The 57,671-nt window shown below is 67.1% G+C and carries 50 protein-coding genes (2 of these 50 cut by a window edge); 42 read left to right on the top strand and 8 right to left on the bottom strand.

Translation table 11 applies throughout. From position 1 onward, the window contains the following. On the bottom strand, positions 1–318 hold the start of the coding sequence (locus tag J2S53_RS07855) for a helix-turn-helix domain-containing protein (protein WP_456240440.1). 534 nt of this gene lie to the left of the window's left edge; the window shows 318 of its 852 coding nt (coding positions 1–318); it begins with the start codon at positions 316–318; its stop codon lies off the left edge, out of view. A gap of 295 nt (positions 319–613) precedes the next feature. Here J2S53_RS07855 and J2S53_RS07850 point away from each other — a divergent pair, with 295 nt between their 5' ends. The 9 genes from J2S53_RS07850 to drmC all read left to right on the top strand — a co-directional run bounded on the left by J2S53_RS07850 (position 614) and on the right by drmC (position 13,324). Beyond that, entirely contained in the window at positions 614–1,021 is a 408-nt protein-coding gene (locus J2S53_RS07850; protein WP_456240439.1) for a hypothetical protein, read from the top strand. After that, positions 1,011–1,334 (top strand): hypothetical protein, encoded by a 324-nt coding sequence (locus J2S53_RS07845; RefSeq protein ID WP_456240438.1) that lies wholly within the window; start codon positions 1,011–1,013, stop codon positions 1,332–1,334. The genes J2S53_RS07850 and J2S53_RS07845 overlap by 11 nt, the downstream gene beginning before the upstream one ends. 552 nt (positions 1,335–1,886) lie before the next feature. Further along, the gene (locus J2S53_RS07840) at positions 1,887–3,599 is read left to right on the top strand and encodes a DUF262 domain-containing protein (protein ID WP_456240437.1); all 1,713 of its coding nucleotides are present in this window, start codon (positions 1,887–1,889) and stop codon (positions 3,597–3,599) included. 1 nt (position 3,600) lies between these two features. After that, positions 3,601–4,848, top strand: coding sequence for a type II toxin-antitoxin system HipA family toxin (locus J2S53_RS07835; RefSeq protein ID WP_456240436.1), 1,248 nt, complete (start codon positions 3,601–3,603; stop codon positions 4,846–4,848). A 296-nt stretch (positions 4,849–5,144) separates the two neighbouring features. Continuing rightward, entirely contained in the window at positions 5,145–5,552 is a 408-nt protein-coding gene (locus J2S53_RS07830; protein WP_456240435.1) for a hypothetical protein, read from the top strand. Then, on the top strand, positions 5,549–5,854 hold the full coding sequence (locus tag J2S53_RS07825) for a transcriptional regulator (RefSeq protein WP_456240434.1): 306 nt from the start codon (positions 5,549–5,551) through the stop codon (positions 5,852–5,854). Before J2S53_RS07830 ends, J2S53_RS07825 begins: the two co-directional genes overlap by 4 nt. A 494-nt stretch (positions 5,855–6,348) precedes the next feature. Next, a complete protein-coding gene (gene drmA, locus J2S53_RS07820) occupies positions 6,349–10,296 on the top strand; it encodes a DISARM system helicase DrmA (RefSeq protein ID WP_456240433.1) in 3,948 nt (1,315 codons plus the stop codon). 324 nt (positions 10,297–10,620) lie between these two features. Continuing rightward, complete coding sequence (gene drmB, locus J2S53_RS07815; RefSeq protein WP_456240432.1) at positions 10,621–12,525, top strand: DrmB family protein; 1,905 nt, start codon at positions 10,621–10,623, stop codon at positions 12,523–12,525. Between the two features lie 10 nt (positions 12,526–12,535). Further along, the gene (drmC, locus tag J2S53_RS07810) at positions 12,536–13,324 is read left to right on the top strand and encodes a DISARM system phospholipase D-like protein DrmC (protein WP_456240431.1); all 789 of its coding nucleotides are present in this window, start codon (positions 12,536–12,538) and stop codon (positions 13,322–13,324) included. A 132-nt stretch (positions 13,325–13,456) separates the two neighbouring features. On the opposite strand, the gene J2S53_RS07805 is transcribed toward drmC, so the two are convergent. After that, a complete protein-coding gene (locus J2S53_RS07805; RefSeq protein WP_456240430.1) occupies positions 13,457–14,308 on the bottom strand; it encodes a hypothetical protein in 852 nt (283 codons plus the stop codon). Further along, a complete protein-coding gene (locus J2S53_RS07800) occupies positions 14,305–18,408 on the bottom strand; it encodes an AAA domain-containing protein (RefSeq protein ID WP_456240429.1) in 4,104 nt (1,367 codons plus the stop codon). Before J2S53_RS07800 ends, J2S53_RS07805 begins: the two co-directional genes overlap by 4 nt. A gap of 290 nt (positions 18,409–18,698) precedes the next feature. Between J2S53_RS07800 and J2S53_RS07795 the strand changes: the two genes are divergently transcribed. The 4 genes from J2S53_RS07795 (at position 18,699) to J2S53_RS07780 (ending at position 26,426) form a co-directional block, all read left to right on the top strand. Beyond that, positions 18,699–19,634, top strand: a complete 936-nt coding sequence (locus tag J2S53_RS07795) for a hypothetical protein (protein ID WP_456240428.1) — start codon at positions 18,699–18,701, stop codon at positions 19,632–19,634. A gap of 511 nt (positions 19,635–20,145) precedes the next feature. Further along, a complete protein-coding gene (locus J2S53_RS07790; protein WP_456240427.1) occupies positions 20,146–21,846 on the top strand; it encodes a protein kinase domain-containing protein in 1,701 nt (566 codons plus the stop codon). 127 nt (positions 21,847–21,973) lie between these two features. After that, positions 21,974–24,067: a UvrD-helicase domain-containing protein gene (locus J2S53_RS07785; protein ID WP_456240426.1), complete on the top strand. Its 2,094-nt coding sequence runs from the start codon at positions 21,974–21,976 to the stop codon at positions 24,065–24,067. A gap of 79 nt (positions 24,068–24,146) precedes the next feature. Then, positions 24,147–26,426 carry a GmrSD restriction endonuclease domain-containing protein gene (locus J2S53_RS07780; protein WP_456240425.1) on the top strand — a complete coding sequence of 760 codons (2,280 nt, stop codon included), beginning with the start codon at positions 24,147–24,149 and terminating at the stop codon, positions 26,424–26,426. 120 nt (positions 26,427–26,546) lie between these two features. Here the strand turns inward: J2S53_RS07780 and J2S53_RS07775 are convergent, their stop codons facing one another. Next, the gene (locus tag J2S53_RS07775; RefSeq protein WP_456240424.1) at positions 26,547–27,383 is read right to left on the bottom strand and encodes an alpha/beta fold hydrolase; all 837 of its coding nucleotides are present in this window, start codon (positions 27,381–27,383) and stop codon (positions 26,547–26,549) included. A 64-nt stretch (positions 27,384–27,447) separates the two neighbouring features. Here J2S53_RS07775 and J2S53_RS07770 point away from each other — a divergent pair, with 64 nt between their 5' ends. The 18 genes from J2S53_RS07770 (at position 27,448) to J2S53_RS07685 (ending at position 43,542) form a co-directional block, all read left to right on the top strand. Next, a complete protein-coding gene (locus J2S53_RS07770) occupies positions 27,448–28,044 on the top strand; it encodes a CGNR zinc finger domain-containing protein (RefSeq protein ID WP_456240423.1) in 597 nt (198 codons plus the stop codon). A 418-nt stretch (positions 28,045–28,462) separates the two neighbouring features. Beyond that, positions 28,463–29,092, top strand: coding sequence for a D-sedoheptulose-7-phosphate isomerase (locus tag J2S53_RS07765; protein WP_456240422.1), 630 nt, complete (start codon positions 28,463–28,465; stop codon positions 29,090–29,092). Further along, the gene (locus J2S53_RS07760; protein WP_456240421.1) at positions 29,089–29,328 is read left to right on the top strand and encodes a HypC/HybG/HupF family hydrogenase formation chaperone; all 240 of its coding nucleotides are present in this window, start codon (positions 29,089–29,091) and stop codon (positions 29,326–29,328) included. The genes J2S53_RS07765 and J2S53_RS07760 overlap by 4 nt, the downstream gene beginning before the upstream one ends. A gap of 134 nt (positions 29,329–29,462) precedes the next feature. Continuing rightward, positions 29,463–30,137 carry a D-sedoheptulose-7-phosphate isomerase gene (locus J2S53_RS07755; protein WP_456242736.1) on the top strand — a complete coding sequence of 225 codons (675 nt, stop codon included), beginning with the start codon at positions 29,463–29,465 and terminating at the stop codon, positions 30,135–30,137. A gap of 37 nt (positions 30,138–30,174) precedes the next feature. After that, on the top strand, positions 30,175–31,272 hold the full coding sequence (locus J2S53_RS07750; RefSeq protein ID WP_456242735.1) for an NADH-quinone oxidoreductase subunit B family protein: 1,098 nt from the start codon (positions 30,175–30,177) through the stop codon (positions 31,270–31,272). Positions 31,273–31,297: 25 nt separating this feature from the next. Continuing rightward, positions 31,298–33,088: a nickel-dependent hydrogenase large subunit gene (locus J2S53_RS07745; RefSeq protein ID WP_456240420.1), complete on the top strand. Its 1,791-nt coding sequence runs from the start codon at positions 31,298–31,300 to the stop codon at positions 33,086–33,088. 323 nt (positions 33,089–33,411) lie between these two features. Continuing rightward, positions 33,412–34,353, top strand: coding sequence for a NifU family protein (locus tag J2S53_RS07740; RefSeq protein ID WP_456240419.1), 942 nt, complete (start codon positions 33,412–33,414; stop codon positions 34,351–34,353). Further along, positions 34,350–35,072, top strand: coding sequence for a DUF5947 family protein (locus tag J2S53_RS07735; protein ID WP_456240418.1), 723 nt, complete (start codon positions 34,350–34,352; stop codon positions 35,070–35,072). The genes J2S53_RS07740 and J2S53_RS07735 overlap by 4 nt, the downstream gene beginning before the upstream one ends. Beyond that, a complete protein-coding gene (locus J2S53_RS07730; RefSeq protein WP_456240417.1) occupies positions 35,065–35,706 on the top strand; it encodes a DUF6084 family protein in 642 nt (213 codons plus the stop codon). The genes J2S53_RS07735 and J2S53_RS07730 overlap by 8 nt, the downstream gene beginning before the upstream one ends. Further along, positions 35,703–37,280, top strand: coding sequence for a hypothetical protein (locus tag J2S53_RS07725; RefSeq protein WP_456240416.1), 1,578 nt, complete (start codon positions 35,703–35,705; stop codon positions 37,278–37,280). Before J2S53_RS07730 ends, J2S53_RS07725 begins: the two co-directional genes overlap by 4 nt. Beyond that, positions 37,277–37,807, top strand: coding sequence for a hydrogenase maturation protease (locus J2S53_RS07720; RefSeq protein WP_456240415.1), 531 nt, complete (start codon positions 37,277–37,279; stop codon positions 37,805–37,807). The genes J2S53_RS07725 and J2S53_RS07720 overlap by 4 nt, the downstream gene beginning before the upstream one ends. Continuing rightward, entirely contained in the window at positions 37,807–37,911 is a 105-nt protein-coding gene (locus J2S53_RS07715) for a DUF6893 family small protein (protein ID WP_425427422.1), read from the top strand. The genes J2S53_RS07720 and J2S53_RS07715 overlap by 1 nt, the downstream gene beginning before the upstream one ends. Positions 37,912–38,065: 154 nt before the next feature. Continuing rightward, a complete protein-coding gene (locus tag J2S53_RS07710; protein ID WP_456240414.1) occupies positions 38,066–38,338 on the top strand; it encodes a HypC/HybG/HupF family hydrogenase formation chaperone in 273 nt (90 codons plus the stop codon). 368 nt (positions 38,339–38,706) lie between these two features. Continuing rightward, complete coding sequence (hypD, locus tag J2S53_RS07705) at positions 38,707–39,834, top strand: hydrogenase formation protein HypD (protein WP_456240413.1); 1,128 nt, start codon at positions 38,707–38,709, stop codon at positions 39,832–39,834. Between the two features lie 200 nt (positions 39,835–40,034). Continuing rightward, positions 40,035–41,075 (top strand): hydrogenase expression/formation protein HypE, encoded by a 1,041-nt coding sequence (hypE, locus tag J2S53_RS07700; protein WP_456242734.1) that lies wholly within the window; start codon positions 40,035–40,037, stop codon positions 41,073–41,075. Positions 41,076–41,182: 107 nt separating this feature from the next. Then, positions 41,183–41,530 (top strand): hydrogenase maturation nickel metallochaperone HypA/HybF, encoded by a 348-nt coding sequence (locus tag J2S53_RS07695; protein WP_456242733.1) that lies wholly within the window; start codon positions 41,183–41,185, stop codon positions 41,528–41,530. Positions 41,531–41,590: 60 nt separating this feature from the next. Next, the gene (gene hypB, locus J2S53_RS07690) at positions 41,591–42,496 is read left to right on the top strand and encodes a hydrogenase nickel incorporation protein HypB (RefSeq protein WP_456240412.1); all 906 of its coding nucleotides are present in this window, start codon (positions 41,591–41,593) and stop codon (positions 42,494–42,496) included. A 149-nt stretch (positions 42,497–42,645) separates the two neighbouring features. Further along, positions 42,646–43,542: an NADP-dependent oxidoreductase gene (locus tag J2S53_RS07685; RefSeq protein ID WP_456240411.1), complete on the top strand. Its 897-nt coding sequence runs from the start codon at positions 42,646–42,648 to the stop codon at positions 43,540–43,542. Between the two features lie 95 nt (positions 43,543–43,637). Here J2S53_RS07685 and J2S53_RS07680 read toward each other — a convergent pair whose 3' ends face one another. Further along, positions 43,638–43,916: a hypothetical protein gene (locus tag J2S53_RS07680; protein WP_456240410.1), complete on the bottom strand. Its 279-nt coding sequence runs from the start codon at positions 43,914–43,916 to the stop codon at positions 43,638–43,640. Between the two features lie 153 nt (positions 43,917–44,069). Here J2S53_RS07680 and J2S53_RS07675 point away from each other — a divergent pair, with 153 nt between their 5' ends. The 5 genes from J2S53_RS07675 to J2S53_RS07655 all read left to right on the top strand — a co-directional run bounded on the left by J2S53_RS07675 (position 44,070) and on the right by J2S53_RS07655 (position 47,521). Further along, a complete protein-coding gene (locus J2S53_RS07675; protein WP_456240409.1) occupies positions 44,070–44,255 on the top strand; it encodes a DUF397 domain-containing protein in 186 nt (61 codons plus the stop codon). A gap of 159 nt (positions 44,256–44,414) precedes the next feature. After that, complete coding sequence (locus J2S53_RS07670) at positions 44,415–44,609, top strand: DUF397 domain-containing protein (protein WP_456240408.1); 195 nt, start codon at positions 44,415–44,417, stop codon at positions 44,607–44,609. A 125-nt stretch (positions 44,610–44,734) separates the two neighbouring features. Next, on the top strand, positions 44,735–45,049 hold the full coding sequence (locus J2S53_RS07665) for a hypothetical protein (RefSeq protein ID WP_456240407.1): 315 nt from the start codon (positions 44,735–44,737) through the stop codon (positions 45,047–45,049). Positions 45,050–45,147: 98 nt separating this feature from the next. Then, on the top strand, positions 45,148–46,632 hold the full coding sequence (locus J2S53_RS07660) for a PPE domain-containing protein (protein WP_456240406.1): 1,485 nt from the start codon (positions 45,148–45,150) through the stop codon (positions 46,630–46,632). Between the two features lie 64 nt (positions 46,633–46,696). Next, on the top strand, positions 46,697–47,521 hold the full coding sequence (locus J2S53_RS07655; RefSeq protein WP_456240405.1) for an ESX secretion-associated protein EspG: 825 nt from the start codon (positions 46,697–46,699) through the stop codon (positions 47,519–47,521). A gap of 102 nt (positions 47,522–47,623) precedes the next feature. Here the strand turns inward: J2S53_RS07655 and J2S53_RS07650 are convergent, their stop codons facing one another. Continuing rightward, complete coding sequence (locus tag J2S53_RS07650) at positions 47,624–48,013, bottom strand: hypothetical protein (RefSeq protein WP_456240404.1); 390 nt, start codon at positions 48,011–48,013, stop codon at positions 47,624–47,626. Between the two features lie 98 nt (positions 48,014–48,111). Continuing rightward, positions 48,112–48,702 (bottom strand): hypothetical protein, encoded by a 591-nt coding sequence (locus tag J2S53_RS07645; protein ID WP_456240403.1) that lies wholly within the window; start codon positions 48,700–48,702, stop codon positions 48,112–48,114. Positions 48,703–49,061: 359 nt separating this feature from the next. On the opposite strand from J2S53_RS07645, the gene J2S53_RS07640 reads away from it, so the two are divergent. From J2S53_RS07640 to J2S53_RS07630, 3 genes are all read left to right on the top strand, one after another. After that, entirely contained in the window at positions 49,062–49,382 is a 321-nt protein-coding gene (locus J2S53_RS07640; RefSeq protein ID WP_456240402.1) for a type VII secretion target, read from the top strand. A 5-nt stretch (positions 49,383–49,387) separates the two neighbouring features. Further along, on the top strand, positions 49,388–51,739 hold the full coding sequence (locus tag J2S53_RS07635; RefSeq protein ID WP_456240401.1) for a hypothetical protein: 2,352 nt from the start codon (positions 49,388–49,390) through the stop codon (positions 51,737–51,739). 161 nt (positions 51,740–51,900) lie between these two features. Then, a complete protein-coding gene (locus J2S53_RS07630) occupies positions 51,901–52,794 on the top strand; it encodes a hypothetical protein (protein WP_456240400.1) in 894 nt (297 codons plus the stop codon). A 94-nt stretch (positions 52,795–52,888) separates the two neighbouring features. On the opposite strand, the gene hypF is transcribed toward J2S53_RS07630, so the two are convergent. Further along, positions 52,889–55,219, bottom strand: a complete 2,331-nt coding sequence (gene hypF, locus J2S53_RS07625; RefSeq protein WP_456240399.1) for a carbamoyltransferase HypF — start codon at positions 55,217–55,219, stop codon at positions 52,889–52,891. 235 nt (positions 55,220–55,454) lie between these two features. On the opposite strand from hypF, the gene J2S53_RS07620 reads away from it, so the two are divergent. The 3 genes from J2S53_RS07620 to rraA all read left to right on the top strand — a co-directional run. Continuing rightward, the gene (locus J2S53_RS07620; RefSeq protein WP_175496840.1) at positions 55,455–56,324 is read left to right on the top strand and encodes a metallophosphoesterase family protein; all 870 of its coding nucleotides are present in this window, start codon (positions 55,455–55,457) and stop codon (positions 56,322–56,324) included. Beyond that, positions 56,321–56,968 carry a 4'-phosphopantetheinyl transferase family protein gene (locus J2S53_RS07615; RefSeq protein WP_456240398.1) on the top strand — a complete coding sequence of 216 codons (648 nt, stop codon included), beginning with the start codon at positions 56,321–56,323 and terminating at the stop codon, positions 56,966–56,968. Before J2S53_RS07620 ends, J2S53_RS07615 begins: the two co-directional genes overlap by 4 nt. Before the next feature lie 234 nt (positions 56,969–57,202). Beyond that, a protein-coding gene (gene rraA, locus J2S53_RS07610) for a ribonuclease E activity regulator RraA (RefSeq protein ID WP_092973504.1) crosses the window boundary here: on the top strand, positions 57,203–57,671 show its 5' portion. The gene runs 8 nt beyond the window's last position; only the first 469 of its 477 coding nucleotides appear in the window; the start codon lies at positions 57,203–57,205; its stop codon lies off the right edge, out of view.

Below are 57,671 nucleotides of genomic sequence, written 5' to 3'. Positions count from 1 at the left end.
GAACTCCGACAGCTCGATCAGATGTCGATGAAGCCCTTTGGATCCATCCACGATCATGTTTGGTGTGGTGGCCGTGGTTGCGAACTCCACCAGTTCGTCATACCTGGATCCAGTGACTCCAAGAGTTCCGGCAACACGAGCCACGTATTCCGGTTTCGGCGAGCGTTCGCCCCGTTCGTAGCGAGACACGGTTCCCTGCGAGACCTCAAGCAGTTTCGCGAGGTCACGAACCGTCATATCAGCTTGTTCGCGCAGCTCACGTAGTTCAGCGCCGAGCAATCTCGCTTTGGGAGTGTGTCCGTCTCTGACTCCGGCCATGAGCCAAATCCTAGGTGATCACAACTTCGCACAACTACACACGAACGAGGCATTGTCTCTTTGGATCCGGTGTCAGATTCTGGATCCGGCAACAACATAGGCCATCATCGGGAGGCAACGCCATGTTCACGAGAGGCAGATCTCCGTACATCCCGCCTCGGGAAGTGTCCGTTGTGGTGGGTGCGAGTCGTGCGCCTGCTCGCGTCGCGTCACGCGGCGATGGTTGGACAGTGGTGATCTCGGGCGGGCGAGTCGGGCTGAGGGCGCTTCGTCCTGCGGTTGACGGGAAGCTCTCGTGACTCCGTCGCCGAGTGCTTGGTACGACCTGGCGTTGCATTGGCACGCCCATGTGGATCTGCGGGCCAGTTGCTCCAGGTCTCGTCGTAGGCGGCGGCCGGTGGCGGTGTTGTTCACGCCGCAGGCCGCGGCGGCCTGGCTGGCCGGAACCGTGCAGCGCTACCGCAGCGAGGCGGTGACCGTGCGGCACAACCCCGCCACCGGCCCTGCCCCAGTCGACTCGAAGTCTCGGGACAGCTGCGGCGACCACCACCTGCTGGCGCTGGGCTACCCCCTCGACGCGCTGATCCTCACCACCAGCGGGGAGCTGTACCTACACCTCGACCCGCTCGGCCCCCGCGAATGCCCCTACCACCGACCCGAACGATCCGAACGCCACAACTCAGGAGGCAACCATGTTCTCTAACGCCATGACGCTGTACCGGGTGGTCAACCCCGACTCGCTGGGTTCTTACACCGAACTGCTGCACCACCAGCCCACCGAGGACCGCGTCGACGACGCCGAAGCCCTGCCCCGGCTGCGCGAATGGGCACTGGCCGTGCTCTACCGCACCGAAGAGCGGTTCGGGATGTACCAGATCGCGATCATGCCGCTGGACCAGCACCACAGACCCGACGAGAACGCCTTCCACGACCTCATCGCCGACGACACCGAGGTCATCGAGGACTACCTCTGCTGGTCCGGATGCTCCGAACTCGTCCCCGCATCGGGCAGGTGAATCTCCGGCTGGTCTGCTTGGGTGGTTACTTGGCGGAACCTCCGGCACGGCTCTCGCTCTGGCCAAGCCCGACATCGAGTAGCCACCTACCCCACGTCGGGCCTTCCTCGCGAGAGCCGCACCAGAGAACCCGCGTCAGCGCCGATTGCCAGGGCAGTAGTAAGCAACTGCGCCGCTTCGGCTGGGAGGGCACTTGCCGGAGGCCGCTTGCGGTTTCGTGGCGAAACCTCCGGTTTTACTGATGGCCACGTGAGCGGTGGTGTTGCTCAGTGCGTGCTGACGGTGGTCGCTTCGATCCACAACACTCGAAGGAGGCAGTAGCCAGACTTACGAGTACTGCGCGGCGACGAAGTTCGGTCTACGTGTTCCAGTCCTGACACTGCAGCGCCCTACACCACACGGCTACAGAGCCCCAGTATTCGCCATTGCGAATGAGTACGTGCATCCTGGCCCAACAGGAACACTCGTGATGATCTTATTGTGTGGGAGTAGCCATCCTCGTCGGCCGTACCCTTCAGCGGCAACGCCACAACTGAGTACCGAAAGGAACGTATGACTACAGCGGGTGATGTGTCACGCAGTGCGACAACATTCAGCGTGGCAGAGCTGGTCAGCAAGGCATGGGAGGGTGAGATCCGTGTCCCGCACTTCCAACGGGCTTTCAGATGGAAACGGGAGGATGCGTTCAAGCTCTTCGACAGTATCCTGAAGAACTATCCCATCGGAAGCTTGTTGCTGTGGTCCCGCCCGGCTCCCCCGGCGCGACAGCTCCAGTTCGGTGCGCTTCACATCGATGCTGCTGCCGCTGACAACGCACTTTGGGTGGTGGACGGTCAGCAGCGCATCACCACTCTTGCCAATGTAGTCCATTCGCAATCCCAGTCTGATCCTCGTTTTGCACTCGCTTACCACCTGGAGAACAAGCGTTTCGTTAAACCTGCCTCTGGGAACTCACCTCTGGTTATTCCGCTTCCTGTATTGTTTGACCCTCAGCAGGTCATGAAATGGTTCTGGCAGTACCCGGAGATCAATGAATACTTTGATGAAGCAAGTGCGGCCACTCAGAAGATTCGGCAGTACTCTGTGCCCGCATACCGAGTGGAGCACAATGATGAGCAAGTATTGCAGGATATCTTCGACCGTATGAACAATTACGGAAAGCGACTTACCAAGGCAGAAGTTTTCTCTGCGCTTAATGCCGGTGACGAGAATACGGCCCAAGAGCGGTTGAGTTTTCCGGTTATCGCAGCGCATCTTGACGAGGAACGTCGTTTCGGTCAACTCGACGAGGACACCGTGCTGCAGGCAGTGCTCGTCCGACGTCACCCCGATACCCAGCGTGAGATTCGCAACGAATTCAGTGTGGCCGATAGCGAAGGAAGGGACGCTGCTTATCGAGCAGCCGAGGATTCCCTGATGCGTGCCGTAGCGTTCTTGCAGGATGAAGTGGGTGTACCGCACGTGGCTCTGCTGCCGTTCCGCTATCTACTTATCGTTTTGTCGCGATTTTTCGCTTGCCATCCCGAACCTGCAGCTCGTAACCGTAAGTTGCTGCGTCGTTGCTACTGGCGAGCCGCTGCCATCGGACCGGGTATATTCCCGGGAGGAACCACTGGTGCTACTCGAATTCTCGGGCAGCGGATTAATTCGGAAGATGAAACCGGGTCCGTCCAGGGCATGTTGAACGCGTTGGGAGAAAAGCCCGTCGAACTTCCAGTGCCAGATGTTCGCAAGTTTCGGGCAAACTCTGCAGCAAGTAAGATTATCTTGTGTAGCTGGTGGGAAAACGATATCCGAGACCCGGAAAGTGGGGAGGTATTCGACCGTACCGAGCTGGCTGAAAGTTTGACCGGCCAGTGGACAGCCTCTGACGCGGTTTATACCCTCATTTTTCCCAAGCAAATTCCTGATGAGATTCGCACAAGTGCGGCAAATCGGATACTGCTCCCGGTGTTGCGACATGATCGTGGAGAGGTTCAGGAGCTGCTGCTGCGCAACATCAACCAGCTGGAGGAACAGCAGTGGCGTGATATCCAACGTTCCCACCTAATAACTCCCGAGTTGTCGGGTTTGTGGGCTACGGGCGAGATTACTCGGTTTATCGAACAGAGGCAGCAACTGTTGCACGAAACAGTCGCCGATTTTCTGCGTCGCAACTGTGAATGGGACTACGAAGATACTCCACCGTTGAGCGAGTTGGTTATTGACGGGGAAGACGAACTGTCCCCCTCAGAGCCGTACATCGATACCATGCGGGAAGGCTGACATGACCGAGACCCAACGCAGGTACGGCGTCTGGCTACAGCAGCACTACGTGGGATCGCTCAATCAGCGCGGTGATTACACCTGGTTCAGCCCGGACCCGAACTATCTCGCCGACTTCGAGCGTCCGGTGCTCGGACTCGTGTTCGAGGAAAACCCCGGTGCCAGACACAGCAGCTCGTTGCGGTTGCCACCCTGGTTCTCTAACCTGTTGCCTGAGGGGCTGTTGCGCGAGTGGATTGCCGAACAACGGCACGTCTCCGCCGATCGTGAGATGGAGCTGCTCGCCCAGGTCGGCCATGACCTGCCCGGTGCGGTGCGGGTGCTTCCAGAGGACGGTTCTCCAGAAGAGCCCGATACGAACGCTGCGGACGGTGATCCTTACCGCGGTCGCTCGAAACAACGTCCGGATGGCAAGTTCGGCTTCTCGCTAGCGGGGGTGGCGTTGAAGTTCTCCATGCTCCGTGAGCAGGATCGGCTCACCATGCCCGCCCATGGCCAAGGCGGTGACTGGATCGTCAAACTTCCCGACCCGTTGCACCCCGATGTCCCCCGTAACGAATACACCATGATGCGGCTGGGCGCCGAAGCAGGGATCGATGTTCCCGAGGTCCTGCTCGTTCAGCGCGAAGAGATCGCGGGTTTGCCGTCTAATGCCTGGAAAAGCGGGGAAAACCTTGCCTACGCGGTACGTCGTTTCGACCGCGACGAGCAGCGTCGGCTCGTCCACATCGAGGACTTTGCCCAACTCCGCAACACTTATCCGCGCCAGAAGTATGAAGGAAGTTACGAGACTGTCGCCTTCCTTGCCTACCGCTACCGCGATCTTGAGGCGCTGCGTGAGTTCGCCCGCCGGGTTGCATTCAATGCGCTCATCTCCAACGGCGACGCGCACCTAAAGAACTGGTCGCTGATATACCGGAACACTCGTATCCCGAATCTGGCTCCAGCCTATGATCTAGTCGCCACGGAGTACTACAAAGAATCGGGTGAATATGAGGATATGGCGCTCAAATTCGGCAAGACCAGGCGGTTCGATCGAATTACCCTTGACACATTCGAGCGATTGCAACGACGTCTGCAAGCGCCACGCGCGGGTCTTCCCGAAGTAGTGGCCGAGACCGTGGAAAAGGTCCGCCGGGAATGGCCGCGACTCGCACCACTGCTCGACCCCAATCCCGAACTGCGGGACAGCATCGACGTAAGCATCACGCGACGCAGCACCACTTTACTCAAGAAGACCACAACTTGAGCGAGCACTGCTCGGACGGACTGTTCATTAACCCCAACGGTGAACAGGGCAACCTCGACATGCCCACGGGCACGGCGCGCCGCTCGGGCGGCAAAGGGGATCGCTTGCGGCACTCAGCTTCCGGGGTGTGAGCAGGCCAGCCTCGTGGCTGGACGTGGCGACCACCTTGAATGTGATCACAGAGCGGATCGCCGCGACGAGCTCGCGGGGCAGTGGTTGACCTCAGCGCGCTGTTTCGTTTTTTGTAACTGGTTGCGAAAATCGAATCAGTTGACTGGGCACCGAAAGGAGCGAAGATGACCGACCAGGCACGACAGGCTCTGGAGAGCGTCCGCCGTGCCCCGTCGTTGTACCGGCGACCACGTGTCGTGGAGATCGCACTGGCGGTGCTCAGCCTCGGTGCGCTGAGTGCCGGGGCGAGCTGGTTGATCCAATCCGATCCGTCGCTGGTGTGGTCGCTGTTGGCGGCCCTAGTGATCCTGGCTGTTCCGTTCTCGTGGCACTGGGCGGCGTTGCGCGCTCCGGGGCGCGCACCGTGGCGGCGTATCGACACGCTCCTGGCAGGCGCGGCGCTGCTCGCGGGCACGTTTCCCGTATACGAATTGCTCTGGTCCGATGGCTCCAGTGGGACATCCGCCTGGGTCGCTTCGGCGGTAGCGACTGTGATGCTGGCGGTTTTCATCGGTGCGCGGTGGCGCCGATGAGCACGGCCCGAGACCCCCGCGAAGCACTTCCGACCATCCTGCACTCACCGGTGCGACTGGCGATCCTCGGAGCGCTGCGGCACGTGCAGGCCGCCGATTTCGGCGACCTGCAACGCAGCCTGGAAATCACCACTGCCGAACTGTCACGCCAGCTCGGCGTGTTGCATCGCGAGGAGCTGATCGAGATCAAAAAGGTGCAGCGCCACCGCCACACCATCACCAGAGCCCGGTTGTCCGAGCAAGGGCGGTCCCGCTTCGAGGACTACCTCGCCGAGCTGCACCGGGTGGCCTTCGGGCCGTGAGCGGCGGTTCCACACGTGCCCTGTCGGCGAAAGCGCTCGCGAGCACGCCGGACGCGTACTGGCACGCCGTACGCGCTCGGTCAGGTCCGTTGAACGATCGGTATCCGATGTATGCGAATTCCGGGCCAACTCCGCCGTGAGCTGGTTTATCCTCTGCCACTGGTGGGACGACGATCCTCGCGCCCGGCGGACAGGACTTCGAGGAAGTCCGCCGTTGGACACCTTGTTCGAGGAGTCTCCGGGCGAGCCGCCCGGCGCGGCAACCGGTGTCGGACCCGTGTGAGAGAAATCGAGATGATCACCGAACCGCGTGATCCCCGTACCGGCCGGGGCGCGTGCGCGAAGCGGTGCCGCGCGGCACCGCCGGACCGGCGCGGCGCGGCGGTGTACCGGCTTCCCGGTCCGTGGAGCTGTCTCCCCCGACCGACCCCGGACGAGCCACCGACAGCGAGCCACCGCCCCAGAAGAGCCACCGAGAGGGAGCACAACCGTAAATGACCACCCCGGACAGCTCGGACGGACTGTTCATGAACCCCAACGGTGAACAGGGCAGCCTCGACATGCCCACCGGCACGGCGCGCCGCTCGGGCGGCACCGGCTTGGGCGGTAAAGGCGGCACCCGCGACACCGGCGCGGGCGGAGAGGACGCCGACGCGCGGCCGGACCCGACCCGGCTGCTGGACACCGAGCAGCGGTTCCCCGATACCAGCGGCGCCGAAGTGCGCGACGGATTGCAGGAACTCATCGTGCGCGACCTGCTCGGCCCGTGGGACGGCGACGCCGAGCAGCTGCCCTACGGCTCCAGCGGCCCCCGCGAGCGCTACCTCGTCGGGATGCTCGGCCCCAAACAGGACGCCCGCCCCACCGCCGACGCCGAACCCGCGCCGGACACCGGGGCCGAGACCGGCGGCGAGGCCAACGGCGAAGGCGGCGGCGCTCCCCCCGAAGTGCTCAGCCCGCAGAGCCTCGGCCGCATCTGGGCCTCCTCGATGGGGCTGAGCTGCACCGTCGCGCGGGACACCACCGCGCTGCACGTCACCGTCGAATGGGGCCGCTACGCCAAGGAGGACACCGAGACCGCCGAAGGCGCCAAGCGCAGGCTCTGGACCCGCGAACCCGTCACGGTCAGCCGCGAGGTCCGGCTCGACGGCACCCGCTCGCACCGCCTGCCGCTGACCGCCGACACCGCCGAGGAACCCGGCGTGCTGCTGGCCGTGACCGCCCGCGACCGCGACGGCAAACGCGTCGTGGAACTCACCCTGGTCAACGCGCAACGGGAGGGCACCCCGCAGGAGGAGTCCTGGATGTTCCAGACCCGGCTGCGCGTCACCGCCCTCGACGGCGCGTCGCCGGTGTTCCTGCCCGCCGACGACCCGCTGCACGACAGCGCCGCCGAGGACGACCCGGAGGAACAGCACCTGCGGCTGCTCTACCGCGGCCAGCTGCGCTACGCCTCCGGCCACAACGTCGCCGTGCACCCACACACCACCCCCGGCGCCCGCCGCGCCCACCAGCTCGAAACCACCTGGCTGCCCACCTACGAGGTCCCCGCCACCGTCGCGCCCGGCAACCAGCAGGGCAGCCCGCTGGCGGGCACCGAACTCGCCATGGACACCCTCGCCACCGCAGCGTCGTTCGAACTGCGCGCCGGGCTGGCACCACTGTCCGAGGGGTACCGCCGCTGGCTCGACCAGCGCGAGTCCGAAGCGCGGGAACTGCCCGACTCGCTGCGTGAGACCGCCGAATCCGCCGTCTTCCAGGCACGCCGCGCCGCCGACCGGGTACAGGCGGGCATCGACCTGCTCACCGACCCCGAACACCCCGGGCACGCCGACGCGCTGGCCGCGTTCCGGTTCGCCAACCGCGCCATGGCCGCCCAACGCCGCCACACCGACCTCGCGCGGCTGCGCGAGACCACCGAGATCGGCTACCCCGAGGCCAAGCAGCGGGTACAGGCCAACGGCGCGGCCGGGGCCTCCTGGCGGCCGTTCCAGCTCGCCTTCGTGCTGCTGAACCTGCCCTCGCTGGTCGACCCGGACCACGCCGAACGCGCAGCCGACTCGAACGCCGTGCTCGACCTGCTGTTCTTCCCAACCGGCGGCGGCAAGACCGAGGCCTACCTCGGGCTGACCGCGTTCACCTTCGCCATCCGCCGGTTGCAGGGCACCTTCGGCAGCGGCGAGGACGCCCGCGACGGCGGGGCCGGGGTGGCGGTGCTGATGCGCTACACCCTGCGGCTGCTGACCGCGCAGCAGTTCCAGCGCGCCGCGGCGCTGGTGTGCGCGGCGGAGATGATCCGGCGCGAGGACGAGGCCACCTGGGGCGCCGAACCGTTCCGCATCGGACTGTGGGTCGGCGGCAGCGTCTCACCCAACTGGTTCGGCCAGGCCGAGCAGCAGATCCGGGACGCCCGCGAGGCCGGCGACGGCAAACGCGCCAACGTGCTGCAGACCCTGGCCTGCCCCTGGTGCGGCTCCGCGCTGCTCGCCCACCGCGACGCCGAGGTCGACACCGCCACCCGCCGGGTGCTGCTGCACTGCCCCAACGCCGAGGGCAGCGACGCCTGCCCGTTCTCCAAACCGCACTCGCCCGAGGGCCTGCCCATCCTCACCGTCGACGAGGAGATCTACCGGCTGCTGCCCAGCCTCGTCATCGCCACCGTGGACAAGCTCGCCCAGCTGCCCTGGAAGGGCTACGCCGGGATGCTGTTCGGCCGGGTGCGCCGCTGGTGCCCCCGGCACGGCTACCGCCACGCCGACCTCGACGCCGAGACCGGCTGCGCCGACAAGCACCAGAAGAAGAGCGGCCACCCGAACGTGAGCAGCAAGCCCGTGGCGCGGCTGCGCGCGCCCGACCTGATCATCCAGGACGAGCTGCACCTGATCTCCGGGGCGCTGGGCACCACCGTCGGGCTGTTCGAGTCCGCGGTGGACGAGCTGTGCTGCTGGCGCACACCCGGCGGCAACGAGGCCGGGCCGAAGATCATCGCCTCCACCGCCACCACCAAACGCTCCGGCGAGCAGGTGCGCGGGGTGTTCAACCGCGATCTGGCGGTGTTCCCGCCGCAGGTCACCGAGGTCTCCGACACGTTCTTCTCACACCAGGTGTCCACCGCGGACAAACCCGGCAGGCGCTACCTCGGGATCTGCGCCCACGGGGTGCGGCTGAAATCCGCCGAGATCCGCGTCGCCGAGATACTGCTGCTGGCCGGGCAGACCCTGTTCGACCAGCACGGCGCGGCGGCCGACCCGTACATGACGCTGGTCGGCTACTTCAACGCCACCAGGGAACTCGCCGGGATGCGGCGCTCCCTCGACGACGACGTGGCCACCCGCGTCCGCACCCACGGCCGCAGGCGCGGCATCTCCGACCGGCTGCCCAGCCGCGCCGCGATGCTCAACATCCAGGAGCTGACCTCCCGCATCTCCTCGGCCGACATCAGCGAGGTGCTCACCCACCTGGAGAACGGTTTCGACGCCGAGATCGACACCACCACGCGGCGCCACGCCATCCGCGCGAACCTGCGAGAGATCTACGAGCAGCGGCGCAAGTCCTCCCGCGGCAAGGACACCCCCGAGCCGCATCCGCTCAGCGCACGCCGCGAACAGCGCCGCAAGGACGGCCGCGACCCGGTGGACGTGGTGCTGGCCACCTCGATGCTGCAGGTCGGCGTGGACGTCTCCCGGTTCGGGTTGATGATGGTCACCGGCCAGCCCAAGAACACCGCCGAGTACATCCAGGCGTCCTCCCGCGTGGGCCGCACCGACAGCGGGCCGGGGCTGGTCGTCACCCTCTACAACTGGACCAGGCCCCGCGATTTGGCCCACTACGAGGACTTCGAGCACTACCACGCCACCTTCTACCGGCAGGTCGAGGCGCTCTCGGTCACCCCCTACACCCGCCGCGCGCTGGACCGGGGAGTCACCGCCGCGTTCGTGGCGGCGGTGCGCAACGCCGCCGAGCCGCACTCCGGGGAGAACGACGCGCAGGAAGTGGCGCTGGACTCCCCGCTGGTGGAGCGCATCACCGAACGGATGCTCGACCGCGCCGAAGCCGTGCGGGGGCAGCGGGGGCGCGACTACCTGGCGGAACGGCTCGGCCGCACCAAGGACCTCTGGAGCGGCGAGCAGGACGGCGAGCACTCGGTCGGCTACGTCGGTCGCTCCGCCGGACGGGGGGAGCAGCCCCGCCGCGCGCTGCTGACCAAGCCCGGCGACCACGCCTGGCGGGACAGCACCGTGGCGCAGTCGATGCGCGAGACCGAGAACGAGATCAACCTGCTCGTGCCCGGCGGGGAGGAGCTGTTCCAGACCCTCTACAACGCTCCCGCCTGGACCTTCGCGCCCGCCCCGGACGGCGAGCCCGACGCCGAGGACGAGGAGATCCCCGAGGGCGACGAACTCGGCGACACCGCACTGCCCACCACCAAACGCAAACCGTGACAGCGTTCCACCCTCGCTCGGCTCTCCCAGGTGTTGGCGGTGCCGCACGCACTGGAATATCCGGCACAGCGGCGTCAATTTCTCGCGAAATCGCGGCGCCCTCGGCGCGGTGCCGAGCACCTACCGCCCCCGCGGGGCGCACTCCTACCACTCACGCAGCCCAACCACCCGCGGGTTCTCCCGTGCGGCTCTCGCGAGGACGTCGGAGACGTTGTGTAGTACCTACCCGATGTCTCCGGCACCGCAGCGAGAGCCGTGCGAGAGGTTCCGCCAAGCGAGCAGCCACCCAAAGCCGTACGACATGCCGCTCCGGAAAGGAGCTTTATGACCACTAATCATCGCCGTCGCGTGGGCTCGGTCCGCCCGAGCCACCTCATGTTCACCAGCGGGGTCGGCGCGCTGGTCGACATGCCCAACTTCTCCGTGCTGGTGCGCGGGCTCGACGACTGGAACTACAACGACGTCCGTGACCGACACGACTGGAAACCGATCGCCGAACCCCGACTGCTCTCCGCGGTGCAGGGCATCTTCGGCAAGAACGTCAAGGAGCTGTTGCCCGCGCCCTGGCTGGACGGCCTCGACCAGGACCCGCGGGGTCCGGCGTCCAGGGTGGGCGTGCCGACCGTGCCGTTTCCCTCCTGGTTGCGCTGCACCGCCTGCAACGAGCTCGCCCCGGTGGACTCGCGGGTGTTCGGCTTCGAGAACGAGGTGCCCCGCAGGCCGCAGGACGCCCGGTTCTTCCACCAGGGCTGCGGCGTCAAGAAGAGCGGAGCCCCGCCGCTGGCGATCTCCTCCCGGTTCCTGATCTCCTGCACCGCCGGGCACCTGGACGACTTCCCCTACCCGGAGTTCGTCCACCACGGAGCCGAGTGCCCCAAGGTGAAACAGCCCCGGCTGCGGATGGAGGACCGCGGCGGCAACCGCGGCGTCAACGTCGAGATCAAATGCGTCAGCTGCGGCGAGCACCGAAACATGGGTCAGGCCATGGGCCAGCGCGGCGAGCAGAATCTGCCGCGCTGCCGGGGCAGGCACCCGCACCTGAACCGGTTCGACCCGCAGGGCTGCGGGTGCGCGCCCAAGGTCCTCACGGTCGGTGCCTCCAACCAGTGGTTCCCGCAGAACCTCTCGGTGCTGGCGGTGCCCCGCACCGAGGCGAGCGAGCTGGAGACCAAGGTCGAGCAGCACTGGAACGCGGTGTCCACGCTGCCCGCCGCGATGTATCCCTACGCGCGGGAGAACGTGCCCGCCTTCCACGAACTCACCGGCTGGAGCGACGCCGAGATCGAGGCGGCGGTCGAGCGAGTGCGGGCCAGGATGGAGCAGGAGAGCGAGGAGGACAGCGAGACCGAACAGCCCGACCTGCGCACCCCCGAATGGGAGGTGTTCGCCGCGTCCGAGCTGCCCGCACCCACCGACGACTTCACGCTGCGGCGCATCGGAGCCCCGCCCGAACTGGCGGGCTACTACGCCGACGTGGTGCAGGCCGAACGGCTGCGCGAGGTCCGCGCGCTGACCGGGTTCACCCGACTCGACGCGCCCGATCCGGAGGACCCCAAGCTGGTCACCCGCGCCCCGCTGGCCCGGTCTACGCCGCAGTGGGTGCCCGCCAGCGAGGTGCGCGGCGAGGGGATCTTCCTGCGCGTGCCCGAGGACCTGCTGTTCGGCTGGGAGGGCCGCGCCGCCGAGTCGCAGGCGATGCACCGCCACCGACGGGCCTACGCGGAGTTCCGCAAGAACCGCTACTCCGACCGCATCCCCGGCGAGTTCGACGAGATGCGCAACTGGCCCGGCCCGCGCTATCTCGCGCTGCACACCCTCTCGCACCTGCTGATCCGCACCATCGCCCTGGAGTGCGGCTACAGCTCGGCCAACCTGTCCGAACGCATCTACGCCGGCACCGAGGACGACCCGCGCAGCGGCATCCTGCTCTACACCGCGGTGCCCGACGCCGAGGGCACCCTCGGCGGGCTGGTCTCGCAGGCCGAACCCGACCGGCTGGTGCGGCTGACCCGGCGCGCGCTGAGCGAGGCGCGGCGCTGTTCCTCCGACCCGCTGTGCGCCGAGCGGCTCCCGCAGCCACCCGCCGACCACCTGCACGGCGCCGCCTGCCACGTCTGCCTGTTCGTCTCCGAGACCACCTGCGAACGCGGCAACCGGTTCCTGGATCGCAGGTTCGTGGTTCCCGTCGACGAGCACGAGGACCTGGCGCTGTACCGCGAGCGGCCGTGAGGGTGTGGGCATGACCGGCGAACCGTCCGAGCTGGAAAGCGTCGCTGCCGAGGCGTTACCCCGCCTCGGGGCGAGCGCGCTGCGCACGCTGGCCGACCGCATCCAGGCGGGCTGGCCGGAACAGGCCGTGCTGGCCGGGCCGGGGGAGGAGTACACCGAGACCGCGCGGGCCGTCCTCGACGCCCAGGTGACGGAGGGGCGCTCGGCCGAGGAGACCGCGGGATTCCTGCGCGGACTGACCGCCGGATACAACCGCCGTGCCGCCGAGATCGCGGTCGAACCGGTCTGGAGCGGCCCCGGCACCCACCCCGTGCCGGTGCGGGCCACCGCGCGGGTGCTGGTCGAACTCATCGAGCGGGCGAACCACGAGCTGATGCTGATGACCTACTCGGCACGGCCGCACGAGCAGCTGCGGCGGGCGCTGCGCGCGGCGGTCGAGCGGGGAGTGGCCGTCACCGTGGTCGTGGAGACCCTGCGGGGCGCGCGGGGTGCGCTCGGTGGCCCCGAACCGGTCGATGCCTTCGCCGGGATCGGCGGCATCGAGTTGTGGCACTGGCCGCCGCGGCAGCGCACCGAGCGCAACTCCAGGACCCACGCCAAGATCGCGGTCGCCGACCGGCGCGAACTGCTGGTCTCCAGCGCCAACCTCACCCAGTCCGGAGTGGACCGCAACATCGAGGCGGGGCTGCGGGTGCGCGGCGGGACCGCCCCGCAGCGCGCCGCCGAGCACCTCACCGAACTCAAGACCAGGGGAATCCTCGAACGGCTGGCGGAGACGCGGCAGCAAGAGCGCGGGTGAAGCCCGGGCGGATGAAGCCGGGGCGGGTTCCGGGAACGCCCCGGAATCCCCGGCTTCGGCGACCGCGCGGGAAAGTCGCGAGTACCGCCGGGCGTTCCCTGAATCCGACGGATCAGGTGCTACCGGTCGGTGTCACCGGACCGGTTCGATGCTTTCCTCGATGTCGTTGAGGATCGCCTGCACCGGGCCCCAACACAGTGCCACGCTGCCCTTGTCGAACCTTGGCTGCTTCTCCAGCTCGGCACGCGGGTGGATGAAGTTCCGGTACTTGCGAACGTTGTCCATGAAGTCCTTCGCGTCGAGTTGGATCCACTCCTTCTCGTGTGCGGTGTCGAGCATGAGCTCCAACCCAGCGCGGTTGGCGGGGGTGTTCCTGCCGTTCCTCCCGACGAAACCGTTCTTCCGGATTTTCTCGTCCCGTTCGGTCAGCAACGCGTACAGCAGTCCCTCGACGAAACTCCCGATACCGATGATCGCCATGGTGTGGGCACCGCTGTCCTGGCACAACCGGGTCTCGTTCACCCGGTTGACCAGCAGGTCGACCGCTTCCTCCTCCTCAATCAACAGCCGCAGTCGTCGGTCCAGGTCCTCGGGTGCGGAGAAGACCGCCTGCTCCCCGTCGGAGTCCAGCGTGCCGAGCACCGGACGGCCTCCCGTCTGGGAGACCACCAGCCGCTCCGCCGCCAGCCTGGTGTTGATCGCCTCGCGGAACTCCTCGGCGGAACTTTCGCCGTCCTCGTACTCCCGGGGATCGCAGACCCGGCACAGTAACCGTTCGATGTCGGAACGGTTCTCCTTGCGGTCGATCAGTTGCTCGGACAGCCACTCGATCCGAGGTGATCCGTCGTACTCGGGCGGAGCCGACCAGCCCGCGTGCCGCAGCAGCTTCTCCAGCTGATACGTCTTGCGCTCGTAGGGACCTCCGATGTCGACGATCACCTCGGCGATTCGTTCGGCGGTCCGATCGTCCAGCGGAAACGTCAACTCTGCTCCTTGTCGGCCTGTTGCTGCGCGGTGTCGACGGCTCTGGTCAGTCGCTCCACGATGCGTGACCCCTTGCGTTTGAAACCGAGTTCACGCATCGCCTGCTCGATCCGCTCCTGCCGGTCGAGGGGCAACCGGTCGGTCAGCAGCCAGCCGCACAACTCGACCAGCTCCTCCTCGCCGTAATCCGCTATCCGCAACCCGGGGGTGATCGCGGGACGCGGGCCACGGGTGATGGTGACCTCGGGCGGCGCGGTGCCCCCGGTGTCCCTGGTATCTCTGGTGTCCCCGGTGTCCCTGGTGTCCCCGATGTTCCCGGGACTCTCGGGTTTGTCGGGAACGGCGGGCGCGGGCTCGCGTTCGGCATCGATCATGGCCTGTTCCCAGGCCTTGACGATGCGTTCGGTCTCGCCCTCCCGGTCGGCGAACCAGGCCGAGGCCCACACCCGGTGGAACCGCCAGCCGAGGTTCTCCAAATGGGCCTGCCGCAACCGGTCCCGGTCCCGCACGCTGTACGAGTTGTGATAGCTGTCGCCGTCGGCTTCCACGGCCAGGATCATCCGACCCGGTTCGTCGCGGTGAGCCAGCGCGAAGTCGATGCGGTACTGGGAATACCCCCACTGCGGGTAGACCTCGATTCCGCGTTCGCGCAGCGCGTCGTGGATGTCCCGCTCCAGCCCGTTCAACTCGACCGGCTGTTGTCTTCCGACCTGGTCGATCCGCGTCTGGTTCTGGGCGAACTCCAGGTAGCGGCGGAGCAGCTCGGTACCGGTTCGTTCCTCACGAGGTGCCAGATCGTGGGGTCCGAAGGAACTGACCACCGTCATTCTCGTCTTGGCGCGGCTGACCGCCACGTTCAGTCGGCGCGGCCCTCCCTCGTTGTTGAGCGGACCGAAGCCGGTGCGCGCCACGGTGCCGTTGGCCCGCTTGGCCACCCCCAGCGTCAGGATGATCGCGTCACGCTCGTCACCCTGGACGCGTTCGAGGTTCTTGACGAAGAAGCGCCTGCTGGGTTCGGCGTTCTCGTCGAAGAAGTCCTGCAGCTCCGGCCGGTCCCGCAGTGCCTTTCGGATGGCGTCGTCCACACGGCTCATGTGCTTCTGCCCCATGGTGATCACCCCGAGGCTTTCGTGCGGGCGGAACTCGGCGTGCTCTAACACCCGTTCGACGACACGCTCGACCTCCTCCGGGGCCGAGCCGTCCTGACCGGGCGAGGCGACCCCGTCGACAACGTCGAGCGTGACCGGGGTGTCCCACCGGGCGCCCGGAAAGGTCACCAGCTCGTTGTTGTAGATCTCCTCGTTGGAGAAGGCGATGAGCCGTTCGTCCCGACTCCGGTAGTGCCACCGCAGCGTCCGCCGGATCGGGATCAGCGAACGCATCGTCGTCAGGATGGACTCGTAGTCCCGCAGATCGCCGTCGTCGTCATCCTCGTCCGCTGCCTCGGAGGGCTCTTCGAGCATCCGGCTGAAGAAGTTCGTCGGCGGCAACTGCTTGTCGTCCCCGGCGACCACGAGCCTGCGCCCACGGGCGAGCGAGGTGACCGCGTCGTGCGGTTCGATCTGGCTCGCCTCGTCGAACACGACCAGATCGAACAGCCGCTCGGGAGGCAGCGTGCTGCTGACCACCAGCGGCGACATCGCCCAGCACGGCCGTAGCGCCAGCAGCACGTGCGGGGCACGTTCCACAAGTCGCCGGATCGGCAGATGCCGGGACTTCTTGTTCGCCTGCTTCCGCAGTAGGTCGGTCTCATCCGGGAACTCGTCGCGCACCCGGCGCAGCGCGTCGGCCACCGCCCACCGCACCCGCTGCGCCGAGGTTCCCCGGTGTTCCCGGTCGGCCTCCTGGAACTCGTCGACGGTCCTGTTCCGCTGCTCGCCGTTGACCTCCCGCAGCGCCGGTATCCGGAACTTGAACTCGTCGAACAGGCATCGCAGCCAGCAGTGCCGGAACAGTAGCCAGGTCTGTTCTCCCGTGGCGTCGCGGCGGGCCGCTTCGCCGAGCAGCTCCGTCAAGCCCAGGCGCCGGAACTCGTCCAGCAGCTCGTTGATCCGGGGCATCTGCCACATCGTGTTCTTGTCGGCGGCGAGTTCGCGCAGTTCCTCCTGGACCTGCTCGGTGGGGCGGGACTCGTAGTCGGTGAGCCGCGCGCACATCGCCACCGAGGTGAGCTGGTTTCGCAGTGTGTGGAAGGTCTCCATGGTCTGTCGCAGGTCCACGACCTCGGCCGGTTGCACCTGGCCGCCGCCCAGCTCACTCCAGCGGTCACGCTGTCGCACGATCTCGTTCAACTTCGCGTGCAGCGCCCACTTCTTGGTGATGCCGTCCGTCGAGGCCCGCCTGACCTCCTTCAGCAGTGTCCGGCGCTGCCGCCAACCGAGCTTCCGGCCGTCTCTCGCACGCTGCTTACGACTCGCCGTGGCGAGCCACCAGTCGTCCAGTTGGGTGCCGAAGACGTCCGAGCCGAAAGCCTCGACGCTGTCGCGCACCTCGTCGAGCAGTTCCAGCACGTGCTGCCAACCCTCGAGATCGGTGGGCGGTGTGAGACCGGTCTGGCGCAGCAGGGCGTGCATTCCCTGCTGACCGTCCCGCAGGGTCCTGGTGGTCAGCTCGTCGAGCTCGGCCGTCACCCGTCTGAGATCCGCTTCGGTCCGGATGTCGGCCTGCCACCACGGTGACTCCTTGCGCAGGATTCGCAGTCCTCCCGCATCGACGAACTGGTGCAGTTCCTGCTCCAGCCGACGCACCGTCGCCGCGTCCAGCGCGCGCAGCGTCGAATCACGGAAGAAGTGATCCGTCCGATGCTGTTCCCCGAGCTTGAGCAGCTCCAGCTGCACCTCGTAAGCGCTCTTCTCCCAGGGATCACGTCGAGCGTGCAGCTCGTCGGACGAAACGCGCAGCGAATCGCGCCGCTCCGCCAACCGTTGGTGCAGTTCCCCGGTCTCCGCCGGTTGTTGCCTGCTGGTGGCCTGTAGGCTCTCCTGCAACCGCTGCGCGAGCTGCTTCTTGTCGACCTTGCGCTGGTGCAGGTCGAACACCAGGTCCGCCAGGTTCACCTCGGCGAGCCGGTTCGTCACCGCCTCGATCGCCGCACGCTTCTCGGAGACGAACAGCACCCGTTTTCCCTGCGCGGCGGCGCCCGCGATGATGTTGGCGATCGTCTGGCTCTTACCGGTACCCGGTGGTCCCTCGACGAGCACGTGCTGGTCCGCCAGGGCGCTGTTGATGGCTCCCTGCTGCGAGGAGTCCGCGTCCTGCACCGGGTGCTCGGTGTTCGGCGCGATCTCGTCCGGTGGCGGGGGAGCGAAACCGGTGCTCTCCTCCCGCACCGCCTCCGTACTGGCTCGGTGACCTGCCAGTGCGGCGACGAGCTCGTGCTGGGCCAGCAGTTCCGTCGAGTTGCGGAGATCCTTGACCATCGGCAGTTTCTCGTAGTTGAACAGGCCGATGACCACCGAACGTTCGAGTTCGATTCCCATGTCCTGCCGTGCCGCCAGATCGACCAGTTCCCCGTAAACGCTCTCGAGCTGTTCCCCCGGGTCCTCGTGCTGGCTCAACCGATCCTCGACGGCGCTGGTGAACCGTTCGTGATCGATATCCAGGCCGTACTTGCGGTCGAGGGCGTACAGCAGCACCTGGTTGATCTCGACGTCGTCGAGCCGCAGCACGAAGTCGTTCTCCGAGACCGTTCGGGACTCGATCCGCAGTGTGCGCAGGAGCAGCGGTGCTCGGGTCGCGGGAACCGATTCGCTGCCCCGCACCTGCTGCTCGGTTCGCACCAGTCCCTGGGCGACCTTGCCCACCTCGACGCCCTGCTCCTCCTCGGCCGCGTTGATCCTGCGTCGTATGTCGCGGATCCGTTTGCTCGCGTCCTTATGCGCGTCGGTTTCCCGGAACAGCGAGCTCAACCGCGTTTCCGAACCGGTGAGCAGAGTGCGCAACTCATCCGGATCGGCGGAGGTGAGGTCCAGCGTGGTCGTTTTCCTGTTCTTGAAATGCAGCAGCGTGTTGGTGGTCCCGAGGTCGACGAGCTTGTTCGCCCATTCCTCGGCCTTCGCGCGCACCAGTTCCTGTAATTCCTGGTCGTTCTCGGTCGACATGCCCCGCAGTCCCCATCAGAGTGCCCTGGACCGTTGAGATTCCGGGCTGACCCGTCTGTGATCAGCCTTTCAGGATGCCGCAACGGGTAAGGCGTTGCCATAATCCGAATGGGTGAGATCAATACGGATCGGCTGTGGCGTATTGCACACGGTATTCGTCTGTGCGTTCCGGAATGCGGATCATTCACCCGTTCGGCGGATTTACCCCAGCGAGCTTTACGAGATCATAGAGGGCTTTCCGATCGCTGCGTGCGAGCGGTGATCGTCGGCTGAAGACCGAGGGGGACGTATTGCACGAGCCGACCGCTGCGGACGAGGAACCGGACGCGGCTCCCGAAACCGCTGACCGTGCGGCTGTGGGCGCGCTCGCGCGTGCCACGTTGTCCCGTGCCGACGAAACGAGGAGCACCGCCGAGCGGCTTCGCTCCGCACCGGAACGGTTGCGGGAGCGAGCCCGCGAGCAGCACGCCGAGCTTCACCGACGTGCCGTCGCCGCGCGGCTGAAGGACGCCCCGCTGGACAAGTTGCGCGAGGCGGCGGGTGGCAGGATCCGATTCGACGCGCTGGAACGCGCCGGATACCGCGACGTCCGGCAGGTGCTGTCCGCTCGTTCCGAGCAGCTGCGTCGGCATCCCGGAGTCGGGGAGAAAACCGCCGAAGCCACCGTCGACGAGCTCGGCGACAGCATCGACGCGTTGTCCGCCGAACTCGACTCGGTCCGACCGATGGCCGGGCGTGCGGGCAGCAAGCTGCGGATGATGTTCGCCGGCCGCGCCAAGAAGCAAGCCTCGCTACGTGCACTGGCTCGGCTCGAGGACCTGCTGGAACAACCGTGGGTCGAGCGGAGCACCGATGCGGCGCGGCGGGCATACGAAGTGGCCGGACGGCAGAACGCGGCGGACGGAGTGGGACTGAGCACCCAGTCCGCTTCGGTGGTGATCCTCGCCGAACCACAGCTCAAACCCAGCACCGAGGAGCAGGCCATCGCCCGCTGCCACCGCATGGGGCAGACCCGCAAGGTCCACGTGCACCGGCAGATTGCCAAGGTCACCGTCGACCAGCGGCTGGCCGAGGTGTTGGAGGGCAAAACGCGACTGTTCGACGCCTACGCCCGCGACAGCGCGGCCGAGAACAGCGATGACTCCGCCGTCGACACCGAACCGATCGACCAGCGACTGCTGCACGACGAAACGATCCCGATGGGCCAGCGGATCGTGCGCGTCTAACGAGAACGGCTGCGGCTCGGCGAATGGGTGGAACCCTGATGAAACGACTTTTCCGGCGCGGAGCCGTTCCCGCGCGTTGTCGACTCGAGCACGCGGAATCCGGTGGGTGCGGCAATCGCAGTCGGGAAGCGTTACCGGAATTCGGGAAACAATTCGGTAACGTATGGATTTTCCGGCAGTGTGAACTGTCCGACAACGGACTGCGCTATCTTGTGGTGACGGGAGAAACCGTGACAGAGCTCGGGGTGTGCGGACTACGTCGATGGGGGCCCGTACCAGCCCGAAAAGGGGACAATCGATTGATCTCGACCGGGCAGGGGTGCGTTCGACAGTTCCCCACTCCCCGTGTATCCGCCGATTCGTGGTCGAGTCTCGATCGGAACTCTCGATTACGTCCGATGTGGCGGAATATTCCGGCGTCGGTGAGGAACACCGACGACCGTCGATACAGCGGGTTCGGGTGGAACCGCGAGAGCAGCGAGACGCGCGTATGTGGCTTAGGGGAGGAAACGTGGCGGAACCGAGAATGATCAACGATCGCTACGAGCTCCAGGCCGTTCCGCTGGCCAAGGGCGGGATGGGGGAGGTGTGGGCGGGACGTGACACCAAGCTCGAACGGGAGATCGCGGTCAAGTTCGTCCGGTTTCCCGACGCGGAACCCGACGAGGAGCTGGTGAGCAGGTTCCACCGCGAGTCCCGCGTCACCGCGCGGCTGCGGCACCCGGGTGTCCCGTCGATCTTCGACGTGGGCACCCACAACGGGCGGCCCTACCTGGTGATGGAACTCGTCCACGGCATCAGCGTCTCCGATCTGATCGCCGAACACGGCACGCTGCCGCTCGGCTGGGCCGCCGCCATCGCCGCGCAGACCTGCTCGGTGCTTACCGCTGCCCATCAGGAACAGCTGGTGCACCGCGACCTCAAACCGTCCAACCTGATGCTGCAACCGGACGGCACCGTCAAGGTGCTCGACTTCGGACTGGCCGTGGCGCTCGACGTGGCGGACATCTCCCGGCTGACCCGTACCGGCCAACACATCGGCACTCCGGCCTACATGGCTCCGGAACAGATCCAGGACGCCACGAGCTCCACCCGCAGCGATCTCTACTCGCTGGGTTGCGTGCTCTACGAGGCGCTCACGGGGACGCGGCTTTTCCGGGGGCCCACCGACTACGCCGTGATGAGCAAGCAGGTCGGCCAGCCACCGGTACCGGCACTCGAACACCGCCCGGACATCCCCGGCGAACTGGACGAACTCCTCTCCGAGCTACTGGCGAAGGAAGCCGAGGAGCGCCCCGACAGTGCCCACACCGTCTACCGCAGGCTGCTGCCGTTCACCCGGCACCTCGAAGTGCTGCCGGGAGCGCTCGCGGCGCCGGATACCCCCAGCCCGACCAGGATGTACGCCTCGGTGCTGAGTCGGGTTTCGCCGTTCGACGACTCCGATCGGGCGGGCTCGGTGGCCCCGGATCACGGTGGCCCAGCTCATGCCGCCCCGGCTCACGGCGGTGCGGCCGATAGGGCAACGGACGGTGCCGGGACGGAGATTCCGCACGAGGAGGCACCGGCGCGACCGGAACCACCGGAAGCGGGCGAGCCGAGCACATCCGCTGCCTCCGGCGATGACCGGGACGGTCGGAACTCACTGACCCGCGATGAGTTGGAAACGGCCAAGAACCGGGCCGACTCCCACGTACAGCGCTCCCGATACGACGAGGCCGCCGAACTGCTTCGGTCTACAGTGGATTCAGCGAGCAGGGCCTTCGGCAGCACCGACGGTGACGTCATCGAACTGCGCCTGGAGTGGGCCCGAGTGCTCTACGACGGCAGCCAGTACCAGCGGGCCGGACCGGTCTACCACGCGTTGGCCACCGATCTGGCACAGCGTGACGGGCTCGATACCGAACTCGTCTTCCACTGCCGACTGCGCAACGCGAGCTGCCACGCGCTCGGCGGTAACCACAGCCACGCGCTCCGGGCCATGAACAGCCTGCTGGCCGACGAACAACGCGTATTCGGCGATGACCATCCCCGCACCCTGGATCTGCGGTGCCAGATTGGGTTGCTCCAGCTCGGGGCGGGCAAGCCGGAGGAAGCCGAGTCGACCCTGAGCACGCTGCTCGACGACCTGCTCCGCACCCACGATCCCGAGCACTCCACCGTCGTCAAAGTGCGCGAACTGCTCGACGGGTTGCCGGGTGGAGGAGGATGATCATCAGCGGTGTCCGGAGCCTCATCGGGGAAAACGATCGAATCGGACGGACTGGGGTCTTTCGTGGATCGGGGCGACGCGGCGCCGACGACAGTGACAACGACGGACAGCGGCACCGGAGACAGCAGTGGCCCGACTCGGCATAGACAAGGACTTCCTGCACGAGTTCGCCAAGCTCGAAAAGCAGGTTCAGGAGCGGGTGAGCCAGACCCTGACGAAATTCGATCAGGTCAGCCACGCCGGAGCTCACCTGGAGAAAATAGCCAACGCGCGCGATCCCCGATTCCGCTCCATCCGGATCAGCGATTTCTGGCGTGGGGTCGTGCTCGCACCGGACTCCGGGGACAGCTACACCCTGCTCACCGTGCTGCCGCACGATGACGCCTACGCCTGGGCGAAACGACGCAAAGCTTCCGTCAACGCTGCCACCGGGCGGATCGAGATCCGCGACGTCGCGGCCGTGGAGGACAGTCTGCCCGGCCTGTCCAGACTGGCCGAAACCGCACCCAGCCGGTTGTTCGACCACGTCAAGGACTCCCAACTGCGACAGCTGGGCATCGATGAGCAAACCCTGGCATTCGCCAGGGCGCTGACGGACTCGACGCAGCTCGACGCGGCCAAGTCCTTCCTGCCGGGCAACCAGTGGGACGTACTGTTCGGGCTGGCCGCCGGCTACACCCCCGAACAGGTGTGGGCGGAACTCGCCGCAGAGGTCAGCGATACCGGGTTCGACCCGGACGATCTGGACGCGGCCGTGGAACGCAGCCCCGATCGTGTCGTGCTCGCCGACGGCCCCGAAGATCTCATGGCGATCTTCCGGCACCCGCTGGCAACGTGGCGGATCTACCTGCACCCGGTGCAGCGCTCGGCGGTGGAGGCCTCCTACAACGGTCCCGCGCGCGTCACCGGCGGACCCGGCACCGGCAAGACCGTGGTGACCATGCACCGCGCCCACCAGTTGGCGGTGAACGGGGCGGGGCCCGTGCTGATGACCACCTTCACCGCGACCCTGGCCGAGTCGCTCGGCACCGGCGTGAGACTCCTCGTCGAGGACCCCGGGGTTCGCGAACGCATCCACGTGCACCACGTGGACCAGTTCGCCAACCGGATCTTCCGCGAACACCACGGACCGCCCACGATACTGAGCACGGACGAACAACGGCAGCTGTGGCAGTCGATCGTCACCGACTTGGAGCTATCGTTCTCGGCGAACTTCCTGGCGGAGGAGTGGCGGCAGGTCGTGCTGGCCCAGCGGGTCGGCAGTGCCGAGCAGTATCTCGGCGCCAAACGCGATGGCCGGGGGCGCGGTCTCGGCAGTCGGCAGCGGGCGCAGGTCTGGCAGGCGATCTGGGAGTTCGAGAGCGAACTACGGCGGCGGGGCGTGTGGACCCACGAGACGATCTGCGTCGAGGCCACCAGATTGCTCGAACAGCGAACCGAGCGGCCCTACCGGCACGTCGTGGTCGACGAGGCGCAGGACCTCAGCCCGGTGCAGTGGCGACTGCTACGAGCCGCCGCCCCCGAACGGTCGGACGACATCTTCCTGGCGGGCGACACGCACCAGCGCATCTACAACAACCGCGTGAGTCTGCGCGAGGTGGGCATCCGGGTGACCGGGCGGTCGAGCCGGTTGAACGTCAACTACCGGACCACCGCCGAGATTCTCGCCTGGAGCCTCGGGCTGCTGCGCGGCGAGACCATCGACGACATGGACGAGGGACTCGAAGCCATCGCGGGCTGCCGCTCGGAGGTGCGCGGCAAGCACCCGTGGGTTCGCGGTTTCCCCACCAGAGCCGCCGAGCTCGAACAGCTGGTGACCACGCTGCGGGGATGGATCGACACCGGGATCGCTCCCGGCGAGATCGGGGTGGCGGTGCGCTCCAACAAACTCGTCGAAACGGTCGTGGCCGAACTCGGTAAAGCGGGGATCCCGAGCGTGAAACTGCTCGGCGGTACGACAGAGGAGGACGACGCGGTCGCGGTGGGCACCATGCACCGGATGAAGGGGCTGGAGTTCCGCTGCCTGGCCGTGGTCGGGGTCACCGAGCACCACGTTCCGCCCGTCAGCGCGATCACACCCGCCGAGGAGGACACCTCGGCACACCGCAGGGACACCCAGCGCGAGCGGTGCCTGCTGTTCGTCGCCTGTACCCGCGCCCGGGAACAGCTCGCCGTGTCCTGGCACGGCGGCAGGAGCCCGTTCCTGCACACCCAGAACTGACACCGGTCGCGCCCGAGTTTTCCGTACACCGTGCGACCCGCCACGACTACAGGCCGCCACGACCACAGGAAGGTAGAACATGCCGACGCTTTCCACACTGCTGTACCAGATCGACTCCGGTTCCGTGCTGCTTCCCGAGTTCCAGCGTGGCTACGTGTGGAACCGGGACCAGGTTCGGGAGTTGATGCAGTCGCTGTACCGGGGACATCCCGTGGGTGGGCTGCTGATGTGGGAAACCGACGCGGAAGGGGTTTCCGTCCGGGGCGAGACGAGCGGCCAGCAGGGAACCCATCTGCTGCTGCTGGACGGTCAGCAGCGCATCACCTCGCTGTACGGCGTGGTGCGCGGCAAAGCCCCGGCGTTCTTCGAGGGGGACCCGGCGGTCTTCACCAAGCTGTACTTCAACGTCGCCGAGGAGAAGTTCGAGTTCTACGCGCCGTCCAGGATGGCCGACGACTACCGCTGGGTGAACGTGACCAAACTGTTCTTGGAGAACCTCGGCGAGTACATCACCAGTTTCCAACAGCACGACCCGGCCAATCTCGGCCTCTACGTGGAGCGGCTGAACCGGCTGCGCAACCTGCTGGAACGCGAGTTCTACGCGGAGAAGATCACCGGAAACGACAAGAACGTCGACACGGTGGTCGACATCTTCAACCGGGTCAACTCGGGCGGGACGAAGCTGTCCAAGGGTGATCTCGCGCTGGCAAAGATCTGCTCGCAGTGGAGCGACGCGCGCGGCGAGATGCGCGACAAGCTGCGGGAGTGGCAGCAGGCGGGCTTCGACTTCACGCTGGACTGGCTGCTGCGCAATGCCAACGCGGTGGCGACCGGCCGAGCCCTGTTCACCGCGCTGGACAACGTCTCGGCCGGGGAGTTCCGGGACGCGCTGTACAGGTCCACCGGCTACATCGGCCGGTTCCTCGACCTGGTCTCCGGGCGGCTCGGCCTGGACCACGACCGGGTGCTGATGGCCCGCTACGCCTTCCCGGTGGTCTCGCGGTTGTTGGAACTCAACGGTGGCCGGTTCGACGACCGTTCCCACCAGGACAAGGTGCTGTACTGGTACGTCCACGCCGCGCTGTGGGGACGCTTCGCGGGCTCCACCGAGACCTTTCTGCAGAAGGACTACGAGACCGTCGAACGATCCGGCATCGACGGGCTGATCACCTCGCTGGAGCGGTGGCGCGGCGGCAACCTCGACGTGCACGCGCACGACTTCGAGGGCTCGACCAAGGGATCGCGCTTCTACCCGCTGCTGTACATGCTGACCAGGGTGAACCAGGCCCGCGACTTCGGTAGCGGTATGCCGTTGCGCGCCGACATGCTGGGTAGGAACTCCTCGCTGCAGGTGCATCACCTGTTCCCCAAATCGCTGCTTTACCAGGCCGGTTACGAGCGTTCCCAGGTCAACGCCATAGCCAACTTCTGCTTCCTCACCCAGGACACCAACCTCGTGGTGGGCAACCGGCCGCCCGAGCAGTACTTCGCCGAGGTCGAGGAGAAACACCCCGGTGTGCTGGCCTCGCAGTGGATTCCCACCGATCCGGAACTGTGGAAGATCGAGCGCTACCCCGACTTCCTGCAGGCACGGCGCGAGCTGCTGGCCGAGGCGGCGCGGTCGTTCCTCACCGAGCTGCGCACCGGGCAACCGACCGCCGACCGGGAGGAGCTGCAACCGCTGTCCATCGCCGGGGACGACGACATGGACGCCCGTGTTGCCCAGGTCAACGGGCTCATTTCCGAACTGGTGGAGCTCGGTTGTGCCAGTCCCGCCACCGACACCGAGATCGCCGATCCCCGCACCGGTCGGGCGCTGGCCGTCGCCGAGGCGTTCTGGCCCGAAGGGTTGCAGACCGGGCAGGGGAGTCCGGTGGTGCTCGAACTCGACACCGCCGACGCCGATCTGCCCCGGCTGGAGGAACTCGGCTACGAGGTGTTCACCTCGGTCGACGCGCTGCGCGGTTACGTGCGGCGTCGCAACCGCAGCGAGCCCGAGCCCGACTCCGATGCCGACTCCGCGACCGAGCAGTCCCGTGAGCCCGACCCCGCGCGGGAACCGTTGGTGGCCGAGTTCGAGCAGCGGATGCGCTCGCTGTACGAACGGGGGCGCAAGGAGGCGCACTACACCGCAACGTACTTCCTGAGTATGCTCGCCGAGCACGGTGGGCTTTCCACCGCGCACAAACTTCTCGCCGGTGGGGGCGTCTCCGACGGTTTCGCCGCGCTGTGGGAGCGAGGAAGGTTGGACCTCACCGTCGAAGCGCTGGCCACCGAGCCACGCTTCGCCGAGTTGTTCTCCACCGAGGAGTTGCGAACGGCCGAACACCGACTCAACCAGTTCGGCTACGACGTCTGAGCGGGATTCCACCGTTCGATCAGTGGGAGAATGTTCGGCGGGAGCGACGGAACCTCCCGCCGCTCCCTCATGATGATCCGGTGGTTCTCGGCCGTGGTCGTTTCACGTGGTTGTGGGCCGTTAACCGAAGAATCGTAGTAGTGCGTCGGCGGTGTCGTTCGGGTTGTCCTCGGCCACGAAGTGTCCGGCTGCCGTGATGTTTGCGCGTTGTGCGCCGGGGATGGCGGCGGCGAGGCGGTCGCCCGTGGTGGTGCTCAGCCATTGGTCCTGTTCGCCCCACAGGACCAGGGTGGGGGCGGTGACCCGGTCCAGCTTGGCCACGGCCTCGCGGGTGTCGTTGAAGCTGACGCTGACCACCTGGTCGATCCAGCGGTTCTGTCCCGCCTGCCCGGACCACTGGGACAGGTAGGCTTCCGCCACTTCCTCGGACATCCGCCGGTGGCAGGCGCTGCGAAGGCGTTTGTCGATGACGTCGGTGAAGACGTCCTCTGGCATCGTGCGGTAGGCCTGCGGGTACCGTTGCTGGTGTTCGGTGAACGGGGTGTTCCACGGGCCGAGCACAGCGGCGTCCAGCAGGGCGAGTCCTCGGGTGGGGACCTGTTCGATCAGGTGGGCCCGCATCACGATTCCCCCACCGATGTCGTGCCCGACCAGGCCGGGTTCACTGAGTCCCCAGTGGTCGACCAGCTCGGCCAGGGTCCGTGCCTGCAGCTCGATGGAGGGCCACACGCCGGGGGCGAGCCGGGAATCGCCGAACCCCGGCAAGTCCCATACGTACACGGTGTGGTTCCGAGCCAGCGAGGGCACGACGCCACGCCACAGATAGGACCAGGACGGCGCGCCGTGCACCAGCACCACGGGAGGTCCTTCGCCGAACACCTCGGCGGCCACTTCGCCGCCCGGGACACGAATCCGCTGGGAAAGCGCCCACGGTTCCGACGAGGTCCGTGTGATCATTCCGACCACCTCCACGTAAGGGTTAAGATTAGCTTTGTCCGGTTACCCTAGCACAGAGTAAGCCATGAAAATAGATTTCTCCAATTACACCGTGGGGGCGGCGTTGGCCACCGACCTGGTCAACACGTCCCCGGCGATACGACGAACCACCGACGAGGTCCTCACCAGTCCCACGGCCCTACGACGGTTCCTCACCGAACACGGCGTCACCACCGACACCACGACGCCGGATGGCGTGCCCTCCGACGACGACCTCGCCCGCGTGAAGCGGCTGCGGGAGGAGATTCGTGCTCTTCTCGCGACCAGCGATGTCGAGGAACTCGTCGAAGGAGCGACCACGCTGCTGGCCCGGGCCACCGCGACTCCGACGGTGCTGCTCGACTCCCACCGGCGATGGCAGTGGGGCCTGGCAACCTCCCCCGACGCCTCCGTGGCGGAGGAACTAGCCGCACTGGTGTGCGCCGGGCTGCTGGGAACACTGCACGCCTTGAGCCACGAACGCTTCCGACACTGCGCCGCCACCGAGTGCGACGGCGTGTTCATCGACACCAGCAAAGCGGGACGACGCCGATACTGCACCCCCCAGATATGCGGAAACCGACAAAACGTCGCACGACACCGCGCCCGACAACGACGCGACGAGCAGAACTCCCATCCCTGAGCGCGTTGGTGCGAAACCCGTGTCGGACCGGGCTGTCGACTTCGGCGAGCCGAAGCACTGCGGAACGCTGCCCGGATCTGTGCCAGTGGATGCTCGCGGGCCGGTGTAGCGAGTGACCCGATCCGGTGTCACGTGACCGTGTGAGGAGCCACGTCGCCGTGGCGCCGTGGTCGGGTTCTCTCGGAACTCGGTCAACAACGACACGCCAATTCGCGATTTTCGCGGGGTATTTTTCAGTCTTTCCGTGTGCGATTCTGGGACGGTCTCATTTTTTGTCTGTTTGTGTCGTGGTGACGCTTTCGCGAATTTCTCTCGCCGATTCGTGGTGCGCTGCTGAATTCCAACATCGAGTTGTGAACTGATTCACTCTGTTCTAGCTTGGGCGATGCCGCATACCACAACAAGGAAGTGATCACCGATGTCATCGTCCCCGGACAGCGGTGTGCACGAAACGGCCGATCGCCTGTTTGAACGTCGTGTCGAACCCGTCAATCAAATCCTGGCGAACGCCGATAACGTGGCCCGAGCCTGTCATGCCGTATCTCGAAGATTCCACGAAGGTGGAAAACTGGTCGTTTTCGGAAACGGCGGGGCCAGTACCGACGCGCAGCACGTCGCGGTCGAGTTCGTGCATCCGGTGATCGTCGGCAAACGCGCGCTGCCCGCCGTCTCGCTGACCTCCGACGTGGCCACGGTGACCGGAGTGGCCACCGGTAGCGGCGAGGGGCTGGACGAGGTGTTCGCCCACCAGATCCGGCACCTGGCCGACCCGGGCGACATCGCGCTGGGGATCTCCACCGACGGGAACTGCGCCAACGTGCTGCGCGGGCTGCGCGAGAGCGGCGACCTCGGCCTGCTGACCGTCGGCCTGGTCGGTGGTGACGGCGGGGCGGTGGCGGAGTCCGGAGTCGACCACGTGCTCACGGCGCGGGCCACCGATCCGCGCGTGGTCAAGGAAATGCACGTGACCATGTACCACATCCTCTGGGAACTGGTGCACGTCTTCCTCGAACAGCCCGGCGTACTGACCTCGGAAGTGACGGCATGAGCGAGGAGCCGCTTCCCGACCCGGCGCCCTCCGGCGCGAGCTGCGACGGGCAGCACTGCGTGACCTGTTCGGACGAAGCGGTGCGCGTCACCGTGCTGCGGCTGCTCGCGGAGGGCATGGCCGACGTGGAAACCGAACTCGGAACCGAACGGATCAGCGTCGCGCTGGTTCCGGCCGCCGTCGGCGACACCGTGCTCGTGCACGCGGGCGAGGCCATCGCGACCGTCGAGGAGTGAACACCGTGGACCAAGCCAACACCGACACCGGACCCGCCACCCACACCGGACCCGCCACCCACACCGGCCCCACTGCTCCAACCGGTCCCACTACGCACAGCGGTCCCGCGAGCGACGCAGGCCCCGCCGGGGCGCTGTATCCGTTCCTGACCAACGCGCCGGTCGACGTCGACGCCGTGTTCGAGCAGGTACGTCACTCCATCGAGACGAAGGCCCGCGAGATCAGGGAGCTGCGGGTCGAGGTGCACCGGCGCGACGGCGACAACCTCCTCCGCTGCGCGGAGGCTATGGCCGAACGCTTCGTCCGCGGCGGCAGGCTGCTCGCCTTCGGCAACGGGGGCAGCTCCACCGACGCCCAGGAGATCGCCAGCCAGTTCCTGCACCCCGACGCGGGAGGAACCGCGCTGCCCGCTCTCGGGCTGACCAGCGACATCGCGGTGGTCACCGCGCTGTGCAACGACGTCGGCTTCGACGTCATCTTCGCCAGGCAGCTCGGCGCGTTCGGCGGCCCCAACGACATCGCGGTCGGCATCTCGACCAGCGGTAACTCGGCCAACCTGCTCGCGGGCTTCGAGGAGGCCAAGGGCAGGGGGATGCTGACCGTCGGCATCGCGGGCTACGAAGGCGGCAAGATGTCCGAATCGGACAGCATCGATCACCTGTTCGTGGTGCCCTCACCCTCCGTGCACCGCATTCAGGAAGCCCAGACCACGCTCTACCACGCGCTCTGGGAGCTCACCCAATCCGCGCTCTCCCGGAATCGGGACGGTGCGGCACCGCAGGGCACACCGGCCTCGATGCGTGAGTGAGGAGTGATCCGTCGTGGCACCGACCGACGAACGACACATGAAACCCGTTCCCGACGAGGACCCGACCACCCGAGGGGCGGGAGCCGACAGCGAAACCGGAGGCGGTACGCAGGGGCCGGTTCACATTCTGTGGATCAACGCCGGGCTCAGCTGCGACGGCGACTCCGTCTCGCTGACGGCGGCCATGCAGCCCAGCATCGAGGAAATCGTGATGGGCGCGCTGCCCGGGTTGCCCGAGGTGCGGGTGCACTGGCCGCTGATCGACTTCGAGAGCGGCCCCGAGCAGGGCGCGGACACCTTCATCGAGTGGTTCCACAAGGCAGACCGCGGTGAGCTCGAACCCTTCCTGCTGGTCATCGAGGGCTCGATCCCCAACGAGGCCATCAAGGAGGAGGGCTACTGGTGCGGGTTCGGCAACGACCCCAACACCGGCCAGCCCATCACCACCAGCGAGTGGATCGACCGGCTCGCGCCGAAGGCGCTGGGCATCGTGGCCACCGGAACCTGCGCGACCTACGGCGGGATACACGCCATGGCGGGCAACCCCACCGGCGCGATGGGAGTACCGGACTACCTGGGGTGGCGGTGGAAGTCCAAGGCGGGACTGCCGATCGTGTGCGTGCCCGGCTGCCCGGTGCAGCCGGACAACATGTCCGAGACGCTGCTGTACCTGCTCTACCAGGTGGCCGGGCAGGCCCCGATGATCCCGCTGGACGACGCGCTGCGGCCGAAGTGGCTGTTCAGCGCCACCGTCCACGAGGGCTGCGACCGGGGCGGCTACTACGAGCAGGGGCAGTTCACCGAGCACTACGGCACCCCCGAGTGCCTGGTCAAGATCGGCTGCTGGGGGCCGGTCGTGCAGTGCAACGTGACCAAGCGCGGCTGGATGGACGGCATCGGCGGCTGCCCCAACGTGGGCGGCATCTGCATCGGATGCACCATGCCCGGTTTCCCGGACAAGTTCATGCCGTTCATGGACGAACCACCCGGTGCGCTGCTGTCCACCGCCGCGAGCGGTGCCTACGGCGCCGCCATCCGCAGACTCCGCGGCATCACCCGCAAGACCGCGGACAAGGAACCGTCCTGGCGCGGCAAGGGGCGGGAGCTGCACACCGGTTACCGGCCGACCTGGTGATCCGATCCGAGGAAGGTATCCCCGCATGACACAGACCGATCCCGCCAAGAAGTCGGGAAAGTCGAAATCCGATCTGATGGAGATGTCCTGGGACCCGATCACCAGGATAGTCGGTAGCCTCGGCATCTACACCAAGATCGACTGGGAGGCCAGGCGGGTGGTGGAGTGCTACAGCACCTCCTCGATCTTCCGCGGCTACAGCATCTTCATGAAGGGCAAGGACCCCCGCGACGCGCACTTCATCACCAGCCGCATCTGCGGCATCTGCGGGGACAACCACGCCACCTGCTCGGTCTACAGCCAGAACATGGCCTACGGGGTGAAGCCGCCCAAACTGGGGGAGTGGATCATCAACCTCGGCGAGGCCGCCGAGTACATGTTCGACCACAACATCTACCAGGAGAACCTGGTGGGGGTCGACTACTGCGAGAAGATGATCCGCGAGACCAACCCCGGCGTGCTGGAACTGGCCGAGCGGACCGAGGCCCCCAACGCCTCCGAGCACGGCTACCGCACCATCGCCGACATCATGCGGGCGCTCAACCCGTTGGAAGGTGAGTTCTACCGGGAGGCGCTGCAGATCAGCAGGCTCACCCGCGAGATGTTCTGCCTCATGGAGGGACGGCACGTCCACCCCTCCACGCTGTACCCGGGCGGGGTGGGAACGGTCGCCACGGTGCAGCTGTTCACCGACTACCTCACCAGGCTGATGCGCTACGTCGAGTTCATGAAGCGCTGCGTGCCGATGCACGACGACCTGTTCGACTTCATCTACGAGGCCATGCCCGGCTACGAGGAGGTCGGCAGGCGTCGGATCATGCTCGCCTGCTGGGGCAGCCTCAACGATCCGGACCACTGCGACTTCCAGTACGCGAACATGAGCGACTGGGGCCGCAAGATGTTCGTCACGCCGGGCATCGTCGTGGACGGGCAGCTGGTCACCACGGATCTGGTCGACATCAACCTGGGCATCCGGATCCTGCTCGGCAGCTCCTATTACGAGGACTGGCAGGGCCAGGAGACGTTCGTCGACCGCGACCCGCTGGGCAACCCGGTCGACCAGCGTCATCCCTGGAACCAGCACACCATTCCCAAACCGGCCAAGCGGGACTTCGACGACAAGTACTCCTGGGTGATGTCGCCGCGCTGGTTCGACGGTTCCGAACACCTGGCGCTGGATACCGGTGGCGGTCCCATCGCGCGATTGTGGACCACCGCGCTGGCCGGGCTGGTGGACATGGGCAACGTCAGGTCGACCGGCCACAGCGTGGAGATCAACCTGCCCAAGAGCGCCACCATGGGCGAGCGCACGCTGGAGTGGAAGATCCCGAAGTGGAGCAACGCGATCGAGCGCAACCGGGCCCGGACCTACTTCCAGGCCTACTGCGCGGCGGCGGCGCTGCACTTCGTGGACAAGGCACTCGCCGAGGTCCGCGGCGGCAACACGCAGACCTGGGAGCCGTTCGACGTGCCCAACGAGAGCGTGGGCTGCGGGTTCACCGAGGCCGTTCGCGGGGTGCTCTCGCACCACATGGTGGTGCAGAACGGCAAGATCGCCAACTACCACCCCTACCCGCCGACGCCGTGGAACGCCAGCGTGCGCGACTCCTTCGGCACCCCGGGGCCCTACGAGGACGCGGTGCAGAACACCCCGATCTTCGAGGAGAACTCCCCGGAGAACTTCAAGGGCATCGACATCATGCGTGCCGTGCGCAGCTTCGATCCCTGCCTGCCGTGCGGGGTGCACATGTACACCGGCGACGGGTTCGAGCTGGACAAGACGCACACCCCACACGCCTTCGACAGTCAGACCTGAGGGCGTGGTGTTCCGGCCGGGTTGCGGGAGTGGTTGCTTGGCGGAACCTCTGGCACGGCTCTCGCTGCGGGGAGGCCCGACATCGGGTAGCGACCTACACAACGTCGGGCCTTCCTCACGAGAGCCGCACCGGAGAACCCGCGGCGGTGCGAGTTGCGGGAGCGGAAGTACGGCGTTGCGCTGCGAAGCGGCTCGTTCGGCAGGTCCGTCCGGAACACCTCAGTGAGACAACCGGCCCAGTACTCCACACAACCGTGCCCCGGTGCCCGTGCTTGCGGGGCGGGCACCGGGGCGTGACTCACTCACGCGAGGACTCCCCACTGATGACGCAATCCACCACCACGGGGACACCGCCGCGGGCGGAGTCCCAGCAGGACGACGCGAGCGCGGTCGCCGCCCGCGTGGACGAGCTGCTCGGCAAGTTCGACACCGTCGAGACACCCGGCGTCCGCGAGGCGGCCGAGGACCTCGTCGCCACCATCATGCGGTTCTACGGCTCCGGAATCGAACGGATCACGACACTGCTGGCCGAGCACGGTCCCGGCACCGAGCTGCTCGACCGGTTGGCGGCGGACGAGCTGGTCGGCGGGCTGCTGGCGCTGCACGATCTGCACCCGCTGCCGGTGCGGCAGCGCGTGTCCGACGCGCTGGACAGCGTGCGGCCCTACCTCGGGTCGCACTCCGGGGACGTGGAGCTGCTCGACATCGACGAGGAAGGTGTCGTGCGGCTGCGGTTGAAGGGCAACTGCGACGGTTGCCCCTCCTCGGCCGTGACGGTGAAACTGGCCATCGAGGACGCCATCCGCAAGGCCGCGCCGGAGATCGCCGACATCGCGGTGGAGGGCATGGCCCAGCCGGAAACCACCGCCACCGGCCCCGGCGGTCGACCGCTGCTGCCGCTGGCGACCGAGTCGGACAACGGCGGTTCCGCCGTGGCCGATACCGCGGAGTGGGTGAACCTGGACGACCTCGTGCGGCTGTCCGAGGGTGAGCTCACCTCGATCGGAATCGGCGGCGCGAGCGTGCTGGTGTGCAATGTGGCCGGATCGCTCTACGCCTACCGGGACCGTTGTCCCGCATGTGACACGGAGCTGGGCCGGGCGGTGCTGCACGGGGGTGAGCTGCGATGCCCTGGCTGCGCGCGAAGTTACGACGTACGACTGGCGGGCAGGGAGGAGCAGGACCCGAACCTGCACCTGGAGCCCTTGCCGCTGCTGGCCGACGACGGCGGTGTCCGTCTCGCGGTTCCGGAGGTCGCGCGGTGAAACCGGAAACATCCTCCATCTCCGGAACCTCCGGTGGGGCGGGTGCCACCGACCCCGGTGGGTTGCGCCGTTTCCTGCGCTCTCGGGGTGAGTCCGCCAGCGCCGAACGCGCGCCGGGCACCAGCTGCGAGATGTGCTCGGAACAGTTGTGGGAATCGGGGCACTCCCATGTGGTCAACGTGGCGAACCGCCGCATCCTGTGCACCTGCCGCGCCTGCTACCTGCTGTTCACCCACCCGGGAGCGGGCAGCGGCAAACACCGCGCCGTCCCGGAGCGCTACCGCTACGCGCCGAGCTTTCCCCCGGGCGTAGCGCTGTGGGAGTCCACCGGCATACCGGTCGGCATGGCCTTCGCCTTCCGCAGCTCGACCACCGGGCCGGTGCTGTTCTACCCCAGCCCGGCGGGAGCCACCGAGTCGACGCTGCCGCCGAAGGACTGGGACGAGGTGATCGCCGGTGAACCCGCCTTCGCCGACATCGCCGAGGACGTCGAGGCACTGCTGATCAACCAGCTCGGTGAGTCCGGCACCGAGTTCGAGGCTTTCCTGGTGCCGGTCGACACCTGCTACCGGCTGGTCGGACTGGTCCGCACTCATTGGCGCGGTTTCGACGGCGGCAGCCAGGCACGCGAGTACATCGAGGAGTTCTTCACCGGACTCCGGCAGCGCGGCGAGCGGGTCGGCTCCGGACAGCCCGGATGGGAGCGCGGTGATGGCTGACCTCTCCGTCACGTGCGAGGACGTGCGCTGCGAACGCTACGGTGCCGGTCCCACCCTGCTGTTCCGGCTGCGCATCGACGAATCCGGCGAGGACCCGATCCACGCGGTCTCGCTGCGCTGCGCCGTCAACATCGAGCCCCGCAAGCGCGACTACGACAGCTCCGAGGAGGAGCTGCTCGGCCACCTCTTCGGCGGACGGGACCGCTGGGGCCACACGCTGCGGAACCTGCGGTTCGCCAACGTCGCCACGCAGGTACCCGGCTTCACCGACTCCATCCGGGTGGACGTGCCCGTGCCCTGCACCTTCGACATGGAGGTGGCCTCGGGCAAGTACCTGCACTCGTTGCGCTCCGGTTCGGTGCCGATGGTGCTGATGTTCAGCGGCACCGTCTTCGGCAAGGGGACCAACGGTTTCTGGGTCCACCAGATCCCCTGGGAACTGGAGGCCGATTACGCCATGCCGATCGAGGTGTGGCAGCGGCTCAAGGAGCTGTACTTCCCGCGGGCCGACTGGATCCGCCTGCACCGCGACACAGTGGACGCGCTGCTGCGCTACCAGTCGCGACACGCGATCCCCACCTGGGACGCCGCCATCGGAACACTGCTGGACAACGCGGGCGAGGTGACCCCGTGACGGAACTGTTCGACAAGGCGAGGGCGGTGGCCGACGCCGTCCTCTACGAGGGCTACCTGCTCTACCCCTACACCGCCGACTCGCCGAAGAACCAGGTGCGCTGGCAGTTCGGGGTGCTGATGCCGCCGAGCCACGCCGACGACTCGATCGGCGAGTACACCGACCTGCGCACCGAGTGCCTGCTGGAGGCGCCCGAGGACGCCCGGGTGCACGTCCGGCTGCGCTTCCTGCGCATCCAGCAGCGCTCGGTCGAATCGCTCGACGAGCACGGTCAGTACCACCGAGTCACGTCGCTGCCGGTCGGCGACCGCGTGGTCGAGGAGTTCGACGAGGCGGTCGAGCAGGAGCACGACCTGCTGGCCCGGGTCGGCGACCTGCTCGACGGCGGATGCGAACTCGCCGTCCGGGACGATCCGGCTCGGAGCACCGAGGAGATCCGAGACGAGGACGGGGAGCTCCGGGGCAGGCTCGTTCGCGAACTGCGTCCGCTGCGCGGCAGGCTGCGGGTCGACGCCGAACGGCTCGCGGGACCCTACGGTGGTCTGCGGCTGCGGGTGAGTGTGGACAACACCTCCGAGTGGCGGGCCGAGGAAGCGGGCAGGCAGCGGGCGCTGCGGCACGCCTTCGTGGCGACCCACCTGCTGCTCGGCCTGGACCAGGGGGCGCTGCTGTCCTCGACGGCCCCACCGGAATGGGCCGCCGCCGCGGTGGCCGAGTGCGAGAACGTGCGCTGCTGGCCGGTGCTGCTCGGACCCGGGGATCGGAGTGCCGCGGTGCTGGCCGCCCCGATCATCCTCTACGACGATCCGCGGGTCGCCCCCGAGAGCCCACGGCAGCTGCACGACGCCACCGAGATCGACGAGATCCTGACGCTGCGCACCATGGCGCTGACCGAGCGGGAGAAACAGCAGGCCAGGCAGACCGACGAGCGGGCTCGCGGCATCATCGACGGCGTCGACAACATGCCGCCCGAGATGCTGGAACGGCTGCACGGCACGCTGCGATACCTGCGGGAGTCGGTGCCGGAGCAGGAGAGCTCGCGGCAGGAGGGGGCACAGGAGAAGGGGGCACAGCAGGGGAGTCCGGAGGAGAAGGGGGCGCGGCAGGAGGGTCCGCTGCCGTCGTCCCCGCGACAGGACTTCCCCGCCCCGCCCGGTTCGTCCGGCGCGGGAATCTCCGGCGAGGCCGCGGGACCGTTCCCCGAACCCGGGGTGCCCTGGTGGGATCCCGGTGCCGACGCCGCGGTCTCGCCGGAGAGCGACAGCGTCGAGGTGGACGGGCTGTCGGTGTCCAACGGCAGCAAAGTCACCCTGCTGCCGGGTAGCGGCAGCGACGCGCAGGACATGTTCCTGACCGGGCGCGTCGCCACGGTGCGCGCGGTGTACTTCGATGTGGACGGTGGCAGCCACCTCGCCGTGACCCTGGACGACGACCCGGGAGCCGAGATTCAGGGTGCCAACGGGCGGTTCCGCTACTTCGGCACCGAGGAGGTCCGTCCACTGGGGACCTCCGAGGGGACGTCCGAACAGCCGGAGGTAACCGCCCTGTCCGGCGAGGACGAGGTGCGGCGATGAGCCGCCGGGTGCTGGTCGCGGGCATCGGCAACATCTTCCTCGGCGACGACGGGTTCGGCCCCGAGGTCGGGCGCGCGCTCGCGGACACCGAGCTGCCCGAGGGGGTGTGGGCGGGCGACTACGGCACCAGCGGAATGCACCTCGCTTTCGACCTGCTCGACGGTTACGCGACGACCGTGCTGGTCGACGCGGTGTCCAGGGGTGATTCCCCCGGGACGCTGACCCTGCTGCGGCCCACCGACATCGGCAACGCCGACAAGCGAGACACCGCGGCGCTGGCCGACGCGCACGGCATGCAGCCGGATGTGGTGCTGGACCTGGTCACCCTGCTGGGCGGTGATCCCGGACGGGTTTTCGTGCTCGGCTGCGAGCCCGCCGAGCTGGAGCAGCGCATCGGCCTGAGCCGGATCGTGAAACGTGCCGTGCCGGAAGCGGTGCGTCGGGTGCGCGAACTGGTGTGCGCCGAACAGGACGGATCCGAGTCGGCCGGACTCGGGCGAGGAGTTGTCGAAGGAGGTGATCGGTAGTGCGTCGCTTGCTGTTCCTGGTGCTGTTGGTGGGGTTGATCGCCACCCTCGCGTGGCTGTTCGGGCCGGACGTGAAGCGCTACCTGCGGATCAGCCGCATGTGAGATCGGACCTTCGGCGCGGCGATTTCGCGAGAAATTGACGGGCAAGCGGTGCGACCGCTGCTGGCCGTGCCCGCTTACCGGCACCCCCGCGAGAGGTTCCGTCGAGTGACCGCCCCATCAAGGCGAACAACGAGCTGCGACAAGGAGAACGTGAATGTGTCTGGGAATTCCGGGTGAGGTAATCGAAGTCCTGTCGGACCGGCCCGACCTGGCCAAGGTGGACGTCAGTGGGGTGCGTCGCAACATCAATATCGGTCTGCTCGACGACGATCGTCCGGTGGCCGGTGACTGGATTCTGATCCACGTGGGATTCGCGCTTTCCAAGATCGACGAGCAGGAGGCGCAGGCCGCGCTGGAATTCCTGGAGGATATCGGGAAGGCGTACGAGGACGAGTTGGAAGCGCTGCAGGACTCCTACATTGACTAGTGGTCCTCTGCGGCTCGGTTTGCCGGGCTGCTCGCTTGGCGGAACCTCTCGCACGGCTCTCGCTGCGGTGCCGGAGACATCGGGTAGTTACTACACAACGTCTCCGACGTCCTCGCGAGAGCCGCACGGGAGAACCCGCGGCGGTGCCGACTGCGGGGGTGGTCGGAGTCCGGGCTGCGTGGGTGGTGGGAGTTCGGAGTCGGGAACGCCGGAGAACACCGGAAAGAATTCGGATTCGAACGGATGCGTCGAAATCCGGCGGAGCTTTATCAGTTGGACACGTTTCCGGGCGGTCGTTTCCGGGCGGTCGTTTCCGGAAGTTTTTCGCTCTTTCAGGTTTTCACCCGAAAGGTTTCGGAGGAGGTGCCATGAAGTTCGTCGACGAGTACCGCGACGCGGAAAAGGCGCGTGCGCTCTCGGCCAAGATAACCGAACTGTGCGAGCCGGGCAGGCAGTACAAGTTCATGGAGGTGTGCGGCGGCCACACCCACACCATCTACAAGCACGGTCTGGAGGACTACCTCCCCGAGAACATCTCACTGGTCCACGGGCCCGGCTGCCCGGTCTGCGTGATCCCGATGGGCAGAGTGGACGACTCCATCCACATCGCCAGGCAGCCGGGGGTGCTGATGACCTCCTTCGGCGACATGATGCGGGTTCCCGGCAGCAACGGGTCGTTCTTCGACTCCAACGCCGAGGGCACCAACATCCGGATGGTCTACTCCCCGCTGGACGCCCTCAAACTGGCGCGGCAGAACCCCGAACAGCACGTGGTCTTCATGGCGATCGGCTTCGAGACCACCGCCCCGTCCACCGCGATGACGCTGCTGCGCGCCCGGTCCGAGGGACTGGAGAACTTCTCGGTGTTCTGCAACCACGTCACCGTCATCCCGGCGATCAAGGCCATCCTCGACTCGCCGGACTTGCGGCTGGACGGCTTCATCGGCCCCGGGCACGTCTCCACGGTGATCGGATGCAAGCCCTACGAGTTCATCGCCCGCGACTACCGCAAGCCACTGGTGGTGGCCGGTTTCGAGCCGCTGGACATCCTGCAGTCGATCTACATGCTGATGCTGCAGCTGTCGGAGAACCGCTCGGAGGTGGAGAACCAGTACTCGCGGGTCGTGCCGTGGAACGGCAACGAGGTGGCGCTGGACGCCATCAACCGGACCATGGAACTGCGGCCCTACTTCGAGTGGCGCGGACTGGGCTTCATCTCGCACTCGGCCACCCGACTGCGCGAGGAGTTCGCCGACTTCGACGCCGAACGCCGGTTCGAACTGCCGGGCGTGCGCGTGGCCGACCCCAAGGCCTGCCAGTGCGGCGAGGTGCTCAAGGGCGTGCTCAAACCCTGGGAGTGCAAGGTGTTCGGCACCGCCTGCACCCCGGAAACCCCGATCGGCACCTGCATGGTCTCCCCGGAGGGAGCCTGCGCCGCCTACTACAACTTCGGCCGGTTCAGCCGGGAACGCGTCAAGGAGGCGAGCAAGTCGTGAGCATCGAGAACGAGACCGACGCGGAGCCGGTCGCCGCGACCGGTACGTCGTCCGAACACCCCGCCGCGGCATCCGACCACGGCGCTGCCGAAGCCGTACACAGTGCTGCCGAACTCGTACACAGCGCTGCCGAACCCGCGCACGGCACCGCGGAACCGGGCAGCGACTACCGCAACAGGGAACAGCGGGTCCTCGACCGTATCGAGAAGGCGCGCGCCCGCAAACCGAAGATCAAGGAAGAGCGCGTCACCAGCGCCCACGGCGCCGGTGGCAAGGCCAGCCAGACGCTGACCGAGGCGTTGTTCCTGGAGGAACTGCGCAACCCCCACCTGGAGAAGCTGGAGGACGGCGCCGAGTTCGCGGTGGACGGTTCACGGCTGGCGATGACCACCGACTCCTTCGTGGTCTCCCCGCTGTTCTTCCCCGGCGGCGACATCGGCGAGCTCGCTGTCAACGGCACCGTCAACGACCTCGCCGTCTCCGGTGCCACGCCGCTCTACCTCTCCGCCGGGTTCATCATCGAGGAGGGCTTCCCGATCTCCGAACTGCGGCGCGTGGTCCGGTCCATGGCCGAGGCCGCCGAGCGGGCCGGGGTGCGGGTGGTCACCGGTGACACCAAGGTGGTGCAGAAGGGCAAGGCCGACGGCTGCTACATCAACACCACCGGGGTAGGGGTGCGCCGGACCGAGCACGAACTCGGTATCGACACCGTCCGGCCGGGCGATGCCGTGCTGGTCTCCGGACCGGTCGGTGATCACGGCGTCACGGTGATGCTGGAGCGCGGCGAGCTGGATATCGACGCCGACCTGGAGTCCGACACCGCCCCGTTGCACGACATGGTCACCGGGCTGCTGGAGGCCACCCCGGGTGTGCGCGCGATGCGCGACGCCACCAGGGGCGGTGTGGCGACTATCCTCAACGAGGTAGCCACCGCGGCCAACGTCGCCGTGGTCGTCGAGGAGGGCGAGGTCCCGGTGCGCACCGAGGTGCGCGGCGCCTCCGAGCTGCTCGGCATCGACCCGCTGTACGTGGCCTGCGAGGGCAGGATGGTGGCCGTCGTGGACGGAGGCTCCGTCGACACCGCGCTGGCGGCGATGCGCGAGCACCCGCACGGTTCGGACGCGGCGGTGATCGGGCGGATCGGTGAGGATCCACCAGGGCTGGTGATGCTCAACACCGCGTTCGGCGGGACGCGGATCGTGGATCTGCTGGTAGGGGACCCCCTCCCTCGGATCTGTTGAGAGTCAGCAACGGATCTCGGGTGCGTGGTCGGGTAGCCGGCGATTTCGCGAGAAATCGACGCCGCCCGAAACGAATTTCCGTGGAGTGGTTGTGGGAGGGGATCGCGGTGCACGAGCTGGGGATCACCCAGAGTGTGGTGGACGCGGTGCTCGACGCGGTCACCGAGCCGCGCGTCACCAGGCTGGAACTGGAGATCGGCAAGCTCTCCGGCGTGGTGCCGGACTCTGTGCGGTTCTGCTTCGACCTGGTGGTCACCGGCACGGCGTTGGAAGGTGCGCGGTTGGACATCGTGACTCCGACCGGCAGCGGTCGCTGTCGGGACTGTGACCAGCGGCTCGTGTTGGAGGACCAGCTCGCGGTCTGCGACTGCGGCAGTCCCGATGTCGAAGTGCTCTCCGGACGGGAACTGCGGATCAGAGCGGTGGACGTGGAATCCGGAACCGTCACCTCGTGAGTGGCTGGGTACGCGGATTCCTTCGATTGGTCGGTTCGACGTTGTGGGAAGGGAAGAACGATGTGCGCTACCTGTGGATGCGGTGACGAGCGCGGCGTGCGGGTGGAAACCCGCGACGCCGCCGACACGCGGGAGGAATCCGAATCCGGATCGCCGGATCACCTGCACGGGGAGTATTCCCATTCGCACGACCATCCTCATGACCACGACCATCCGCACGATCACGGTCACTCGCACGAGGACGGTGTGCACGCGCCTGGCGACTCGGAGGCCGAGGTTCCGGAGCAGGACGGCGCCACGCGCAGGATCGAGCTGGAGCGCGAGGTACTGGCCAAGAACGACACGGTGGCCGAGCGCAACCGGCAGTGGCTCACCGAGCGGGGTGTGCTGGCGCTGAACCTGATGAGCTCGCCCGGAGCGGGCAAGACCACGCTGTTGGAGCGAACCCTGGCGGAATCCGCCTCGTCCGTCCCTCTGGCGGTGATCGAGGGTGATCAGGAGACGCTGCGCGATTCCGAGCGGTTGCGTCGTGCGGGTGCCGACGTGGTGCAGATCAACACCGGCGCGGGATGCCACCTGGATGCCGAGATGGTCTGGGGCGCACTGCGTTCGTTGCGGCCCGCGCCCGGCTCGGTGGTGCTGGTGGAGAACGTGGGAAACCTGGTCTGCCCGGCGCTGTTCGACCTGGGCGAGTACGCCAAGGTCGTGATCGCGGCGGTGACCGAGGGCGAGGACAAACCGTTGAAGTACCCCAACATGTTCGCCCACACCGATCTGGTGCTGCTGAACAAGACGGATCTGCTGCCGCACCTCTCGTTCGAGGTGGACAGGTTCGCCGAGTACGCCCGCCGGATCAATCCCGGCGTCGAGATCCTGCCGGTCTCGGCCACCACCGACGAAGGACTCCCGGCCTGGTACGACTGGCTGGCGGGACACGTCTCATCCCCGCTGCACCAGGGAGTCTGACCACTGGGAAGTCTGGCCGGAGTCTCGCGTGGCGTGAATTTCGCGAGAAATCGACATCACCCGTACGGCGGGGCCGGTACGACGATTTCGCGAGAAATCGATGTCGGGTGGGAGAGTGGGCCGCACCTGAAATCCGAAGGAGAGTTCTCATGCGTGCCGTCCAGTTCTACGAAACCGGATCCTCGGCCGTGCTGCGGATGGACGAGGTCGATATTCCGGAACCGGGTGCGGGACAGGTCCGGATCGCCGTTCGCGTCGCCGGGGTGAATCCGCTGGACTGGAAACTTCGTCGTGGTGTGATGCCCGGCCTTTCGCTGCCGCATCGACCGGGACTGGAGCTGTCCGGTGTCGTCGACGCGGTCGGTGATTCCGCACCGTTCGAGGTGGGAGAAGAGGTGTTCGGCTGGGCCGAGACCGGATCCTGTGCCGAGTACGCGCTGGGAACTATCCTGGCACGCAAGCCGTCCGGAATGTCCTGGGTGGACGCGGCCGCGCTGCCGGTGGCCGGGGCCACCGCGTTGCGGGTGCTGCGCGAGCTCGAACTCGGTTCCGGCGATGTGCTGCTGATCCACGGTGCCAGCGGCACGGTGGGACGGATCGCGGTTCAGCTGGCCGTCGAGCTCGGTGCCACGGTGATCGGCACGGCAGGAGAGGGGCGGTTCGACGATCTCCGCGAGCTCGGCGCCGTTCCGGTGAGCTACGGCGATGGTCTGGTGGACCGGGTCCGCGAGTTGGTGCTACGAGTGGATGCCGTGTTCGACGCCGCGGGTACGGGAGTGCTGCCGGAGTCGGTGGAGCTGCGCGGCGGCACCGATCGGATCATCACCATCGCCGACCCGAACGCCGCGGCAGTGGGCGTACCGTTCTCCAGCGGTAAGGGCTGGGACCGTACGCCGGAAGTGTTGTCCGAGTTGGCCGACCGCGTCGTCGCGGGCGAGCTGGACGTCCGGCACGCGCGGACGTATCCGCTCTCCGAGGCGGCGGCCGCACAGGACGACAGCGAGACCGGACACAGCGGGGGAAAGATCACTCTCGAAGTGAGCTGAGTACTCTCGGCTGCTTCCGAACAACCGACCCGTGACCGCCCGGCGTGCTTCGGCGCGCCGGGCGGTCTTCGCGTGTGGTCGGTGCTGTTTTGTAATCAGTGTGGGTTGGGTGGTTGGTGTGGCCAGACGAGGTGCATATTTCTGCGGCAGGCCAGGCGTTCGCGGGCCGTGGTCGCGTCCCGGAAGCCGATGTGCAGGCTGCCGCCGGTACCGATGAGGTCTGCGTGGTCGCCGTGGGCCATGCCCCAGTAGTGCAGCACGGCGTCGTGCCGGTCGCCCAGTTCCTCGCACAGCGCGAAGACGCGCGGCGCGTTCTCGTCGACCATTTGTTGGAGTTCGCCGAGTTCGGTCCCGGGGTGTTTCTGGAGAGTCACCCTGTCCTCGGCGCTCGCTACGACGTGGAGGATCCGAAACTCATCGAGGACCTACAGCTCGATTGCGAAGACTCTTCGTGACGAAGCGTTGGATCAGCGACAATCGGTTGAGCTGATGGAACATGTGATCGCTGATTTGACGCAGGAGTGATTATGCCGGACACATCCGCCGCTCGATGGAGGAAATCCTCTCGCAGCATGAACCAGGGAGCGTGTGTGGAGATGGCGTTCGTTGGCGAAGGACAAGTGATGATGCGGGACTCGAAGGCCCCGAACGCCGGGGTGTTGGTGGTGGACCGTCGTCGATGGGCCGAGTTCGTGACCAAGCTGTCGGAGTGAGTCGCGGAGCGCTTTGTCACCGGTACGGCTGATGACTTCACCAGGATCCCGGTGGTACCTGTGAACTCGGGTATTGTCTCTTGCGCTGCGTTCCGGTTCGACGAGTCCTGCGGGGGACTGCCTCGCTTGAACCCGAGCCCTCGCGATGGGGTGGCGTCGATGAATGCCATGGAACCGTCCACGAGTTGCTGGCGTCGAAGTAGTTACAGCAATCACCACGGCGCGTGCGTGGAGGTGACCACCTTGTCCGGTGCGATGGCAGTGCGGGACTCGAAGGCCCCGAACGCCGGGGTGCTGGTGGTGGATCGTCATCGGTGGGCCGAGTTCCTGGTGGGTTTGTCGGGTTCAGTGTAGTGAGGTGGGTCACTGATCGGGTTTGTCGGTTTGCGGGATGAGGGACTTACCCGTGGGTTAGAGTGATCGTTCGGTCGGGGTGGCATCGGTTGCGGTGAGCTTGTTCGGAGCTGGAAGGGGCTGTGATGGCGGACGAGACCGCTGGGTTCACGGGCGCGAGTGCTGCGCTGGGGGTCATTCGCGAGGAGAACTCTTGGATCCAGCAGCAGATCTCGGCTGGGCAGTTGACCATGGAGCCGCAGGCCGCCGACAATGCCGCTGCGCTGTACGAGCACGAGGCTTTGGAAGCTGATCGGCTCGCTGACTCCGCAACCGGATTGCAACAGGTACCGGGGTTGGGTGAGTACCTCTCGGGAGAGCAGCTGGCGAACGAGTTCGGGAAGAAGGCAGCTAACTGTTCTACCGGAGCGGACGGATCTGTTGGGACAGTTCGTCGATGAGACGCGGCGTAAGGCGCAGCGACGAGTGCGCCAAGGCGTTGGAGATCGCGAAGAAGGTAGAGCCGAACGTTCCGGAACCGGCGTAAGGGGGCGCTGTCATGGGATTCGGATCCTGGTTGGACGAGAAGATGGGGTCGGCGGACGAGGCCATCGGCGACGTGATGAAGGACCTTCCCGGGGCCATCAACGACATCCCGGGAACGGTGCGCGACGACGTCGGCAAGTTGCTCGGCTACGACACGCGTGCCGAGAACCAGCAGCAGGAACAGGCCGAGGCAGCCGAGCAGCAGGGTGAGCAGCAGCGGCAGGAGCTCGAAGAGCGCAATCGGAAGCTGGACGCCCCTGCCGGATACGATCCGCCGTCCATCAAGCAGCACGAGAACTGGCAGTCCTACGATCACAAGAAGATCTACGACACCAACCAGAACACGCTGAGTCACTCCGATGCGAAGGCTGTGGGCGAGGCCTGGAGCGACATCGGCGGCAAACTGAACGAGCTCGGTGCAAGACTGCAGAATGACTCCGCCAAGGCGATCGACAGTGGCTGGTCCGGGCAGGCGGCCGAGACGGCCAAGCAATCCGCGCAACCACTGGCCACCTGGGCCAGTGGCAGCGGCGAGTGCTTCCGGCTGACCGGCAACAAGATCGAGCAGGCCGGTACGGCCGCGGGCCAGGTCAAGGAGATGGTGCCGCCGCCGCGTGATTACAACGTGAGCCGGTCCATGATCGCGGGTATAGCGGGCGGCCCCGGTGGCGCGGGGCAGGACGCGAAGCGCCAGCAGCAGGAACGTCAGCAGGAGGAGCGCCACGCACAGGAAACGATGAACCGGGTGCTGAGCACGACCTACCAGGACGTGGATTCCACCGTTCCCGCCTATCGGCAGCTGAACGGCGATCCCGCTACTCCGCCCTCCACTCCCTCCGGCAACGAACCACCGGCGGTGCCGCCCGCCGTGCCACCGGGGCGTACCGGCCAGGGCAACGTGCCCGGTGGTTACTCCGGTGCCGGTCCGGGGAACGGCGGTTCCGGTGGTACCGGCAACGGCGGTTCACTGCCGGGCCAGAACGGGAGCGGCTTCGGTCCGGGACAGTCCCCGGGCTCGGGTGACTACTCCAACGGATCCGCCGGCAGCGAGTCGGCATGGACCTCCGGACCCGGTGGCTCCGCCACCCCGGGCGGCCCGGGAGCCGCGGGCGGTACCGGTGCGGGCGGTGGCGCAGCCGGACGTGGCGCGGGTGGCGTCGGAGGTGTCGGCGGAGTCGGCGGAGTCGGTGGCTACGTCGGTGGGGGAGCGGGTGGCGGAACGCCCTCCACCTCGGGACGTGGCGGCAGCACTCCGGGCTCGGGGGGCCGTGCGGGAAGTGCTCCGGTCCGGGGTGGCTCCTCGGCCCCCGGAACCGCGGCGACCGGCGCCACCTCGGGACGTGCCGGAGGCGGACGCGCGCCGATGGCGGGCGCGCCCGGCGGACGCGGTCAGGGCAGCGAGGAGGACCAGGAACACGAGCGTCCCAGCTGGTTGGAGGAGTGGGAGGACGTGTGGTTCAACGACATGCCCAGAACCGCCCCACCGGTCATCGAGTGACAACAGCGACGGTGCGTCCGGACCACCACGGAATCCGGGCGCACCCCGGCAGGAGAGGAACACCGTGGCCGTCACGGGCCGTTGGCAGTTGCACCCGCTGCACCTGTACTTCTTGCACAGCTATCTCGGACTGGACGATCTGACGCTGCCGCTGGAAGTGGAGCCCTTCACCCACACCCGGCAGCAGTTCGCCGAGGTGGGCAAGCGTGAGTACGAAACCATGCGCTCCGAAGGGCTGATCGTCGACGACGAGGTGGAGCCCGGCCTCGCGCATGCGTTGGCCGTGCTGGCGAAGCCCTACCTGTGGGTCGACTCGATGTGGTTGCCGAGGTTCGGCGAGCACCCGATGTGGCGCACGGTCGCCGCGGTGACCGTTGGCAACCAGGTGGTGCTCGGCGTGCAACCGCCGGGGGAGACCGAACGCTACGGTGGTCCGCTCACCGTCGAACTCCACGATCGAGTGAGCCTGTCCCAGGCGCTGCTGCCCACGCTCCCCCCTGCACCGCCCGGCAACCAGGGGCCGGCACGAGTCCCCGAGAGTTCCTTCCCCGGGCAGGACTCCGAAACGGACTCCGAGTCGCACGGTTTGCTCCGTCCCGCCGCGGGTTCCTCCGGTAGTGGCAGCGGCGACCGGCAGTTGGCGCTCTACCGCGCGCTCGGCGCGGCCGAGCACCTCCGGGCGGGCCAGCTCGCCGCGAACGTCCGGGACCGCAACGGTCGGGTCACCCGCTCCCGAGTGGTGCGCTGGTTCGACAACGTCGAACCGGACGGGCGCTATCTCGACCACAACGAGCGAGGAAACACCGGGGAGCGGGTATACGCGCTCACCCCGGTGGACGCGCGGGCACTCGGCGGCAAGATCGAGGAGCTGGTGGCCGAGATCCGGTGAGCCGTTCGGCCCGTAGGAGCCGTCACCACGGGAGTCCTCACCGCTGGAGCCGTGGCCACCGGAGCGCGCGGTACTCGGGTTCGTTCAGTGCTTGCCACCCAGTCAGTGCTTGCCACCAGGTAGCAGCTCGTTGAGAAACTCGGTCGTCCGACGGTAGTTCTCGTATGCCTCGGGATCCTCCGGCCCGCCAGCCTCGATCATCTCCTCGTAGGCACGTGCCTGGGCGGAGATGGTGCTGTGCAGCAGCAGCGCCTGCTGCCGGAACCCGTCGAGGAGATCACGCAACAGGGTGCTGCCCATACCGATCTCGTCCAGCCTGTCCAGCTCGGGCTGTTGCTCCGGGTGCATCCGCTCGGCCAACAGTCGCCAACCCGCCGAATGACTGCGCAGCATCGCGCCGTAGTCGCTGTTACCGGCGTCCCGCTCTTCACCGGCATCGGTACCGGAAGGCGTGATGTCGTCCTGTTCATCCCCACCGGCTGCCTCGTCCATTCCCCGATCGTGCCACGGAATACGGCTGCGCGGCGATCGCGGTCGTCCGGAATCTTTCCGTGCTCCGGCCGCGCCACGGTTCGGACGACGAAGCTCCACTACCAGGTGAGGCGTTCGAGCAGTTCCGCTGCCAGTAACAGGGCCAGTCCGAAACCGGCGCACGGCAGTGCCATCAGCACGATCCTGCCGAACTGCCGTTTCGACACCACCGCCAGCAGCAGGATCACCAGTACGACCAGCAGGGTGCACACCAGGAACACGGGATCGGCGCTGAGCGTGGGGTAGAGCTCCCGCGCGGCGTCGCCGAACAACAGCCCGATGGCGGTGGTCGTGGCGATCGCGGCCGACCAGCCCTCCCGTCCGATGTGTCGGAACACCGTTCCGCAGGCGACACCCGCCAGTACCGCGACAGCCAACCAGGCGGCCATTCGTTTCGGATCGACCGAGTATTCCGCCCCGGCGTACTCCAGCACGTACACCCACTGCTTGCCGAGGTAGAACACCAGCACACCGCTCAGCAGCGCCGTCGACGCCCGGCGGACCGCCGTTCGCAGCGTGTGCCCCGCGGTGGTCGTCACTCCCAGCACGATCCAGATCAGAAAACCGTGCGCCAGCCACTCCAACCCGGCCACGTAGTAGGAAACCGCGGCCAACCCGCCGGAGAACATTCCCGACACCACGATTCCCAACTGGACACCCGTCGATCTCGCGAGCGAACGATCGGAATGCGTTTCTTCGCGTTCCGCGACTGTGGCTGGCACTGCTCACTCTCTCGGACGACCGGCACCGAACAGCAACGAATGCTACCGGACGGCGGGAACCGAGGCCGTGACCAGTCACTTCCGCGCCGGCTACACGCCGTCGCCGCATGGTCCGATGTCCGCCCGGTCGCGCGGGTCCGCCACGGGACAACCAGTAGACACCCGGCATAGCTCGATCGCCTAGTCGCGCGCCGTATGCGATCACTCACTTCGGAGTGACGATCTCGTGGGACGTCGGTAATTTCCCGGTCCGCAACAGCGCTGTGTCGATTTCCTGGGGGCGCGATATGGGGAGTTCCGCGGCTGGTGGGCGTTACGCCGTCCATCCCGAGGAGCTGACGAAGATCGGCAGGAGATCCGCGGATCTGGGTGAGAGGTTGCTCGAACTGAAGCGTGCCACGGCCGAGGACTCCGCCGCGGCAGTTCGGACCCACGGTGATTGGGCGTTCTCGGCCGCGCTGGAACGGCTGCAGTCCAGCTGTGAGCACAACGTCGAGGGATTCGGCCGCTGGCTCGACGACATGGGCGACAGGCTGACGGCAGCGGCCCGGAACTATGAGGAAACCGACGAGTGGGCGGTCGCGAAACTCCGAGGGGTGGGGGTCTGAGCGCCGTGGACTACCGACAGCTGACGGAAGCCGAGCCGTCGGCGATCAGCCGAGCCGCCGAGGCGTGGAGATCGCTGGCCGAGAAGTACGACAAGGTTCTCGGCGACTTCGATGCCGAGGTGCGGGATCCGCTCGACAACGAGGAGGCCTGGCACGGCGAGGCCAAGAACGCCGCCACCGGCCACGCCGAGCACATCCGCGAGAAGATGCGCGAGTACCTCGACAGGATCGAGTCGGTCCCCGAGACGCTGGAACGGGCTTCATCCGAGATCGAGACCTGCCGGGCGCGCCTGGAGCGGCTGTCAAACGAGATCAACGAGGGCGAGCACTGGACGATCTACCCCGACGGTCGGATCGACTACCCCGAGGACCAGCAGGCCCGCTACGAGTCCTACGCCGCCGAGATCGAAGGGTTGCTCTCCAGGGCGGAACAGGCGGATCAGGACGCGGCAGGCGCGCTCGGCGAAGCCGACGACTCACTCGGCTATCTCGACGAAGTGCTGCGCGAGGAGCGTGCCGAACAGGAAGAGGCCGCCAAGCAGGCGGCCAAACTGGCCGCGAAGCCGCCGGGTGAACTGGACTTCGCGCAGGGCGAGCGTCTGGCCCGCCTGCTGCGGGAGAACGGGCAGGACCCCGCGTTCGCGGGCGAGTTCCTGGAGCGGGTGCGGCCGAAACAGCTGCTCAAACTGACCGACCACCTGCAGGACATGGGGATGACCCACTGGGACGGTCACAACGGGGAATCCGGTCCGAACCGCTCCGAGCTGATCGGCGAGCTGCAGCGGAACCTCGGCGAAACGCTGGCGGCCGGAACCAGTGAGGCCGGCAGGCGCTACCTCGGCGAGGACCTGCACGGCGACGGGGCGGGTGACGAGCTCGAGAACCGTGCCGAGACCTACGGCAAGCGGCTCGTGCGGGCGTCGGAGAACTGGGACACCGGATTTCTCGGTCTCGGCAGCCACGAGGACACCGGCTACCGCGCGCTGGGGATGCTGCTGCACAGCGGCGAGTACTCCGCGGACTTCCTGAACCCGGTCGGGGACGCGATGATCGAGTCCGACAAGGAGGACACCTTCGACCGGGTCCAGAGCAACGACCTCAACCACGTCGACGATCGCGGCCGAGGCGGTGACCCGCTCGTGGGGCTGATGACGGCGATGGAGCACAGCCCCGACGCCGCCGGTTCCTTCTTCGACCCCGCGCGGGACACCGGGCACATGGGCTATCTGATCGAGCGGGACTGGCCGGTCGACACCTACGACCACGATCCGGGGCCGGGCAGCGACTACACACCCAACGAGCGGGAAAAAGGACTGGGGCACGACGTGCTCGGCAAGGCGTTGGAGTCGGCGACCCTCGGGGAGCAGCAGGGCACCGCGGAAGGGGCCCGCGTGATGTCGGGGATGGTGCACGAATTGGCCAACACCGAGCAGTCGATGAAGAACCCCGGCGAGGGAACGGTGCCGGAATCGATGCGCGACAGCGTCGGCCGCATGCTCGCGCACAACATGCCGGCGGTGCACGACTCGGGGGCCGTGTCTCCCAACAGCAGCGGTTCGCTGGACCTGGACGGGGACGACCCGAAGTGGGCGAAGGGCACGACGGGAGAGATGAGTCCCCGGTTCAGCCAGGGCGAGGTGTACAAGGTGATGGGGTCCGCGGCCTACGATTCCGAGGCCTACGCGCAGATGCGCGACGCCAACATGGTGCACACCGGACAGCGGCTCGACGAGATCGCCGGCGACGACGGTCGATCGGCGGGTGATCGGCGGGACCACATGGCAACGGTGGCGAAGGAGTCCGCCTCGGTGTTCGGCGCGCTGGACGAGGCCCGTACCTACGCGGTGGACCAGGCCAAGGACGACGATGATGCCGACCACAACGCGAAGATCGACGCGGGCGGCACGCTGGCCTCCTGGGCAGTAACCGGAGCCAGCAGTGCCGTCGGTGGGCCGGCGGGAGCGGTCGGAGGTGCCGTGGGCGGTGAGGCCGTCAACCAGATCGCCGAGCAGCTCAAGCAGGACAGCTCCAACATCGTGACCAGGGATACCGCAGAGATCAAAGAAGACGGTCCCAGTGATGCGAACGACTTGCTGAACCAGTCCTTGTGGCAGCACCGGATGTGGCAGGACGACGTCTACCCACCGCCGATCTCCCCTGGATCCGAGGAACTCGAGAGCCCGAACCGGCTAGTCGATTCCGAAGGTAATATGCCGGAAGAATACAAGGTTTGGATAGCCAAAAATAATCCGTATGGTATCGACCAGCAGAGTGTGCAGGGTAGTTATCAGGATGGTGCCGGCGTCTACGCTGGTGCCACAGGGAATCGACCCATTTCGGTGAGCGAGACCGAGTGAAGGGCATGCGAATGCGTTGGACTCGATTGGCGACCGGTTGTTTGGTCTCCCTGCTTGTGCTCAGCGGTTGTTCGGGAGCGGGGGACGATTCGGAGGTTCCAACGTGGGTGCGGTCACCGCCACAGCACTTGTCATGCGATGGCACGACCGAGCCGCAGTTGATGGTGGATTTGATCCAGGCTGCCGACCTAGGTAACCCCAATTCTGAGGATTCGACGGTAGAGATGAACACCGATGAGCCCTCAGTGAGCTGCCACGCCGTCGCTCCGAACACTCTGGATCTCAGTGTGTACGTTGAGGAACAACCTTATATCGCGAGTGGGCTCAGGCCGCCTGATCCGTTATTGGTGCCCATCGGTGATTTACCGGGTTTCGTTACACACGACTACTCACAACTTTATGGCCCCTGTACTCGCGAAAATAAGAAAATCACACTGAGCAGCTGGATCAACATTGATTCGTCCGAGCTGGACAATCCCGATGCGCGGTTGGCGATGGCGCGGTTGTTGGTGGATATGACCAACAAGGCGCGTGCGCGGTTCGGGTGTGCGGAGTCGGCGAACGCGTTGTCGTTGCCGAGTGAGTTGCCGGAGATCCCGGAGGTCGGGCGGGAGGCCGCGAGTCGTGCAGAGGATCCGTTCCGGGGGACGGCGTGCTCCTTCGTGGAGCGATCGTGGTTGCCCGAGTACGAGTTTGAGCACGGCGAATTCTGGGCGATGGGGACGCCGCAGCCCAGTGGGTTGATCAGTACCTGTGAGATTCGGATCGGAAACAGCGATCACACGGACGGGGATGTGCCCGGTAAGCCGAAGTCGGCTTTCGTGATGTACGAGGGTCCGCTCGCGAAGGCGCGGCACGAGTCGGAGAAGTACTCGTTGCCGGAGTACGACGTGATGTGCCACGGCGAGCCGGTCTCGTTTCGCCACTACACCCTCAGCGAGGACGATCCGACGCAGTGGGACAAGGATCCTGCCGATCAGTCGTCCGACGACGGTCTGCTGGACAATTTCGCCCGTGCCGCCGCCGAGCGGGCCGGCTGCCCACTGCCGAAGTGACGTGCTCGGAACCCCGGCCACGTTCGTGGTGGCGGCACGACTCCACTCGCGGGCTCCCGGCGCGGGAGTCCGCGAGGTCCTTACCGGCGAGTCGCTACCCCCGTTCCGGGGAGCATTCACCTCTGCGGTCGCGTTCCCCCGCGATCGCCACCTGCCCCAGACTGATGCCCCCGTCGTTCGGGGGGACGCTGGAGTGCAGCAGCACCCGGAAACCGCGTCGCCGCAGCGCGTCCACGGTCCGCCGCAGTAACAGCGTGTTCTGGAACACCCCACCCGACAGCGCCACCTCGCCGACGCCGGTCGCGTCCCGCAGGCGCTCGCACAGCCGCGCGATCAGCTCGGCGACTCCGTTGTGGAACCTGGCGGCGATCAGCTCGCCACGCTGTCCGTCGAGCAGCTCGTCGACCACAGCACGGACCAGTTGTCCCGTGGGAACCGAAAGCGGCGGATCCCCGTCGTCGATTGACACCGAATCCGGCAGCGCCCCCGAATCCGGCAGCGCCACTGGATAGTGGTCAGGCTCGTCCCGGTCCGCCAGCTGTTCCAGCTCGATGGCGGCCTGGCCCTCGTAGCTGACCGCGTCCCGGATGCCCAGGATCGCGGCGACCGCGTCGAACAGCCGACCGGCGCTGGACGTCGGTGGCGCGTTCACCCCGCCATCGCACATCCGGGTGAGGGCCGCCAGCTGTGGTTCGTTGCGTCGCAGCACCCCCAGCTCGCCCGGTGGTTCGGTTCCGTAGCACGACAACAGCTGCGACACCGCCATCCGCCACGGTTGTTTCACGGCTCGGTCCCCGCCCGGCATCGGTACCTGTTCCAGATGCGCCAGTCGCCGGAAGTCCGCCAGATCGGCGAGCAGGAACTCACCACCCCAGATCGTCCCGTCGGTGCCGAACCCGAGCCCGTCGAAGGCCACCCCAAGCACCGGGCCGCTCTCGCCGTTGTCGGCCAGGCAGGAGGCGATGTGCGCGTGGTGGTGCTGCACACCCACCGGCTCCACGTCCGCCCGCTCCACGGCGTACTTGGTGGACAGGTACTCCGGGTGCAGGTCGTGGGCCACCACCTCCGGGGCGATGTCGAACAGCCGCTCGAAGTGCTCGATGCCCTCGGTGAACGAGCGCAGTGTCTCGTAGTTCTCCAGGTCACCGATGTGGTGCGAGACGAAGGCGTTCGTTCCCTTGGCCACGCAGAACGTGTTCTTCAGCTCGGCACCGCAGGCCAGCACCGGCCGCGGGAGTTCCCGCCGCAGCCGCACCGGCTCCGGGGTCAGACCACGGGAACGCCGCACCGGTAGTTCCCGCCCCTCGAAGGAGCGCACCACCGAGTCGTCGGTTCGCATGTGGATCCCTCGGTCGTGACCGAGGAACACGTCCGCTATCTCGGCCAGCCGTTCCCGGGCCTCGGCGTCGCGGTAGGCGATCGGTTCGTCGGAAAGGTTCGCGCTGGTCAGCACGATCGGCCCCGTGCCCGCCAGCAGCAGGTGATGCAGTGGGGTGTAGGGCAGCATGACCCCCAGCTGCCGATTGCCGGGAGCCACCGCCTCGGCCACGGCGGCGTCCGGACGCCTGTCGAGCAGCACGATCGGTCGGCGCCGCGATTCCAGCAGCTCCCGCTCGTGCTCGTCGCTCTCGCACAGTGCGCGTGCCCACGCCACGTCCGGGGCCATGAGTGCGAAGGGTTTCTCCTCGCGGTGCTTGCGCTTGCGCAGCGTCGCGGCCGCGTCGGGGTTCGCCGCGTCCACCGCGAGGTGGTATCCCCCCAGCCCCTTGAGCGCCACGATCTCGCCGTCGCGCAGCGCGGCGACGGTTCGGTCCAGCGGATCCCCGGGCAGCACGGTTCCGGTCGAGTCGGTCAACCGGAGTTCGGGGCCGCAGGCCGGACAGCACACCGGCTGCGCGTGGAACCGCCGGTTGGTCGGGTCGTGATACTCGGCCGCGCACTCGGCGCACATCTCGAACGGAGCCATCGTGGTCAGCGGTCTGTCGTAGGGCACGTCGGTCACGATGGTGAACCTGGGGCCACAGTTCGTGCAGTTCAGGAACGGGTAGCGGTAGCGGCGGTCGCCCGGGTCTCCCAGCTCGGCCAGACAGTCCACACAGGTCGCGCTGTCGGCGGAGACCAGGGTGGCCCGCTGCCCCGAGGGCTCGCTGAGCGCGATCTCGAACGTCTCGTCGCCACGGGGCTCGATCGCGGTGGCGGTGACCTCGTCGACCACAGCCAGCGGCGGTGCCTGCTCCGACAGTGCCGTGCGGAATCGCGCCAGGAGCGAAGGCGGTCCCTCGGCGAACACGAACACCCCGTGCGCGTCGTTTCCCACGAAACCGGTCAATCCCAGCTCGCACGCCAATGTGTACACGAAGGGACGAAATCCGACACCCTGTACCACACCCGCTACCCGGATGTGCTCGCGAACTCGATCGTCCACTCGTTCAGTCTGCGCGTCCGGCGGGTGCGCGGCTACTCGAACCGCCCCGCGTGTCCGCACCCGTTCGGGCGCCGGTTCCGCCGCCTCCGTGCCGTGCGGCGGGCCGGGGCGGGTGCCGAACCGGACGGGCCGGTGCGGCACCAACGGTGGAAACCGGGCCCGCGGCGTCCCGCCCTCGTCGGATGTGTGACACATCTCCTCCCCAGCGGGGTGACCGGCCGGTAGGGTCTGGCGCATGGTGGCGCCGTCGTTACTCGCGACCAGCGATCTGCACGTATCGCACCGCGACAATCGCCCGGTACTGGACGAGATTCGGCCTCACACCGACGAGGACTGGCTGATCGTGGCGGGCGATGTCGCCGAGACGACCGAAACGATCGGCTGGGCGCTGGGCAAGCTGCGGGAACGGTTCTCCCGCGTGATCTGGGTGCCGGGCAACCACGAGTTGTGGACTCCGCCCGGTGACGATGTGCGTGCCAGGGGAGTGGAGCGCTACGACCACCTGGTGCGGATGTGCCGGGAGCTCGACGTCACCACGCCGGAGGATCCCTACCCGGTGTGGCGCGACGAGCAGCGCTCGGTGGTGGTCGCGCCGTTGTTCGTGCTCTACGACTACAGCTTCCGGGCACCCGAGTTCGACGCCGAGCAGGCCCTGGCACACGCCTACGACACTCACGTGGTCTGCACCGACGAGGTGATGCTGCACCCCGATCCGTACGAGTCGCGCACCGAGTGGTGCCACGAGCGGGTGAGGCAGACCCTGCCGAGGCTGGAGGCCATCCCGGAGCACCTGCCCACGGTGTTGATCTCCCACTGGCCGCTGCACCGCGATCCCACCAGGCGGTTGTACTACCCCCAGTTCGGCATCTGGTGCGGCACCGAGCTCACCGCCGACTGGCACCTGCGGTTCCGGGCCGTGGCCGAGGTACACGGCCACCTGCACATCCCGGTGACCGACCGCATCGACGGTGTCCCCTTCGAGGAGGTCTCACTCGGTTATCCCCGGGAGTGGCGCAGGCGCGGCGGTCCGGGCGATCCGTTGCACAGCATCCTGCCCGCCGCGCCCGAGCGGACCTTCGAGGAACTGGTGAGGGCCCACCGGTGATCGAACGAATCCTGCCGGAAGCGGCCGCTTCCTCCGAGGTCTTCGGCGACGACCCCCACGCGCGACTGTTGCCGGGGGAGGAGCAGTACGTCGCCAGGGCGGTGGAGAAGCGCAGGCGCGAGTTCACCCTCGCCCGCAGTTGCGCTCGGCGTGCGCTCGGCGATCTCGGGCACCCCGACTTCGCGGTGCACAGTGGTGAGCGGCGCGAACCGCTGTGGCCGCGGGGCGTGGTCGGCAGCATCACGCACTGCAAGGACTACTGTGCCGCCGCCGTGGCACCGGCCACCGAGATGTGCTCGTTGGGCATCGACGCGGAGACCGACGAGGCGCTGCCCGACGGCGTGCTCGGGCAGGTCACCGTGGAGCGGGAACGCGAGTTGCTGGCCGGGCTGCCTGCCGGGACCAACTGGGACCGGTTGCTGTTCAGCGCGAAGGAGAGCGTCTACAAGGCGTGGTTCCCGTTGACCGGCCGCTGGCTGGGCTTCGAGGACGCCTTCGTGCGGATCGATCCCTCGGGCGAGTTCCGCGCCGAGCTGATCGAAGCACCCGCGCCGAGCTCGGTGGGCGAGCTCACCGGGTTCTCCGGCCGGTTCCGCTTCGAATCGGGCCTGGTGATCACTGCCGTGACCGTCTTCTCCGGCTGACCCGCCGGCGTCAATTTCTCGCGAAATCGCCGCGCCATCGACGTGGGTCGAACACCCACCACCTCGGAATCGGCACCGCCGCGGGTTCTCCCGTGCGGCTCTCGCGAGGAAGGCCCGACGTGGCGTAGGTGCTTACTCGATGTCGGGCCTCCCGGAGCGAGAGCCGTGCGAGAGGTTCCGCCAGGTGACCATCCGGGCGAGTCCCCTGCAAATTTTTCAACGAAAGGAGTGGAAATGATCACTACCGCTGATCTGGCCGACCGCGACGGCGACGAGGTGCGCAGCTGCGACCTGCAGCTACGCGGGTTCGGAAACCGCGAGGTGTTCTCCGGGCCGATTCGCACGGTGCGGTGCTTCCAGGACAACGCGCTGCTCAAGAGGATTCTCTCGGAGCCCGGTGAGGGCGGGGTGCTGGTGATCGACGGAGCGGGTTCGGTGCACACCGCGCTGGTCGGTGACCTGATCGCCGAACTGGGGCGTTCCAACGGCTGGAACGGGCTCGTCGTCAACGGCGCGATCCGGGACTCCGCCGTGATCGACGGGATGGAGTTCGGGGTCAAGGCGCTGGGGACCAACCCGCGCAAGAGCTCCAAGTCCGGCACCGGTGAGTCCGACGTCGTCGTCGAGTTCGGCGGGATCGACTTCGTCCCCGGCGAGTACCTGCTCAGCGACCACGACGGGGTGGTGGTCAGCCGGACCCCGC

It is taken from the genome of Actinopolyspora lacussalsi, from assembly GCA_030803735.1.
Taxonomy (GTDB): domain Bacteria; phylum Actinomycetota; class Actinomycetes; order Mycobacteriales; family Pseudonocardiaceae; genus Actinopolyspora; species Actinopolyspora lacussalsi.
This window is presented reverse-complemented; position numbering and strand designations above follow the sequence as displayed.

Excerpts from the sequence above, each read along its gene's own strand:
- J2S53_RS07620 (WP_175496840.1), top strand. The coding sequence starts at position 55,455 with ATGGTGGCGCCGTCGTTACTCGCGACCAGCGATCTGCACGTATCGCAC.
- drmB (WP_456240432.1), top strand. The coding sequence starts at position 10,621 with ATGACCACTAATCATCGCCGTCGCGTGGGCTCGGTCCGCCCGAGCCAC.
- J2S53_RS07750 (WP_456242735.1), top strand. The coding sequence starts at position 30,175 with ATGAAACCCGTTCCCGACGAGGACCCGACCACCCGAGGGGCGGGAGCC.
- J2S53_RS07780 (WP_456240425.1), top strand. The coding sequence starts at position 24,147 with ATGCCGACGCTTTCCACACTGCTGTACCAGATCGACTCCGGTTCCGTG.
- J2S53_RS07730 (WP_456240417.1), top strand. The coding sequence starts at position 35,065 with ATGGCTGACCTCTCCGTCACGTGCGAGGACGTGCGCTGCGAACGCTAC.
- J2S53_RS07640 (WP_456240402.1), top strand. The coding sequence starts at position 49,062 with ATGGGGAGTTCCGCGGCTGGTGGGCGTTACGCCGTCCATCCCGAGGAG.
- J2S53_RS07845 (WP_456240438.1), top strand. The coding sequence starts at position 1,011 with ATGTTCTCTAACGCCATGACGCTGTACCGGGTGGTCAACCCCGACTCG.
- drmC (WP_456240431.1), top strand. The coding sequence starts at position 12,536 with ATGACCGGCGAACCGTCCGAGCTGGAAAGCGTCGCTGCCGAGGCGTTA.
- J2S53_RS07630 (WP_456240400.1), top strand. The coding sequence starts at position 51,901 with ATGGTGGATTTGATCCAGGCTGCCGACCTAGGTAACCCCAATTCTGAG.
- J2S53_RS07765 (WP_456240422.1), top strand. The coding sequence starts at position 28,463 with ATGTCATCGTCCCCGGACAGCGGTGTGCACGAAACGGCCGATCGCCTG.
- J2S53_RS07710 (WP_456240414.1), top strand. The coding sequence starts at position 38,066 with ATGTGTCTGGGAATTCCGGGTGAGGTAATCGAAGTCCTGTCGGACCGG.
- J2S53_RS07835 (WP_456240436.1), top strand. The coding sequence starts at position 3,601 with ATGACCGAGACCCAACGCAGGTACGGCGTCTGGCTACAGCAGCACTAC.
- J2S53_RS07800 (WP_456240429.1), bottom strand. The coding sequence starts at position 18,408 with ATGTCGACCGAGAACGACCAGGAATTACAGGAACTGGTGCGCGCGAAG.
- J2S53_RS07740 (WP_456240419.1), top strand. The coding sequence starts at position 33,412 with ATGACGCAATCCACCACCACGGGGACACCGCCGCGGGCGGAGTCCCAG.
- J2S53_RS07770 (WP_456240423.1), top strand. The coding sequence starts at position 27,448 with ATGAAAATAGATTTCTCCAATTACACCGTGGGGGCGGCGTTGGCCACC.
- J2S53_RS07830 (WP_456240435.1), top strand. The coding sequence starts at position 5,145 with ATGACCGACCAGGCACGACAGGCTCTGGAGAGCGTCCGCCGTGCCCCG.
- J2S53_RS07650 (WP_456240404.1), bottom strand. The coding sequence starts at position 48,013 with ATGGACGAGGCAGCCGGTGGGGATGAACAGGACGACATCACGCCTTCC.
- hypD (WP_456240413.1), top strand. The coding sequence starts at position 38,707 with ATGAAGTTCGTCGACGAGTACCGCGACGCGGAAAAGGCGCGTGCGCTC.
- J2S53_RS07840 (WP_456240437.1), top strand. The coding sequence starts at position 1,887 with ATGACTACAGCGGGTGATGTGTCACGCAGTGCGACAACATTCAGCGTG.
- J2S53_RS07720 (WP_456240415.1), top strand. The coding sequence starts at position 37,277 with ATGAGCCGCCGGGTGCTGGTCGCGGGCATCGGCAACATCTTCCTCGGC.
- drmA (WP_456240433.1), top strand. The coding sequence starts at position 6,349 with ATGACCACCCCGGACAGCTCGGACGGACTGTTCATGAACCCCAACGGT.
- J2S53_RS07665 (WP_456240407.1), top strand. The coding sequence starts at position 44,735 with ATGGCGGACGAGACCGCTGGGTTCACGGGCGCGAGTGCTGCGCTGGGG.
- J2S53_RS07670 (WP_456240408.1), top strand. The coding sequence starts at position 44,415 with ATGAATGCCATGGAACCGTCCACGAGTTGCTGGCGTCGAAGTAGTTAC.
- J2S53_RS07685 (WP_456240411.1), top strand. The coding sequence starts at position 42,646 with ATGCGTGCCGTCCAGTTCTACGAAACCGGATCCTCGGCCGTGCTGCGG.
- J2S53_RS07775 (WP_456240424.1), bottom strand. The coding sequence starts at position 27,383 with ATGATCACACGGACCTCGTCGGAACCGTGGGCGCTTTCCCAGCGGATT.
- J2S53_RS07760 (WP_456240421.1), top strand. The coding sequence starts at position 29,089 with ATGAGCGAGGAGCCGCTTCCCGACCCGGCGCCCTCCGGCGCGAGCTGC.
- J2S53_RS07825 (WP_456240434.1), top strand. The coding sequence starts at position 5,549 with ATGAGCACGGCCCGAGACCCCCGCGAAGCACTTCCGACCATCCTGCAC.
- J2S53_RS07745 (WP_456240420.1), top strand. The coding sequence starts at position 31,298 with ATGACACAGACCGATCCCGCCAAGAAGTCGGGAAAGTCGAAATCCGAT.
- J2S53_RS07660 (WP_456240406.1), top strand. The coding sequence starts at position 45,148 with ATGGGATTCGGATCCTGGTTGGACGAGAAGATGGGGTCGGCGGACGAG.
- hypB (WP_456240412.1), top strand. The coding sequence starts at position 41,591 with ATGTGCGCTACCTGTGGATGCGGTGACGAGCGCGGCGTGCGGGTGGAA.
- J2S53_RS07675 (WP_456240409.1), top strand. The coding sequence starts at position 44,070 with ATGCCGGACACATCCGCCGCTCGATGGAGGAAATCCTCTCGCAGCATG.